Genomic DNA, 57,671 nt, shown 5'->3' with positions numbered 1-57,671 from the left:
AGATCATTAGAAGTTATTTTATAAACAGCAGGTAGAAATTTTAAAGAAGCTTAGGTATTGTGAAAAAGGTCAAAACACACACGTGTTTTGACCTTTTTCTAATTATATGAACTTTAAGGACACGTAGTATTGTAGTTAGCAGTAGCATCTTTATTCCAAGAACCATCGGTAGGTACGGTAAAACCAGTATCTATTTTAATGCAGGATAAGTTTGCATTTTGACTTCCTTCAAAAAATGAAATATTGTTATTAAAACCATTTGCTAAATATAACTTAGTAAGTTTATTGTTTCCAACTCGTACTTGTTTTAATTTTTCATGAAGGCTGAAATCTAAAGATGTTAATTTGTTTACGTTAAAATTAATGTCTTCTAATTTAACGCTTTTTGAAATGTCAATACTAGATAATCCGCAAAGTGCAACATGTAAAATAATTAATTCAGTATTTTTGCTCAAGTCTAAACTAGTAAGGGGATTATTATTTGCATTTAATTCAGTTATTTTTGTAAAAAACTCAATTCCAGTTAAATCACTAATGTTTTTTGATGGAACAAAAATTCTACCAATATAATTATTTGCTTCAGTTACTTGTATTTCGTTATCTCCATTAGTATTTATGGCAGTGTTTGCTAGTAAAATCGCTTTAAAGTTAGCATCAGGTATATTTACTGTAGTACCTCCTGTTTCAACTACATCGGTAACATTAATTCTTATGGTTTTATCTACGTTATGTGTACCATCAGAAATTCTTATTGATAAAATGTGAAAAGTAGAAGTTTCGTAATCTAAGTTTTTACCTGTAATTAATGATAGTTCACCACTATTGGCATCAATTTCAAATAAGTTTCCTGTTGTGCTCAATGCTGGTAAACTATAGGTAATGTTGTCGCCTTCTGCATCGGTAGCTTGTATTTGCCCAATAATTACGGTATCATCAATATCTTCAGCAATGGTAAAGGGACCAAATGCGGTAAAAGTAGGTGCAACATCGTTTATATTCATTACATTTATAGTAACAGTAGCGGTATCTGAACTTCCATTAGCGTCGCTTACTTCAATATTTAACGTGTGCGTAGTATTCGTTTCATAGTCTAATGTTTTACCAGATGCAAGTCGTAATTCTCCCGTGTTGCTAAGAACAAATAAATTAGTAGCATCTCCACTTTCTATTGAAAAACTTGATACATCACCATCTGGATCAGTAATATTTAAAGTACCAATAATATCAGAATTAGTAATGTTTTCAGCTACTGTAAAACTTTGATCCGCTATAGAGATTGGGCTATTTTCGTTTACATCGGTAACGTTAATGGTTATTACAGCAGAGGTTTTGTCTTTATCATCGCTTACTTCAACTGTAATTTCGTGTTTGGTTTGGGTTTCATAATCTAAACTTTTGTTAGCAGCAATGCTTAGTTCTCCAGAAACATTAACAGCAAACAGATTGTTGTCGTTTTTTGTGATTTTAAAAGTTAAGTCGTCTTTATTAACATCTGTGGCAGTAATAACTCCTATTTTGGTGTTGGCAGCTTTGTCTTCTGCTACCGTAAAACTTTGTGCTTTAATAACAGGAGGTGTGTTTTGTGGTTCGTCGTCTTTACTACAAGAAATTAGTTGTAGTGCAATAAAGCCTAGTAATATTCCTTTTTTAAATAATTTCATTTGATCTTTTTTTAATTAATAGTACAAGAGTACTTTTATATGTAGATATTTTAAAAAACAGTTTACGAAGAGTAAATTGAGTTTGTAAATTGAAAATGTAAATTCAAGGTAAACCATGAACCCCCTAAAATTCAATTGATTTTTAGGGGGCATGTTTTATGAAAGACGATTACTAATTTGCTATTCGTACAATAAATTCTTTAATTTTTTTTTGAGACATTGCTTTTACTTTTGTGTAATTTTTACTGTAAAAATTACTGTATGCAAAGTTAGTCCAATCTACATCTTGCTTATTGGCTGCCATTACCATAACAAAACTTTCTTTATCATATGAAATTAAAAAAAGACCAATATTATTATAAAAAACTGGTCTGTTTAGTTCTTTACTTTCTACTTCTTGATATTTATAAATTGCAGGTATACACTTTTTACAAGCAGCTACGGCTACTGTTTTTGTAGTATCTATTAAGCCATATTGAAAAAATTTAGTTTTGGTTTGCTTATTTCCAAAAGTTCTTTCTCCTTCAAGTAAATGATAAAGACCATTAATGTTTTTGGTAGGTACTTCATTTTGAGCATAGACGGTAAAAGGTAATATAAATACAAAAATATATTTAAAAATTTTCATTTGTCTTTTTTTTAATCAATAATATAAGAGTACTTTTAATATATAGTTTTATAAAAAACGTTTTTACGAAGAGTAAATTGAAATAGTTTGTTATGACGCTATATTTGTTGTATAAAATACCTCAATATTAATTTATAATGTTGAGGTATTTAGCAGTTGGTTTTATTATGGGGCGTCGTAATTTAGAATTGGTATATTTCCTTTGTAGTACCCTATAACATTGGTTCCATTTTCATCAACTAATGTAATTGTAATGGTGTATTCATTATTATTAGCATCAACCGAAATATTTCCTGATACTATATCTATAGCATTACCTGTTTGATTTTCACCTAAAGAAGCATCAAAATTTAGGAAATGAAACCCTCCAATAATACTAAAACTAGTATTACTGTAGTCGTTAAAAACATATTTTCCTCCTGTTAATTTTGTGTCTTCGTTAGCATAAAGATCAAGAACCAATATGTTTCCATTACCTTTTGGGTCTTTATTTTCATCAATAATAAGACCTGGACTAGAAAGGTATAATTCAAAATTGGTAAGATTATTATGTGTTCCGTTATTAAAAAGCACCATATTTTTAAGTTCAAACTTTTTAGATCCTATTTTAATTTCATTTGCTTTTTGAGCAATAGTATCATCGTCACTACAAGCAGTTAAAAAGAATACACAAAGAGTTGCTACAAGTAGGTTGAAAACTTTATTTGATTTCATGAGTGATTGATTTTGAATTAACTGTTTTATTTGATTGTTATACTATAGTTACATGCACTATTGGCACTATAACAAGAAGATTTATTAGAAGAATTAGGGTTGAAATTGTAGTAATAATTTTTAGTACAAGGTACTTTTAAGGAGCTTGAGTTGGTTATTTTGCTTGCATTACTAGATCCTTCTTCAAATACATAAATATCTTTACCAGTTCGGTTTATAATGGTTACGGTTGTTAAAGCATTTCCCTCATCCATGGCTTTCATACGAGCTTGATGTTCTTTCAATCTTTTATATTCAGGAGTGGCTCTGATAGAATCATTATAACGTTTAATTTCTTCTTCTCCCATGGTTTTAGCTCTCTTTATGTCAGCTATTTTAGCATTGTCTTTTGCTGTTAAAGGAATTGCTTGTTTTAGCTTCATGGCAGCGATATAATCATTAAACTTTTTATCAAGGTTTAAAGAAGTAAGGTATTTGTAAGTAGGGTTGGAGGCAGCAGATGAAATTTTTGCCGTTTTAATTTTAGCTTTCATTCTAGAGAGAAAACCTCCTTTTTTCTTTTTTGGGGCTTCAGTTGTAGTCGTAGCTTTTCTGTCTTTTTCAAGCACATAAACCGAAGCTACATTTTCCATACTAGGAAAACTTCCGTCGTATATTTTATCTAACCGGAATAGCAAATCATCAATTACCACATAGCCTTCTTTTGTGTACCTATGTTTTATACTAATAGGATGGATGTAGTTATCTATTGTGCCATAATCACTTAATTCAGTTTCACGAAAAGCACGCTTATCTTCACTAATAAATCTAGCTTCAAAACCAACAGGAATGCCCGATGGGGTGCGCTCTAATTCAATTTTAACAGGAAGATAGTCTGTTTTAAAATTATAAGTTCCATCGCCTTTAGCTACCAAAGCACCAAAACCACGGTAGGTAGCCCCATCACCATTGTTTTCTAATGCTTCAAAAAAGTTTTGTTGCGCCTGTATTGTAAAAGGTAAGAGTAATAAAGTAATTAGTAAGTAAACTTGTTTCATATTCATTTTATTTAAAATTTATGACAAGTATACTCTACAGTAACTACAAGAAAACAAATGACTTAATGAATAGCCATTTGAGTTTATAAACAAAAAGATAGGGAGTTAAAATCTTTTTCTATAGGGCATGGTTACAATTACCCTTGTGCCATTAGGAGCGTTGTTTTTATAAATATCTTCAATAACAAAACCTATTTTAGTAACATATTGTTTTTGAAAAATTTCTAAACGTTTTTTTATGGAGTTCAACGCAAAAGATTCATGGCGGTTTCCTTGACGGAGGTTAATTTCTTTACTTTTCTTTCTTCCAACACCATTATCAATAATAAAACATTGCAAGGTGTTTTTTGATAAATGGAAGGTAATGTCTAGTTTTTTTTCTCCCTCTTTATGCAGTAAACCATGTACTAAAGCATTTTCAATAAAAGGTTGAATTAACAAAGAAGGAACTTCCAGTTCTTCATGGGTATCGTAAGTAATTGTGTAGGTAAAGTCATCCCCAAAACGAAGCTTTTCTAATTGTAGATATACATTTAAAAACTCTAACTCTTTTTCTATAGGAATAAAATCTTGATTTGTATAGCTCAAGGTACTTCGTATAAGCTTGGCAAATAACACAATATAGTCGTAAGAAGCGTCGGTGTCTTGCTGCAAAACTAAATCTTGAATAGAGTTTAACGCATTAAAAATAAAATGCGGATTCATTTGTGAACGCAAAGCAGTTAAATTAATAGCAATCAGCTCTTTTTCTAAAGATATTTTTTCCAATTGGGCAATGCGCTCTTTTTCTTTTTTTTGCATTGCTTGTTTAAAGTATACAATAGTAGCTCCCAAAATAAGAGAAGCAACTAATAAGATAAACCATAAGGTTCTCCAAAATGGTTTTTTAATAAAAAAGTGTAGCTCTTTTATTTCATAGTTAGTACTTGTACTATTTAAAAATGGGTGTACTTGAAAGGTGTATTCACCCGCGGGTAAACTATTGTATTTTATTGAGTTTTCACCAATAGCTGTGGTTAACCAAGCATCGTTGTATCCTCTTAAACGATATTTATATGTTCCTTTTTGGTTAAACAAAAAGCCATTGACATTAAAATTTATTCTTATTGCATTTTGATTATACCTTAAGGTATAATTTGAAGTAATTAAGGTATCTTTTTCATTAATTTCTACAGCATTAAAATATACTTTAGGATGTAATGTTTTAAAAGCATTGTTTTTATCAATGGAAAATAACCCTTTGTCAGATGAGAAATAGATTTTGTTACCAATTATTTCAATACCAGAAATATTGTAAGATTTAATACCGTCTCGTTTGGTGAGTGTTTTAAATTTATGGGTGAGAATATCGAGCTTTTGAATACTGTTTGCCCCCACAATCCATAACGTATTTTGGTCAGCTTTAATTTTTTCAATAATATTTGAGGTCAAGCCATCTTGGGTGGTATAATGTCGAATTACCTTGCCATTTTTAATTCCTAAAAGGCCATTTTTAAATGTGGCAACCCAAACAATACCATTAGCGGTTTGGGTTATCGATTTACTATAGATGGGTTTTTCGTTATTTAAAATTACCTGTTTGTTCCAAAGGCTGTCGTATACCGCTAATTCATCAACAAAGGCAACATAAACTTCGCGCTTTATTTCGTCATAAAAAGAATCGTAAGTTCTTTTATTTGTTGAAATAAATTTTTCTTTACCGTGGTAATTAGCATTTTTTAATAAAACAACTTTGTTATGGTTGGTATACAGTAAATCGTTGTGAGCTAAGAATGAAAAACTTTTTGCAGCATCAAAAAACCTAGTTTTTTCAAGGGTTAAATCTCTATAATCTAAAACATAACTTCTAAACCCTTTACTAAGGTAAATTTTTTGCTGCTTGGGATTGTACTTTAGTTTAGACAGTTTTCCTTCGTTAATAGGTAAATTAATAGTTGTAGAAGTATGAAGATTGGTGTTATAAAAAATAACATTTCCATGGTTGCTTCCCATAACTAAAGTACTGTCGTTTATGTTGTCTAATGTTTTTATGTTTTCCTCTTTTAGAGGAATGTTACAGGTTTCTATATGAATATTAGGAATAATATAAACACCATTATTTAAACTAGTAAGCCAATAATTATTGTCTTTATCTTTAATAATTTTGGTAATATGTTTATTTTTTAAGAATCTTTTTTTTAGTTGAAAAGCAGCGTTTTTGAAAGTAAAAACCCATATTCCTTGATTTGTTGCTATCCAAGTTTCAGCGTTATGCTCAAAAATAGTATAGAGTTTTATTTTTTCAAGAGATTCTAGCCCTTTTACTAGTTCTAACTTTTTTTGTGGGAAGTTTAATTTATAAAAGCTGTTTTTTTTGTTTCTTATTTGAGAGTAAATGAAAGTTGAGTCCGTTTTAAAAATAACAGACTTCCCCAAACTTAAAGCATTACCTTTTTTCCCTTTATAAGGAAGATTGGTTTCTATTAGTGAAGTTATACTGTTGTCTTTGTTTATTGAAATAATAGAATCGATGGCTCCTGAATAAATAGCATTATTAAAAGAAAACGGAGTTCCGAATTTTTTTGTAGTAGTGTATTGCTGTAATATTTGCTTGGTTTTTAAATCTATTTTATAGATTTTTTTTACAGTAAAAACCCATAAAAAATCATTTCTTATTACAAAATCAGCTAGTTCACCATTTAAATGGTTACTTAAATCTGTAAATAAATGGAGTTCATCGTTTAGGATATAGAAAAACTGACCAGAAATATTATTACACCAAATTCGACCTAAATTATCTTCTTGAGTGTTAAATACAGAAGCCCCACGCTGTATAGGGTTGCTATAGTTTTTAAAGGTTTTACCATCGTATCGATACAAGCCTTTGTTGGCAGATAGCCATATAAAACCTTTATGATCTTCAAGAATGTTATAAAATTCATTATCAGGAAGTTTGTTTCTTTCAGAAAGTTGTATAAACACAGGTTCTTGTGCTTTTGTTGTCATTGGAACACAAAGCATAAGTAATAAAAGAAAATACTTTATAAAAAGAAATGATGGGTTATGGCTAGATATTACTTTCAAAGCTACTTATTCTTGATCTAGAAATTTTTGCTGTAATAGTTCCATTATCTAGAGTGAGGTTTAAAGTTGTTTTGTTTAAAAACTCAATATAAGCTAAATTAACAATCCATGTTCTATGAGAACGAAAGAAAAGACGTTCATCTGTCAAAATATTTTCAAAATATTTCAAATTTTTACTGGTAGTGATAGTTGTTTTAGTTGATAAGTGTATTTTACTGTAGGCTCCATCAGCTTCTATAGCAACAATATCAGTTAAGTTAATAATATGTCTATTACCCAATTCTGGAATGACAATTTTTTTATAATTTTTATCTTTTATAGTTTCAAGCAGCGCTTGATAATCAACTAACGAAGCTTCTTGATGTAGCTTATGTTCTAACTTTTTAAGAGCTATATCTAACTTATTTCTATCGATAGGTTTTACTAAATAATCAATGGCATTTAACTCAAAAGCTTTAATGGCGTAATGATCATAAGCAGTAACAAAGATAATTTCAAATGGTATAACATCAAAAAACCTTGCGATTTCATAGCCTGCATAATTAGGCATCTGTACATCTAAAAACACCACATTGGGTTGTAATTCTTTTATTTTTTGAACACCCAATTCTAAATTATTACAGGAATCAAGAATGGTAATATTGGTAGAAGCTCTTTCTAGTAAGTTAGATAAAACATTTCTTGCACTTTGTTCATCGTCAATAAGAATAGCTTTAATTTCTACCATAAAAACAAATATAGTAATAGTGTTTTTATAATGAGATTAAGATTTTACGAAAGAGAAATTGCGTTTGTAAGAAAGGAATAATCAGCAGGAAGAAGGTTAGTGACTAAAGTATAAATAGAAAATTGTTGCTGTAATTATGGAGCACTTTTTTGAAACTCCAGAAGATTTACAGCAACAATTTCTACAATTGTATAAAAAGATTCAACTCATGTTGAATTATTCCGTAGAATAAATTCTTAATCTTTTACTTTAAATACTTTGGTTAAAATATCATCCATCAAACACCATTTGGTTAATGATGATTGTAATAAGTTGGCACCTACAAAAGCAGTAAACCATAACCAATTACTATTTACTTTAATGGCTAAGATTAAACTGATCAATATAAAACTACCAGCAATACCACGTACAATTCTATTTTTCATAATTAAATATATTTATCAATAGGAACCACAACAGCTCGTATTGGATTATTTGTTTCTAAATTTTTATTAAAAGTTTCAATTAAATTAAACAGCGCATCTATTTTATCGTTTTCAGTAAACGAAAAATACATATACGAATCCGTTGCTTTCTTATTGCCAGAAAACCAATCGTTTACAGAAACTACAGGAAAAGAATTTCGAAAACCTTCAATATCAGAAGCACTAAAATTATTGATAGCTGCTTCTTTTAATAGTTTTAGTACTTCGTCTTGAAGTCCTTCAACCACAGTTATTATTAATAGTTTCATTTTACTTAAAGTTTTTACGTTCAATTAAATAGTATACTAATGGTACTACCAATAAAGTTAATATGGTTGCTGTAATCGTTCCTCCCATTAAAGAGATAGCCAATCCTTGGAAAATAGGATCGAATAAGATGACAAATGCACCAATAACTACCGTACCTGCGGTTAGTAAGATAGGAGTAGTACGAACAGCACCAGCTTCAATCACGGCTTGCTTTAGTGGAACTCCTTCTGCTAAACGTAAATTGACAAAATCAATCAATAAGACAGAATTTCTAACCATAATTCCTGCGAGGGCAATCATTCCAATAAACGAAGTAGCTGTAAAGTAAGCATCCAGCATCCAGTGCCCTAAAATAATTCCTACCATTGATAAGGGAATGGCAACCATCATTACTATTGGAGCTTTAAAGTTTTGAAACCACCCTACAATTAACATGTAAATGATGATGATTACTCCTAAAAAAGCAATACCTAAATCGCTAAACACTTCTAAGGTAATTTGCCATTCACCATCCCATTTTACGGTGTAATTGTCTTCAAAATCGGGTTGTTTAATGTATAATTCGTTCAATTCATATCCCTTCGGAAGGGGAATCTCTTTTAATTTTTCTTCCATCCCTAAAATAGCATAGGCAGGACTTTCCAACTCCCCAGCCATGTCTGCCATTACATATACTACGCGTTTTTGATTCTTTCTATAAATACTTTTTGCACTGTTCTTTTCTTCAACAGTCACCAAATCACTTATAGAAACTAGGTTACCGTGTTGCGATTTAATCTGTAACTGAGCAATATCTTGCACAGAAGACTTCTCTTTCTCATCCAAAGCAAACACAATTCCTACTTGATTAGAGGCATCTTCATCATACAAGGTTGAAACTGCTTTGTTGGATAACGCCATGTTTAACGTATAAGCAATTTGCTGAGGAGCCACACCGTATAACATTGCTTTTTCTTTATCGATTACAAACTCGTATTCCGTTTGATTGTCTTCTACCATCCAATCGATATCTACCACATCGGTTGTATTGTGTAAGATGTTTTGAACTTCGTTGGCAATTTCAATTTGCTTTTCATAATCTGGTCCGTACACTTCTGCAACAATAGTTGATAATACAGGGGGTCCTGGTGGAACTTCTACTAATTTTACATTGGCTTTGAACTTTTTAGCAATGTTTTGAATATCTGCTCGCATCAATTTAGCTATATCGTGACTTTGTATACTTCGGTCGTGTTTGTCAACCAAGTTTACCTGAATATCCGCCATGTTACTACCACCACGTAAATCGTAGTGACGTACCAATCCATTAAAGGTAATAGGGGCAGAAGTACCCACATAACTTTGGTAGTTTACTACTTCTGGTCGTGTAGCCAAGTACTGTGCAATTTCTTTGGTTACAGCATTGGTACGCTCTAAGGTGGTCCCTTCAGGCATATCAATGACTACCTGGAATTCGTTTTTATTATCAAAAGGCAACATCTTTACAGCCACCGATTTGGTAAAAAACAATGACATAGAACCTAGTAATAAAACAATTGTGATTCCTAAGAATGCCCAACGCTTGGTTTTATTCTCAATCAACGGACGCTCGAATCGCTCATACAATTTATAGATTAGCGTGCTTTGCATAGCTTTGGTTTCGTCTTCTTCTACCTTTTCCTCCGCACCATGCTTGTCTTTTTCGCGTAAGAAAATATATCCTAAATACGGAGTAATTGTCAATGCAACAAATAATGATAAAATCATCGCGATTGAGGCTCCAATAGGCATCGGACTCATATAAGGTCCCATTAATCCAGATACGAATGCCATTGGTAATACCGAAGCAATTACGGTAAAGGTGGCTAATATAGTTGGGTTTCCTACTTCGTTAATAGCATATAAGGCAGCTTGTTTAAATGGCAGTCGTTTCATCTTAAAATGCCTGTGCATGTTTTCGGCAATAATAATGGAATCATCTACCACAATACCTGTTACGAATACCAAAGCAAATAAGGTAATTCGGTTTAAGGTATAATCTAAGATATAGTAACTTAACAAGGTAAGCGCAAAAGTGATGGGAACTGATAAGAATACCACTAAACCACCACGCCATCCCATGGCTAACATTACGACTAATGTTACGGCGATAATGGCACCGATTAAGTGTAATAATAATTCTGACACTTTTTGTGAGGCTGTTTCACCATAGTTACGTGTAACTTCAACATGTACATCATCAGGAATTAAATTGGTGCGTAAATGCTCAACCTTCGCTAAAATAACATCGGCAATTTGCATGGCATCAGCCCCTTTTCGTTTCGCTACCGATATGGTTACCGCTGGATATTCTGATTGATAGGTAGAAGCATTACTACTTGCTTGTCCGTACCCAAAACTTACATAGTTTGTAGAGATTTCTGGTCCATCTAGTACCTTTGCAACTTGTTTTAAATAAATCGGTTGATTTTGTTGTACACCAACCACCAAGTTTTTTACATCTTCTGCCGATTGTAAAAACTTTCCTGTAGTGACTAAAAACTCGGTGTCGTTTTTATCATAACTCCCTGCACTTAGCTGCTGATTGCTGGCTTTCAATATTTCAGTAACCGATAAAAAATCCAATCCGCTAGCTGCTAGTTTGTCTTTATCTACAACCACACGAACCTCACGGTTCCTTCCTCCAATTTTTTGCGTAATGGCAACATCGTTTACCTTTTCAATTTCGTTGGTAAGCTCTTGCGCAATTTGCTTTAACTGATAATCGTCGTAGTTTTCGCTCCATAAAGTCAACCCTAACATGGGTACATCGTCAATGGCACGTGTTTTTACCAAAGGCATGGTAACACCTTTCGGCATTTGATCCATGTGCTTGTTAATCTCATTGTATAGTTTTACGAACGAGCGTTCGATGTCTTCTCCCACATAAAACTGCACAATCACCATTCCTTGTTCTTTCATCGAAGTAGAGTATACGTACTCTATTCCTTTGATGTTTGAAAGTATTTTTTCTAAGGGTTTGATTACTCTCGATTCTACTTCTGTAGGACTCGCACCTGGATATCCTACAAAAATGTCAGCCATTGGTACGTCAATCTGTGGTTCTTCTTCTCTCGGAATTAAAAAAGAACTGTACACACCAATTACCATAAACACTACCATTAATAAGATGGTAAGTTTAGAGCCTATAAACCCTTTGGCTATTTTTCCTGCTAAACCTTCTTTCATTTTGATTGATTTATATTTTTTTGGGCGTTTTAACGGGCTATTCGCTATATCTTTTTACTTGTTCTCGATAGATCCTTCGACTTTGCTCAGGACACTCGAACTGACGTAAAAAGGATGCCGCTTCTATCCCTAACGCAACTTTCAACTATGATTTATAATTTAGTTTTACAACTAACTGAAAACTGTTTATTGGTAACTGCTTACTGTACATTGATTTTCGCTCCGTTGTATAGTTTCCCTTCAGAAGAAACGATATAACTTTCATTGGCAGATAAACCGGATAAAACTTCTACTTGATCTCCAAAAGTTCTTCCCAAGCGTAACCAACGCAACACAGCAGTATTACTTTGACTTACCGTATAAATTCCTGATAGTTGTCCTTTGTGTACCAAAGCTTCTGATGGAATTAAAACCATATCAGTACTTTTTTGTGTTTTTTCAACAGGAAACTGAACTGTTGCAAACATTCCTGATAACAAATTGAAATCCGTTTTATCTAAGTTGATTTTAACTAAGTATTGTCCACCCGTATTCTTTGCAGAGGTACTAACTTCTGATACGTTACCGGTAACCGTTTTATTGATTGATTTAATCGTTACATCAACCTTAGTATCTTTTTTAATTTGTGAAATTTCACTTTCTGGTACTAACGCAGTAACTTCAAATCCGCCTTTACCTTCTACAGATAGTAAAGGCATTCCAGGATTCGCCATGGCTCCTTTATCAATAAATTTGTTCGTCACCACTCCAGAAAATGGGGCTCTAATATTCGTATAAGCAAACTGAGAATTGATTTCATTTCTTAGCTGTTTTGCAGCTTCTAAATTTGCTTTGGCAACATTGTAATGAACAGTGATATCATCAAATTCTTTTTGAGAAGCACTGTTTTGCTCAAATAAGTTTTTAAAACGATTGTAATCTTTTTCAGCACTTGAAAATCCTGCTTTTGCTTTAATAATGTTAGCCTCTACTTGCGCTTTCTTAGCTTGTAAATCGCTGTTATTGATAGATACTAATAATTGCCCTTTGTTTACTTTATCACCAACTTTTACGTGTATGTTAGTTACGTAGCCCATCATACGAGTACTTAATTCAGCACTGTTGGTAGCTTCCACTTTTCCGCTTGCTGTGATAAACGGATTGGTATCATTAGCGGTTACTTTGGCAATTGTTACAGTTACTGTTGGTTTGTTGTTATTGTTGGTTGTTTCTTTTTTACCACAGCTCAATGCTAAAAGTGATGCGGCAAGGGCGATTGTATATATAGTTTTCATTTGTTGATTATTCTTTAGTTAAAAAATCTAAGTAAGCTTTGGTATAGTTATACTGATATACGGTTTGGTAATATTCTAATTGTTTTTGAGCGTATTGTGTTTCAGCCATTAACAAATCAGAAGTTTTCTCTAGTCCTTCTCTAAATCTATTTTTTCTGATTCGTAAGGCTTCTTCTGATTGTTGTAAGGCCAATTCGGTTAACTTTAATTGTTCCTCAGCATCGGTTAACAATCGTTTAGTGTTGTGTAACTCTAATTGACTTTTAGATTTGTACTGTTCGTATTCTAATCTAGACTTTTCATATTGTGCTTTGCTTTTTTGTGCTTTTCCGTAGCGTTTAGAACCTTTGAAAATATCCCAAGTTAATTGTGCTCCAACTACATATCCACTTGCATCTGCATTGAAAATTTTATCATCGTACAGTTCGTAACTACCAAAAGCATTTAAGCGTGGAAGAAAATCCATTTGAGCAGCTTTGTGTATTTTTTGATAGGCTTCAGAAGCTAACTCCATGGCTTTAATGTCTGAACGGTTTTCAGAAATAGTCATATCAGCCAGTTGATTCGTTAAGTGTACTTGTAAACTATCTGAGGGTTCATAAACGTTGTTCTGTGTTTCATTCATTAAAAAAGACAAGTAGTTAGAAGCATTTAGTACATTGCTTTTTGCTGTTTGTAACTGATTTTTTACTTCGGTAACTCGAACTTCAACGGCTAATACATCTGCGCGTTGTAAATACCCTTGTTTAAAGCTGTTTTCTGCCATTTGTTGGTTGGCTTCTGCAGCTTTTAAGGCTTTTTCTAATACGGAAACTCCCTTATGAGCTAATTGCAGTTGCATGTAGGCTTTTTCTACTTCTAACAATAAATATTCTTGAGTACGTTGCGTTTGTAAGTTGGTTGCTTCCATTTTAGTTTTAGCGGCTTTACGTTGGTAAATACCGTCTAAATTCACTAAAGGTTGCTGTACTTCAATTTTAGTAGCGAAGTTTTGTGTTCGTTTCGGATTGTTTAATAAATCAGGATTGAAATCTGCCTGTGTTAAAATTTCCTGATTCAATTTACTACCAAATGCCATTAATGGATTGGTTGTTACAATTCCTGTATGAGAGGCAGTAATATTTGGTAAGAATACAGCATTGGTTTGCTTATAATCGGCACGTGCTTGGAAATAGTTTTGTTCGGCTATTTTTAAAGAGGTGTTATTTTCCTGAACTCTTTTTAAAACTTCATTTTTTGAAATGGAAATTTTAGTTTGAGCTAGGGTAGTGGCAGATATAAAAAGTGCTACCGTAAATAAACTAATATATGATGTTTTCATTTTTACTATTTTATGAGAACAAATTTAGTAGCATAAAACACAGTAGTCAGTAACTAATGTTACAATGAAAAAACGCCTAAACAAAAGTCTAGACGTTCTTAACTAACAATTAAAAAATCAACTAATACTTGGAAATGTTTCTGTTAAATGCGTTTAAGTGGTTGTATGAAGCGTTTACTAAATTGGTATATACATTTATACTGTATTCATCATTGGTGTTCTTAATAGCTAACTGTAGATCTTCAATATCTTTTTCTTCTATTAATTTACCTACTTCAAGTGCATCTAGTTTAGATTTTTGTCCTTTATTTATTAACTCATCATATAACTTTTGAAATTCAGAATTTTTAAAAACTCCTCTTTCTTTATTTAAGGTAAAAGCAATATTATTGTATTGTAATAAACCTTTTATGGCATTTATATGTCGCTCTTCACTTTGACTGATGTTTTCAAAAACACGTAGGTTCCATTTTTCATTAAGAAAGTTATATACATCAAAAGCTAATTTTTCTTCCTCTAACATCAAAAGCATTTCGTTTTTTTCTTGTTCAGAAAGAGTAAGACTGGTATTGTTGGTATTCTGGCAAGAGCTACTCATACTCGAAAAAAGTACTAAGAATAACAAGCCTATTGTGTTTAAAGTTTTCATGATAACAGCTTTTAAATTATATACTAATTTAAATATTATATAGGCTGTTGTCTGCAACTTTAGTTACATAGGAGTAAGGTTTTAATAGGATGTTTTTTATTTAGCTAAGCATAAGAAGTAGGCTAATGTTCACCATAATCTACATCATCCATTTTTCCTTTAAAAACTTTATACTGAATAACAAAATAAACAACTACTAGTATTGTAGCTATAAAAAACCAATTTACACCAACAGACAAACCGTATTCGTCAGCAGCTACATTGTAAATGGTTAAATCAGGATTTATATTATTAGTTGAAGGCAAAACTTTAGGGAAAATAGAGGCAACTGTAGTTGCCAAACCTCCTAATAAAAACAACGAAGAATATAAAAAACCAGTAATGTGCTTTGTGTGTTTTTTTACGTTGAATAAACCAAATAACCCTACAAACGTCAGTAGAGGAAATACCCAAAGGAAAGGATGCTCTATAAAATTATGAAATGGTTTAGGTTCTATAACGTGCCAAGCGAATAATGAAATAATTACTAAGCCTAATAAAACAAAAGAAAGCGCAAAAACAACTTTTTTTAGTTGGTTATTAATACTAGCATTGGTTTTGAAAATTACCCAATTGGCACCGTGGATTGTTAGTGATACTACTGCAATAATTCCTAGAAGCAAAGTAAACCAATCAATAACACCAAGTGTTTCAGAATGAGGGGAAAATTCCGAATTCCATAAAGGAAGGAAAAAATAATGTGCTTCATGAGTTGAAACACCCTCTACTACATTTCCTAGATTAACACCACGTACCACATTTCCTAATGCAACTCCAAAAAATAAGGCAAGAAGTAAGCTGGCAATTCCAAAAGCTTTATCCCAAATACGTTCCCATATTTTATTATGTATTTGTCCGCGAAGCTCTAAACCAATAGCTCTAAAAATTAGTAACCATAAAACCATCATTAAAGGGAGGTAAAAACCACTAAATGATGAAGCGTATAAGGTTGGGAAAGCAAAAAATAAGACACCACCCGCAGCAATCAACCATACTTCGTTTGCATCCCAAAATGGACCTATTGCTTTTACGACCTTTTTTTTGTCTTCTTCCTTTTTAGCAAAGAATAAATGAATAATTCCTGCCCCAAAATCATAACCATCTAAAATAACATAAATGGCTAACATTGTAACTAATACTACATACCAAAATAGTTCCATAACTTAACGTGTTGTTTGAGGTCCTTTGTTAATGATTTTTCCAACTAAAATTAAAAATAACATTCCTAATAGTAGGTATAATCCGATAAATCCTAAAAGAGTAAATAAAGTGTTTCCTGAGGATACTGTAGGAGATGCTCCAGCAGATGTTCGTAGTAAATTATAAACTAACCAAGGTTGACGGCCTAATTCAGCAGTATACCAACCAGTGGTATTAGCAATATAAGGAAATGGAATCATAAAGAGTAATGCCCATAAAATCCATTTTGTATCATATAACTTTTTTCTAAATAATTGAACAATGCTAGCTAACATCAAAGCAATAAAAATAGTTCCTAATCCCACCATTATATGATATGCATAATACAAACCCGGTATGTTTGTTGGGTAATTTTTTTCATCAAACTCATTGAGTCCTTTAATTTCTGCATTCCATTCTTGATAGGTTAAAAAGCTTAAGATGTTAGGGACAGCTATTTTATTGTCTAATTTTTTCTCTAGCATATTTGGTTGCCCAATTAGCACTATTTCAGAGCCTCCTTTTTCTGTTTCAAATATTCCCTCCATAGCGGCAAAGGTTATAGGTTGATATTTTACTACATTTTTAGCGGCTAAATCGCCTGTAGGAAAAGCAACTAAAATAGATGCTACAACTCCGAAAACAACTCCGGTTTTTAAAAATAATTTACCAAATTCTAAATGCTTCTTGTTTAAAAGGTAAAGAGCTCCAATACCAGTAACTACAAAAGAACTGGTAACCAAGGAGGCTGCTTGATTATGCAAATAAGAAGGCCATAACCACGGGTTTGAGAATAAGGCTGAAAAGTTATTTAGTACAAACTTACCGTTGGCTAGTATTTCATAGCCTACAGGATTTTGCATCCAAGAATGTGTCGCAATGATTAAAAAGCCACTTGCCCAAGAACCTAAAAAGACAAGGAACCCAGTTAAAAAATGAAGTTTATGTCCTAGCTTTTTTTCACCAAATAAAAACAATCCTAAAAAGGAAGATTCTAGGAAGAAAGAAAACATCCCTTCCATAGCCAATGTTTGACCTATAATACCACCAGTAAGCTCGGAGAACTTAGCCCAGTTAGTTCCGAATTGAAACTCCATAGGAATTCCGGTAACTACTCCCATAGCAAAGTTTAAAGCAAAGATTTTCATCCAAAACTTAGCAGCGTCGTTGTATTTTTCAAGTTTAGTTCTTAAAAATTTCCATTTAAAGAAGACTATCATTAGTGATAGTCCCATTGTTAATTGTGGAAATAAGTAGTGAAAAGTAATAGTGAAAGCAAACTGCATTCTATCATAAAAGAGCATGTCTTCCATACCGAAGATTGTTTATGAGGTTATTAAATAAGAACGTTTTTTTTGTAGCAATTAGGAGGAATAAAAATAATGATATTATTTCACATGGTTATTAATAATACTAATCAAATCGTTCTTATATAACATTCCTGATTGTCTCCATAATAGGGTGCCTTTTTTAAAAAGCATAAAGGTGGGAACACCCCTAATTTGGTAGGTATTAGCTATTTGTTGATTTTTATCAATGTCTATTTTTAAAATAATAACATTTTCTCCTAAATCTTCTTTTACTTCTTTTAATATAGGAGCCATCATTTTACATGGACCACACCATTCAGCAAAGAAATCAACCAAAACAGGTTTGTCTCCTTTAATTATTTCAGAAAATTTTCCCATAATTTTAATTTTTAAATGTTATGCTCCAAATTCCTCGTACCTGATTAACATCATAACCTTGCGCTTTATCGGTAGGGTATAGGAGAGTTAATTCTTTTAAAGTTTCAGGTTTTATTTGTGTGTTAGGAGTTCCATGACACTGTAGGCACATACTATTTGTTATAATTGGATAATAGAATTGGGTTTTGCTCCCTGCTTGTTTCGTAATGGGGTTGATAGTTTCGTTATTATGTACAATTCTTTTGTATCCTTCAATAATGTTTAATTCTTCAGTGTTTGCAGTATTGTTGAGGTTTCTTGGGTTGTCGGTAACTCTCTTAATAGTAGCATTAAACTTAGTAGCCATACTATCGGTTAGCTTATAGGCTTTTTCGTTACAAAATTTCAAAGCGTGTAATGTTCCTTTCTTTTGAATAGCTCCCATTAAGTTTTTACCCAATGTTTTCTTGGTTTCCATAGCATATTCTAATCCAATTTCTTCAAGTGTTTTGTTAGACTGGATATAACTTGTTTTTCTACCAGAATTGATATAATTTTTTCCTTGTTTAGCTTTCCAATGCTCTTTAAACCAACCAGGTTCTTCAATTTTATAGTTATATAGATAATTTGCTATCTTCTTGAGGTCTTCTTCTTCAAATTTTTGATATGGCATTACTCCAAATCGTTTAATAGCTCCCTTCATTATTGCTTTTTGCTTCGTTGGATTTAATACAAAATTTTGGAAGCTTTCGGTAAACTCTTCTTCGGAAGTATTTTCATGAATGTAATGAGCTTTAATCGCAATCATAGGAGGAGCAATTCTTTCATCGTGTGGGGTAGTGTGGTTATGACAAACATAGCACTTTGTTTCGAGTAGTTTTTTGCCAGGAGGAATACCAACTTCTTTGGTTGTAATGCCCTGAGAGCTTTTCTTAGAATAATCACTTTTTTTAGCTTGATTACAACTAAAAATAGATAAAACTATAAATAAGACTATCAATTTTTTCATCGTTCTAATATTTACCATAAAGGTAGAACGATTCTCTTGTAAAAAATGTAACTTATGTTACAAGGTTAAAGTTCTAACACTTCAATTTGGTTACGATATAAATTTATTTTGCCTTGTTTCTCTAGAGCTTTTAACAGTCTAGAAATGACAACTCTAGAAGTATGTAAGTCATTGGCTATTTGTTGGTGTGTTACACTTATAGTATCGTTATGATTTACCAAGGCCTTATCTTTTAGGTATTTTAATAAACGTTGATCCATGTTTAGAAAAGCAATGGTATCAATAGCATCAATAAACTCTTGTAGCCTGCTATGATAACTATGTAAAATAAATTCCTGCCAACTTTTATATTTACTAAGCCATTCACTCATTTTCTGCTTTGGAATCATTAAAAGTTTTACATCTGTTTCGGCTACCGCTTTAATTTTACTTTTTGTCTCTCCTACGCAGCAGGAAAGCGTCATAGCACAGGTATCACCTTTTTCAATATAGTATAAAACCAAATCATCCCCTTCTTTATCCTCGCGTAAAATCTTAATAGCGCCACTTAATAGTAAAGGGATGGATGTAATATAGCTTCCTATATCGATAATAATATCATTAGCACTCATTTCTTTGGCAATAGAAACTTCTGCTATTTCTTTTAACAATGCTTCCTCAAATAAATAACCGTAGTATTTCTGTAAATCCTCTATCAAGATAAAATGTTTTTGTAAAAATAGTTAAATAATCACATTGTAGGTACGTATAAAATAAGTTAAAAACTATGATTTTAATCAGGTCTTTAAATTTATTTATTAATGAAATTTGAAGTAGATAATAACACAAAACCATACAAAATGAAAAAAAGAACACCCGTTTCAGTGATAATGACTAAAGATGTAATCACATTAAGTAGTACTGATGATTTAATGACAGCAGAAAAGTTATTTAAAAAAGAACACATACGACATATTCCAGTTGTTAGTGGAAATGAAATAAAAGGAATGTTAAGTTATACCGATTTATTAAGAATAAGTTTTGCCGACGCTGTTGATGAAAATGAAACAGATGTAGATACGGTAGTATACAATATGTTTACAATAGACCAAGTAATGGCTAAAAATTTAATCACCGTTAACTCAAATGCAACAATTAAAGAAGTTGCTGAAATATTAGCGACTAAAGAGTTTCATGCGTTACCAGTGGTAGATGGTACTAAATTAGTGGGTATTGTAACAACAACCGATTTAATTTATTACTTATTAGAACAGTTTTAAAGTTTTGTTGAGGTTAAAAATTACGGAAAAACCTTACTTTTATTACGTCTTTTTTGAGGTTAATTTGTTTTTTACAATTTATTTTTGAGAAACTTAAAACACTTTATTATGTTAAAAAATATTTCAAATCTAGGTTCAGTTTTAAACAAATCAGCGCAAAAATCTATTCAAGGAGGGTGGACGTATGTAATGTGTACGAGATGTGAACCGTTACCTCCAGGGTATATTTGTATGAATGAGGTATTTTGTGGAGGAGAATAATCACGACCTTAACTAGAAAATAGATGAAAAGCGGATTTAGAATTCTTTACTAAATCCGCTTTTTACTTTGTTAATTTATAATTGTTTTTAAATTTTCAATTGTTTCGGTTGGGTTGTCACTTTTAAAAACAAAACTACCAGCAACTAATACATTGGCACCTACTTCTATAAGTTTATTGGCGTTTTTATCAGTTACACCACCATCAATTTCAATTAGGGTAGCTGCTTCACTAAATTCAATCAAGTTTTTTAACTGTTGAATTTTTTTATACGTATTTTCAATAAATGATTGCCCCCCAAAACCTGGGTTGACACTCATAATACAAACGACATCTAAATCTATAATAATGTCTTCTAAAACAGCGATAGGGGTATGTGGGTTTAAAGCAACTCCAGCTTTCATGCCAGCAGCTTTTATAGCCTGTATAGTTCTATGTAAGTGGGTACAAGCTTCATAGTGCACTGTTAAAATATCGGCACCTAAATCTGCAAAAGTTTGAATATAACGATCGGGGTCTACAATCATTAAATGTACATCAATAGTTTTGTTAGCATGCTTTGTAATAGATTTTAAAACAGGCATTCCAAAAGAAATATTAGGTACAAAAACACCGTCCATAATGTCAATATGAAACCAGTCTGCTTTACTATCATTAACCATTTCAACATCACGCTGAAGGTTTCCAAAATCAGCCGCTAAAATTGATGGGGCTACAAGTTTTTCCATTAATATATAAGTTGTTGTGTTGTTATTAAGTGCAAATATAGTTAAAACTAAGAGCATTAAAACTAAAAAGAAAGCTCTCCAATTGGAGAGCTTTCATTCATTAATCAAAAAACGAATAGTTACGATAACTATTTGTTGTTGTTTGTATTATTAACCTAAGTAAGTCATTAAAATCTTACTACGAGATGTGTGTTTTAATCTTCTGATAGCTTTTTCTTTAATTTGACGTACACGTTCACGAGTTAAATCAAATGTTTCACCAATTTCTTCTAAAGTCATTGGTTGGTGCTCTCCTAAACCAAAGTATAACTTTACAACATCAGCTTCACGTGGCGTTAGTGTTTCTAACGCACGATTGATTTCAATACGTAATGATTCGTGTAATAAAGTTTTATCAGGATTTGGAGATTCACCCGAGTTCAATACATCATATAAATTAGAATCTTCTCCTTCAATTAAAGGTGCATCCATTGATACGTGACGACCAGAGTTTTTCATAGACTCTTTAACATCATTCACAGTCATGTCTAATTTCTTAGCAATTTCTTCAGCACTAGGTGGACGCTCATTTTCTTGCTCTAAGAAAGCGTACATTTTATTGATCTTATTAATAGACCCAATTTTATTTAAAGGCAAACGTACGATACGAGATTGTTCAGCTAAGGCTTGTAAGATAGATTGACGAATCCACCATACTGCGTAAGAAATAAATTTAAAACCACGCGTTTCATCAAAACGTTTTGCAGCCTTGATTAAGCCTAAGTTACCTTCGTTAATTAAATCAGGTAATGTTAGTCCTTGGTTTTGGTACTGCTTAGCAACCGATACCACAAAACGTAAGTTAGCCTTGGTTAGTTTTTCCAACGCCCTTTGATCTCCAGCCTTAATTCTTTGTGCTAATTCCACTTCTTCATCGGCAGTAATTAAATCTACTTTTCCTATTTCTTGCAAATATTTATCTAAAGATGCGGTTTCTCTATTGGTAACCTGTTTTGTAATTTTAAGTTGTCTCATCTACTTCAAGTATATTTTTAATTTATCAATCACTCTACATTATCTTATACGTATGCTAAGAGAATAATGTTACAAAGTTTTTTGTATTTCTTGAAAAATTTCGTCTATTTGTTAAAGAAATGTTAAAACACGTTATTTGCACAATAATTAGGTGACTAGGCAGCAACCTGGGTGTCTAATTTAACGTATAACTAAGATGGAAACTAACTATACTGCCCCTTGGAGAGTATTGATGTAAAAAAAATAAGCGACGAAGATTTAGTTCGTAAAATAGTAGAGAAAAATGATACTCATTTGTTTGCTGTTTTATACGATCGTTACGCTGGTGTGGTATACAATAAATGCTATGGATTTTCCAAAAATAAAGAAGAGGCTCAAGACTTAACTCATGATGTATTTATCCGTTTATTTGTTAAATTGAGAACTTTTAAAGGGAAATCTAAGTTTTCTACTTGGTTATATTCTTTTACGTATAATTTTTGTGTTAACTACGTACAGAGAAATAAGGAGAAGAAAAAAGAAAAAGTAACAGTTGTAACAGATGAAATAAAAGAAGAAAGCAATATTGATGATATTGATGACGCTACACTATTCGAGTTAAAGTCAGATAAATTAGCTAAAGCACTCGAAATGATTTCTCCATCAGAGAAAATGATTTTATTAATGAAGTACCAAGATGAAATGAGTATTAAAGATATTTCGGTAGGGTTAGATTTGGGAGAAAGCGCAGTAAAAATGCGACTAAAAAGAGCTAAAGAAAAAGTGGTGAAAGCGTATAACGAATTGTAATACATTATGGATAATCCATTTAAAAAAATATTACATAACGAAGAGTTGCCAGAAGTACTAAAAGATAAAGTGCTTAACGATGTGGCAATGATAAAGCTATCAATAGATATGGCTGACTTATTTGTGGTAAAGTACCCCAATACTATTATTGATTTAATTGGAGGTACTGAACCCAAAAAAAAAAAGTGAACTAATTTAAACTAACCAAATATCACTATACATTTAAAGTTATGAGTTTTTTAAAGATAGATTTTTTAACACCTTTTAAGGATATTTTTCAAGATATAGTAGATTCATTACCTACTGTAGCTGGCTTTTTAGCGTTTGTTATTATTTCATGGCTTGTTATCAAAGTCTTTTTATACCTTGTTAGAAAAGCATTGGCAAAAACTAAAATAGACGAATGGTCAAAGAAACTTAAAAAGACTGAAATTTTTGGAAGCAGTACGATAAACATTGTACTAACCAATGTTATTTTAGCTGTGCTAAAATGGTTTTTAATCTTTGTTTTTGTAATGGTTGGAGCTGAAATGTTTGGCCTAACTGTTGTTTCTGATGGGATTAGAAGCTTTTTTGCTTACTTGCCTAAATTATTAACAGCGGTAGGTATTTTTGTTGGAGGTGCCTATTTGGGAACCATGGTGAAAAAAGCAATTCAATCTATGTTCAAATCTCTTGAAGTGTCTGGTGGAAACTTAGTAGGAAATATTGCTTTTTACTTAATCGTTGTGTTTTTATCTATCACGGCATTAGACCAAGCAGGAGTTGATACTTCTGTGATTAAAAGTAACTTAACACTCTTAATAGGTTCTGTATTATTAGCTTTTACCTTAGCTTTTGGGTTTGGAGCCAGGGATGCCGTTTCAAGATTGCTTTTCGGGTACTACTCAAGAAAGAATATTACAATTGGTGAAAAAGTTGTAATTAAAGACGTAGAAGGAGTAATTGTAGCTATCGATAATATATGCGTAACAGTTCATACTACAGAAGGAAAAGTGATCATACCAATTAAAGATGTGGTTGACAACAAAATAGTTATAAAAAATTAAAAAAAATTAACATTTTTTTATATCTTTGAAACTGCTAAAAACAATGTTTTTAACAGTACGATAGATTTCGGGGGACTTCTATCCAATTAATAAAGAGAAATCTTTATGAAATAAGACCGCAGTTTGCGGTCTTTTTTTTTTGAAATAAAATGTGACGTTCAAAAAATAAGTGTGTCTAACAAGTATATAGTAATAAGAATTCGGGGGACTTCCTATTATTTAAACCTAAAAAGGCTTTCTAAATTTTAGAAAGCCTTTTTTTAATTATATGTTTTTGAAATAAGTTTTATTCAAAAGCTAGGTGTAAAAACACCCCTCTAGTTCCTAAGTAATGAATAGGATCTGTCCATTGACTTGGAGATTTATTATCGTATTTTACTTCGTTATTAATAGCAAAAACACCTCTTATAGAAGGAGAAAATTTAAAGTAACTTAAATAAAAGTCTACCCCAATCCCTACTTCATACATAAAGTTATTAGTAGTCGTTCTAAACTCTCCTGCAAAATTATCATCACTATTTCCTTCGTTGCTTGAAAAGTTATGATCGTAGGAAACTCCTCCTATTACATAAGGCCTCATATTATTGAGTCTGTTGGTGCTTAATTTTAACAACAGAGGTAAATGTAAGTAGGTGGCTCCTACTTCACGAGTGTTTACATTATCAGCCCCAGCAATGTGTTTAAAATGCAACGTTTTTGTGTTGGACATAAGTCCTGGTTCAAAACGTAGGTTTACGTTATTGTGTAATCTTAAATCGGCAATTAATCCTACATTAAAACCAATAGAAGATGCTACTTCGATTTCAGTATTGTCAAAATCACTTGGAGCATAGGAAATTTTGTAACCATTATTATTAGCACCTAGGTAAAATCCGTAATGAAAAAGTGGTTTGTCGAAACTAGGAAGTTTCAATATTTTTTCTTTTTGTGCTTGTGTAGATAACGACGTCACTAAAATTCCGAAAAGTAAAAGCTTTTTTAACATACTATTTTAAAGCGGTATAAATTGATGCAACACCAAATGTTACAGGTATATTCTTTGCATTCTTAAACCCGTTTTTTTGTAAAATATTGTTGAAAGCCTTTCCAAAAGGAAAAGAATTTGCTGTTTCTGATAAATATGAGTAAGCAACCTTGTCTTTTGAAAAGAGTTTACCAATAATAGGTAAAATATAATTAGTATACAATTTGTATCCTTGTTTAAACGGAAATTTGGTTGGGTTAGAGGTTTCTAAAACGACAAACTTACCACCTGGTTTTAATACACGTAATATTTCGGTTAAGCCTTTATCTAAGTTTTCAAAGTTTCTAACACCAAAAGAAACAGTAATTGCATCAAAAGTGTTATCGGGAAAAGGAATGTTTTCACTGTCACCAACAATCATTTTAATTTTATTGGATAAGTTCGCTTTAGCTATTTTTTGTCTTCCCACTTGTAACATTCCCTCAGAAATATCTAACCCTACAATTTTTTCAGGGTTTAATTCAGACATCATTAAAGCCAAGTCACCTGTTCCAGTAGCAATGTCTAAAATTTGTTGTGGATTATTTTCGCCTATTAGTTTTACTACTTTTTTACGCCAGCTAACATCAATACCCAAAGAAATAACACGGTTTAACCCATCATAATCTTCAGAGATGTTGTCAAACATTTGAGCAACTTGTTCTTTTTTTCCTAGTTCAGAATCTTTGTATGGTTTGATCTTTTCAGACATATTTTTTGTTTGATTTACAATTATCCGTTAATGGCAACTACTTCATTAATTTGATTAGGTAACATTTCTTTTAGCATGGTTTCAATACCATTTTTTAACGTTACTGTTGATGATGGGCAACCACTACAAGCTCCTTGTAAAATAACACTTACTCTTTTGCTTTCGGCATCGTACGATTGAAACGCAATATTTCCGCCATCAGAAGCTACAGCAGGCTTTATATATTCGTCTAAAATATCAACAATTTTAGTTTCAGTAGCGGTTAAATTCTCTTTAGGAACTTCAACATTTTGTTTGGTTTGCTGCTTAGGCAATTCAGATATGATTTTTTTGCCTTCTTGAATATAACTACGAATAAAAGTACGCACTTCTTGGTATACTTCATTCCAGTCAATCATATCATATTTGGTGATTGAAATGTAGTTTTCAGAAATAAAAATTTCTTTTACAAAAGGAAAGCTAAATAATGCTTGAGCTAAAGGAGAGGATTTGCTTGCTTCTTCAATGTTTGTGTACTCGACGTCAGTTTGCGTTAATGCTTTGTTGGTTCCAAATTTCATTACTGCAGGATTTGGAGTAACTTCAGCGTATACTTCAACAGCATCTTTTTTGGTAGTTTCTTCTGTTACTACCGAGTTACCACCTTGTATATAAGCTTCTATTTGTTCGCGAACCTCTTCTTCAACATCGTTCCACTCAACAATATCATATCGTTGAATAGCAATGAAATTGGCTGTAACCAATACCTTTTTTACAAAAGGAAGGTAAAATAATTGTTGTGCTAACGGGGAGTTTTTAGCCTCGTCTATATTATTGTATTCATAACTACCCCCATTGACTAAAATTTGGTTACTAACAAACTTTAGAATGGTTTCGTTATTAGTTTCTTGTATGTTTATTTTTATTGAACTCATAAGTTGTAAATAAGAAGCAAAATTACGGTAAAAAACTGAGATATGTATATATAAAAAGTCCCGCATATAGCAGGACCTTTATTATATGTTTTTGTGAATTATAAACTAAAAGTAAGTGTTCCGGAAATTCGAGAAGTATCAGTTGTTAATTCAATAGGATTCACATCTACAGCAGGAGAATTATAAATATGATACGGACTGTTGTTTTCTGAATTAGTATATGATAAATCAAACTTAACGTTTCCGAAATTATAACCAAGTCCTAATGAAAATCCAGAAATATTATCATCGTCTAAAGCATTTTTATAAGGACTTTGCTCATAATGATAACCACCACGAACACTCATTTTGTCAAAACGCCACTCGGTACCAATATTTAAGGAGTGGGTGCCTTTAAAATCAGTATCAAAGTTTTGATTAGTTTCTATAAAATAAGAATCATTCTCTCTATATTTTGTACTGCTGTAATCTTTATAAGTATAATCTGCACTTATCAAACCTTGTTTGCCAAAAACAAAAGCCGCACTAGCAGTAAGTTTACTTGGTGTTCGTAGCCTGAAAATATTTGAATAAAATTCTTCCCCACTATTAACATCTGTATCTTGGTTTGTAGCAGAGATTTCAGTATAACCAACCCAATCATCATATCTAGAATCATTTGGATCGAAAACACCTAAATTGCTGTCTTCAAAAACTTCATTGTACCACGTTGGAGTTTCATAGGCTAATCCGAAACGGAAGCTTTGATTTACTTTGTATATAAAACCAGCACTAAAAGAAACTCCACTACCTTCAAAGTAGCTGTCCTGAACGTTAAGAGCTGTTAAGGTGTTCCCGTTATCATCTTCGTTAACTTCTCTTAGTTCGGTAACTTGACCAAAGCTAAAATTGTGAAACTTTATACTTGCTCCTGCATATAACTTATTTTGGTGTACAGCAGAGAATCCCATTTCAAAAATACTACTCTCCCCGTAGGTAGAGTTTAAAAAACGTTGTTCTTGTCCATTGTCGTACTGGTTGGTAATATCATCAGGGTGTTCATTAAACAATGCTTGACCACTATTGCCTTGTGAAGAAAATAATCCTTCAAAATCACTTTTCAATCTATAATTAAAAGTTAAAGCAAAACGGTTCCAGTCAGAGTTATGAGTAGTGTCAAAAGATAAAATACCACCTGCTTGAGTAATATTAAAAAAATCATCTTCTATTTCTGTAGTGTTTCCGTAATACCTGGCAGTATAAGTAGTATTTCTGTTTCCTAAAGTAACACCAAAAGTACTTTTAATAGCAACGGCACTACCAGCTGGATTAATTCCAAAAGCTGAGATGTCACCTCCCAAGGCTCCAAAAGCTCCGCTCATTGCTTCAAAGCGAGCAGTTCCGTAATTATCGTCTTTTGAAAATAAAATTCCTAAATCATTATAGCCTAAAGATTGTGAATAGGCAGTATAGGTGCATGCGATAATTATCGCGAAGGTTAAAATTCTTTTCATTTTTTCATTAATTCGTTAAAAACTTATCTTGAAGTTTGCTTTTAGTTTATCTTCTAGAGCTTCTTGATGAACTGCTATTTCTTGTACTGCTTCTGGTAGATGATGAACTGCTTCTTGATGGTGTTGAGTAACTACGAGAGCTGTTGGAAGATCTCGAGTAACTTCTAGAATTTCTTGAACTACTGTTTTTGTGAGAAGCATAATTTTTACGATTATTTCCAGTTGATTTTGAGTAGCTTTTAGAGTTTCTAGGAGTGTATGATTTCCTAACAGATTGATTAGAATTTTGGTTTCTCTTAGCGTAACTTCTGGAGTTTCTAACTGATGAAGATTTACGAACACCATTATTATTGGAAGCGCTAGAGTTTCTTACAGAATATCCTCTTGAGCTTCTTGTAGAACGAGGCGTATCTCTATAACTACGAGTAGACCTGTTGCTATTTGAGTTATAATTTCTTGTTCTAGTTGATCGTTTGATGCTTCTGTTATTTGAGCTATTACCTCTTCTGGTATTGTAGCCTCGTGTATTTCTTGTAGAACGTGTATTTCTGTTGTTACGATAGGTGCTTCCGTTACTTCTTCTATATACATCAGAAGAGCGTCTAACAGTTGTAGTTCCTCTACGTCCAGTAGTGTATCCTCTTCTAGAAACTGTAGCAGTTCTATGTCCTCTGTAATAGTTGGCACCTCTGTAAGGACGTCTGTAATAGTGGTTGTTATAGTATCTATATGGTCTATAATAATTGTATCTATTCCAGTAAGAGTTGTAATAAAATCCACCTAAACCGGCATAAAATCCAGCATTCCAATTATGATAAGGATGCCAATAAGAATTGTATCTCCAACGATTCCATCGCCAGTTATTCCACCCCCAATTATTCCATCCGAATGGACCGTCCCAATAGGGATCTCCCCAATAGGTATTCCAATTCCATCCTAAATGATAACGAGGAAAGGTGTTGATATTAATTACCACATCAGAATTAGAATCATAGCCCCAAGGCTCATTACTATTGTATGTAATTCTTGTTTCTGGTTCTTCTTCATAAATAACCTCTTCATCGTCGTAGTAATCAGTACCTTCAGATTTATAATCTTCTATGTCGGTAAAAATATCCGTACCGTTTAAAGCATCTAAACGTTCTACTTCTTTGGTAAAATAATTTTCTTGGTATTCATCGTATGCACGATCGTCTGCAATGACTACTCTGCGTTGAGGTTGTTCTACTTCGTTAGCATAAATACCATCATCACTACCAGTAACCGTTTGTGCAGAACCACAAGAAATAAACATAGCTGCCATCATACATGATAGGATATAAAAAGAGAGTTTGGTGTTGGTGTAATGTAGCTTCATGACTTTTTTATTTTAAGGTTATAGCAAATTGTTTTTTAACTAGCTGCAAAAAATTAGTTCTTTGTTGGGCTTGTTACCTTTTTAATGTAGTTTTGCAGACACAATTTACGCATAAAAAATAACAATATTTATGCCAAACTTTTGATTATGAGCAAACATTTAACAAAAAGAGCCGAAGATTACTCGAAATGGTATAACGAATTGATTGTAAAAGCCGATTTAGCTGAAAATTCAGCCGTAAGAGGTTGTATGGTAATTAAGCCTTACGGGTTTGCAATCTGGGAGAACATGCAAAAAGAATTAGATAGAATGTTTAAAGAAACAGGACATCAAAACGCTTATTTTCCTCTTTTTGTGCCCAAAAGTTTGTTTGAAGCAGAAGAAAAAAATGCAGAGGGTTTTGCAAAAGAATGTGCGGTAGTTACGCATTATCGTTTGCAAAATGATCCAGAGAACGAAGGAAAATTACGCGTAGATCCTGAAGCAAAACTTGAAGAAGAATTGGTTGTTCGTCCTACTTCTGAAGCAATTATTTGGAATACATATAAAGGATGGATACAATCACATAGAGATTTACCATTGTTAATTAACCAATGGGCAAATGTAGTGCGTTGGGAAATGCGTACACGTTTGTTTTTACGTACTGCTGAGTTTTTATGGCAAGAAGGGCATACAGCACATGCTACAAAAGCGGAAGCAGTAGCGGAAGCAAATCAAATGCAAGAAGTCTATGCAACTTTTGCAGAAGACTTTATGGCAATGCCAGTAGTAAAAGGAGCAAAAAGTGAAAGTGAGCGTTTTGCAGGAGCAGATGATACCTTAACAATAGAAGCATTAATGCAAGATGGAAAAGCATTGCAGGCAGGAACGTCTCATTTCTTAGGACAGAATTTTGCAAAGGCTTTTGATGTTAAGTATACTTCTAAAGAAGGAAAGCAAGAATATGTATGGGCAACCTCTTGGGGAGTATCAACAAGGTTAATTGGAGGGTTAATTATGACGCACTCTGACGATGCTGGTTTGGTATTGCCACCAAGGTTAGCGCCAATCCAAGTTGTAATAGTCCCAATATACAAGGGAGAAGAACAGTTAAATGCAATCTCTGAAAAGGTTGATGTAATTGTAAAAGAATTACGAGCTAAAGGGATTTCTGTAAAGTTTGATGATAGAGACACATTTAGGCCAGGAGCTAAGTTTGCTGAATACGAATTAAAAGGAGTGCCTGTACGAATTGCTATGGGAGCTCGTGATTTAGAAAACGGGACTGTTGAGGTTGCTCGTCGAGATACTTTTGAAAAGCAAACTGTTTCTAGAGACGAAGTAGTGGAAGTTGTGACAGCTTTATTAGAAGAGATTCAAGAAAATATTTTTAACAAGGCTTTAGCATATAGAAACGATCATATCACCGAGGTAAATTCTTTTGAAGAGTTTAAAGATGTGATAGAAAACAAAGGAGGATTTGTTTCTGCGCATTGGGATGGTACCATAGAGACTGAAGATAAGATTAAAGAGTTAACAAAAGCAACCATAAGATGTATTCCTAACGATGCACAGGAAGAGGTAGGTGTATGTGTTTTAACAGGGAAACCATCTACAAAAAGAGTACTTTTTGCAAAAGCATATTAAAAAAATAAAAAAAAGCTTTGTGCAATAAAAAACAGTTTTTATATTTGCACCCGCAATCGCAAAAAAGATTGTTTTGGTCCGTTCGTCTAGGGGTTAGCACGCCAGGTTTTCATCCTGGTAACACGGGTTCGATTCCCGTACGGACTACAAGTTCTTTTTCTTTATTTTAGAAGGAAAAATAAATAAAGAAAAAAATAAATTTTAATTGCAAATAACAAAAAGAATTGTATATTTGCACCCGCAATCAGAACGATTGTTTTGGTCCGTTCGTCTAGGGGTTAGGACGCCAGGTTTTCATCCTGGTAACACGGGTTCGATTCCCGTACGGACTACAAGTTTTTTATAAACAATTAACGCATTAGTACAATGGCAAATCATAAGTCAGCATTAAAGAGAATTAGAAGTAACGAAGCAAAGCGCTTAAGAAATAAATATCAGCATAAAACAACTCGTAATGCTGTTAGAAAATTAAGAGCTACAGAAGATAAGAAGGAAGCAGAAGGAATGTTTTCGACTGTTGTGTCTATGTTAGATAAATTAGCAAAGAACAACATTATTCATAAGAATAAAGCAGCAAATTTAAAGTCTAAATTGGCTAAGCACGTTGCAGCTTTATAAGAGTTTTAAGGTTAGTTAATAGTTAAACGCTTCGGTAAAATACCGAAGCGTTTTTGTTTATAATTATATTTATAATAAATGTCTGTTTTTATACTAAGTTGTTCAACGTAAACAAACAGGTTTTTGTAGATGATAAGGGTGATTTTGCATTTGTTTTACCTATAGAAAGTTAATGAACGAACTGGCTTGATAGCTCTGTTAAAAAAACGAAAGAAGTTTATTGCTGTTTTTACCAATCGTATTTTTTGTGGGCGTCTAGGCGAATGAATATGAAAAGGAGTAAGGTAAAGCCCCATAAAGACGATCCCCCATAGCTAAAAAAGGGTAGGGGAATTCCTACAGTTGGTAATAGTCCTATTACCATACCAATATTAACAATCATATGGAAAAAGAAAATAGAGGCAACACTATAACCGTATATTCTTGCAAATTTGTTTGTTTGTGTTTCTGATAAATAAATAATTCTGTAGAGTAACAACATAAATAGAAAAATTACAAAAGAACTCCCTATAAAGCCCCATTCTTCACCAACAGTACTATATATGTAGTCTGTGTGCTGTTCAGGAACAAAGTTCCCTTGTGTTCTATCTCCTTGTAAAAAACCTTTTCCAGAAAAGCCACCTGAGCTGATGGTTTTTTCAGATTGATAAGAATTGTAACCAATACCTTTATTATCTTGTATTTTACCTAATAGGATATCAAATCGATCTTTTTGATGTTGTTCTAAGATATTGTTATAAGTATAGCTAATTCCTAAAATAAAAAAAATAGCAAAAAGATAGGAACCAATAATTTTTATGATATTGAAACGAAAAAAGCGCTTGTCTTTATAAACTCCATAAAAAACAATAAAAGTGATAAGGAGAAGACAGGAAATGAGAATCCATTTTGCGCCAAAATACACTGTTAATATAAAGAGGATAATAGCGATGGTGCCAAATAAAATATAAGCGAGTGTTAAACCTTCTCTATTTAATACAAAGAAGAACGCAAAGTATATTAAAACAGATCCCATGTCAGGTTGCAGGGCGATAAAAAAAGCAGGTAAAAAGATGATAATAAAAGCTTTGGCTTGGTTTTTTACTAATTTAAGGTTGTACTGCCTGTCACTCATTAATTTTGCCAAAGCCAATGCTGTAAAAGCTTTTGCAAATTCAGAAGGTTGTAAGCCTATGCCTCCAAAGTTATACCAAGAGGTTGCTCCATTAATTTTTTTACCAAATACGAGTACTCCAGCTAGTAGAACTAAAGAGAAAATATACATTAAACTGGAAAACTGTTCGTAAAACTTTGAATTAAAAAAGAGAATAAATATAATTACAGGAATACTGAGTCCTATAAAAATTAATTGCTTACCGTATTTTGTTGAGAAATCAAAAATTTCTCTTGATTCTTCCGAAGAAGATGCGGCATAAATATTTAGCCAACCAAAGCTAACTAATATTATGTATAGTAAAACAAGTAGCCAATCAATTCCTGCAAAAATATTATTTCGTTCTTGTCGCAATAGTATCGCTTTTTTTGATTAATAATTGATTATCATATCTTTCTTGAAGGCTTAAGTGAATCATACGGTCTTCAAGGTATTTTCTCGATATTGATTTGTTTAGGTATTTTTCAATGAGTAAACTTGTAATAGGTGCAGCAATAGTTGATCCAAATCCACCGTTTTCTACAAAAATGGCGATGGCTATTTTAGGGTTGTCTTTCGGAGCAAAAGCTATAAAAATGGAATGATCAGTTAACTGAACTTTCTTTTTATTTACTCTAATAAAGTTTTCAACGGTTCCAGTTTTTCCACATATATCTATCCCTTCAATTTTACTTCGTTTAGCCGTACCTCTGGTAAATGTTTCGTACATGGCTTCAATGGCAATAGGAAAATGTTCTGCTGAAACTGTTGTGTTTCTACGAGTTAAATAGGTAGAATCAAGCTGCGTTTTGTCTTCAATTTTTTTAACGATGTGTGGAGTGAAAAAATAGCCTTTGTTAGCAATGGCTGCCGTCATGTTAGCCAGTTGAATAGGAGTGGTTTCTACTTCGCCTTGACCTATAGCATTTGAAATAGTGGTTGTAGCTCCCCACCTGAAATCATAGCTTCTATCGTAAAAATTTCCAGTTGGAATCCTTCCTTTTTGACCAGAAGGAAGGTCGTAGCCTAAATAATTACCTAAGCCAAAACTTTTAGCATGTTCACTCCAAGCATCAGTACCTATGGTAGGATTTTCGTAATTATCAATAATTTTTCTATAGGTGTTAGCAAAATAAGTATTGCAAGATTTAGCAATGGCAGTTTTTAAACGAACAGGTCTTCCAATAATATTACAGTGACACCCCATAAAAGCATTGGGACGCTTACCGTAACGATATCCGTGGTGGCAATAAAAGCCAGTATTTTCATCAATAACTCCTTCCTGTAAACCAATTAAGCCAGTGAGTATTTTAAAAGGGGAACCAGGAGCATACATTGCTTGCAAACCTCGATCAAAAGTAGGCATATTGATACTGTCGTTAAAAAGTTTTACTGAATTAGGTGAACGTTGCCTCCCAACTAATAAGTTTGGGTCGTAGGATGGAGCTGTAATAAGAGCTAAAATTTCACCAGTTTGAGGTTCTATAGCAACAATACCTCCTCTTTTTCCAGACATTAATAGTTCTCCGTACTGTTGTAATTCACTATCTATGGTAAGGGTTAAGTCTTTACCAGGCACAGCAAGGGTATCGTACATCCCATTTTTATAGGATCCCGTAATTTTATTTAAGTTGTTTCTTTTAAAGTACTTTCTTCCTTTAACACCTCTTAATTCTTTTTCGTATTGTTTTTCTACACCAAGCTTACCAATTAATTCCCCTTGTTCATAGTAATCACTATTCTTAGCTACATATTCGTTAACCTCACTAATAAAGCCTAATACATTGGCCGCAGATTTTACAGGATAGTTTCTAATTATACGTTTTTGTATGTAAAAACCTTTGTACTTTGGTAGTTTTTCTTGTAAGAAAGCATAGTCTTTTTTAGCTAATTGTTTTAAAAATACTGAAGGAAGCCAACGAGCATAACTTTCTGCTTTTTTATAACGCTTTATAAAATCTTCTTTATCGATTTTTAAAAGAGAGCAGAATTCTAAAGTGTCTAAGGGTTCTACTTCTTTAGGAATAATCATTACGTCGTAAGATAATTGATTGGCAACTAAGAGTTTTCCGTTACGATCATAAATATAACCACGTTCGGGGTAGTCGTATTCAATCTTTATGGTAGCACTGTTTGTTAGACTTTGTTCACCACCGCGTATTACTTGTAATTGAAATAACCGAAAAATGTAAACTATTCCAATAAGTGTAATTAAAAATATAAGTAAGAAACTTCGTTTCATGTTAGCTTTTTCCTAAATATAAAACTTCCTAAAAAATACAACAGTAACGTAAAAACACTAGAAAATAGTGTATTGATGAGTACATTTGAAATGTTATAAAAGCTAAAGTTAGTCAAACTAAATAAAATAAAGTGATGAACTAATGTTAAAGTTGCTGTATAATTGAATACTTTATCAAAAGATTCATGTCTTAGATTAAAAAGTAGATAATCTGAAGTTGTTTTTTTAAAAACAGCTTTAAATACAAATAAGCGTATATAAGCCATAAATACAGTAGAAAAGGCATGAATTCCGCCAGAATTAGCAAAAGCATCTACACAGATGCCCAATAAGAAAGCAACTAACAAAAGAGGGAACCTGTTTTCTTTAATAGGGTACAAGAAAATAAAAACGATATATATATAAGGATTTACATATCCTAAAAATAGCACATTGTTAAGAACCAGTACTTGTAATAACAAGAGGAAAACGAATAAGAATATTAAGTACAGCGTTTTATTCATTGTTGTTTTCTACAGCTTTTATTTCTTCTTTATGTAAGTTTGTTATAATGTAAACATGACCTAGGTTAGACATATCATTAAAGAGCTTAACATTTATACTGTTTACAGCAGATAATTCTTCAGGTACTTTTATAACAGTTCCTATTGGAATTCCGTTAGGAAAAATGGTTGATCTTCCACCAGTTATGATAGTATCTCCTTCTTTAAAAATAGCTTGACGTGGAATATCGGTTAATTGGACAATATTATAGTCTTTACCATCCCAAGTTAGGGTTCCGTAATGATTGTTGTTTTTAAATTTAGCGTTGATGTTGCTTTTGGAATTTAAAATAGATTGTACTCTGGCAAATTTGTTGGATACATTATCTGTAATACCAATAATGCCCTTACTATTTATAACCCCCATCTCTTTTGAAACGTTACGACTTTTGCCTCTGTTAATCGTAATAAAATTATCAGCGTTATGGTAAGAGTTTTTAATAACTTTTCCAGAAATATAACTATAATTTTGATCGAGTTTTACGGTGTCTAAAATCTGATTAGTAGCGATGCTATCAAGATAGGTGGTGATTTTTTCTAACGTATTTTTCAAGGCTAGGTTTTCTTCAACCAGTATAGCGTTTCTTTCTTTTAAATTGAGGTATTCCGAAATGTTTGATGATTTTTGATATAGTCCACCTGTAATAAAATTAGTAGAACTGATAAACTTACTTTTATGAAAAGAATGGTTGTTAATGATTAATGCAACAGCGATGATTTCTAAAAATAGAAAAAATAAGAAATACTTATACTTCTGTAAGAAATAAATAAGCTGTTGCATAAATAATCATTCAAGTTTATTTGATTAATACAGTTTTGTATTTTTCCAAGTTTTTAAGAGCGATACCTGTTCCTCTAACAACGGCACGTAATGGATCTTCAGCAACATAAACGGGTAAATCTGTTTTTCTAGACAAACGTTTATCCAAGCCTCTAAGCATAGAACCACCACCAGCTAAGTAAATACCTGTATTGTAAATATCGGCAGCCAATTCAGGAGGGGTTTTAGATAGGGTTTCCATTACAGCGTCTTCAATACGTAAAATTGATTTATCTAAAGCTTTTGCAATTTCACGATAAGAAACTTGAATTTGTTTAGGTTTTCCACTTAATAAATCACGACCTTGTACCATCATATCTTCAGGAGGGGTGTCTAAATCTTCTGTAGCAGAACCTATTTGTAACTTTATTTTTTCAGCAGTAGTTTCTCCAACGTATAAATTGTGTTGTGTACGCATGTAATACATAATATCACTGGTAAATAAATCTCCAGCAACTTTTACTGATTGATCACAAACAATGCCCGCTAATGCTATAACAGCAATTTCGGTAGTACCTCCACCTATATCAATAATCATATTTCCTTTAGGTTCCATAATATCAACTCCAACACCAATAGCCGCTGCCATCGGTTCGTAAATCAAATAGATTTCTTTAGCGTTCATATGGCGACCAGAATCAATAACTGCACGCTTTTCAACTTCAGTAATTCCTGAAGGAATACAAATAACCATTCGTAAAGATGGTGGAAATAACCTCTTTTTAATGGCAGGAATTTGCTTTACAAATTCCTTAATCATTTCTTCTGAAGCTTGGAAGTCAGCAATTACACCGTCTTTTAAAGGGCGGATGGTTTTGATATTTTCATGGGTTTTTCCTTGCATCCTACTAGCTTCATGGCCTGTAGCAATAATTTTACCAGTAAGCCTATTTCTAGCAACAATAGAGGGGTTATCAATAACCACCTTACCGTTGTGGATTATAAGTGTATTTGCAGTACCTAAATCTACTGCAATATCTTCTGTCATGAAATCGAAAAAACCCATAAAGATTTCGTTATTTATATTTAATTTTAATGTATTCTCACAAATCTAATAAAAATCTGTGGGTATTTTACACTCCGTATAATTAATGTTTAAAATGTCTAGTTCCAGTAAAAACCATTGCTACCTCATTATCGTTACAATAATCAATGCTTAATTGGTCTTTAATAGATCCCCCTGGTTGAATTACACTTTTTATACCTGCTTTGTCTGCTATTTCTACACAGTCAGGAAAAGGGAAAAAAGCATCACTCGCCATAACAGCCCCAGTTAAGTCAAAGTTGAAGCTAGTAGCTTTTTCAATCGCTTGTCTTAAAGCGTCAACTCTACTTGTTTGACCTGTTCCCCCGGCTAATAGTTGCTTGTCTTTTACTAAAATAATAGTGTTAGACTTGGTGTTTTTACACAGTTTAGATGCAAATAACAAATCCTCTAACTCACTTTCTGAAGGTTTATTGTTAGTAGGGTATGTTAAATCATCTAATTTATCGGTGATATAGTCTTTGTCTTGAACTAAGACTCCGTTTAGAGCTGTTCTTACGGTTTGTTTAGGTAGCTCAATTTCTTTTTGTACTAAAAGTACTCTGTTCTTTTTACCTTTTAAAATTTCTAAAGCATCAGCATCATAAGCAGGAGCAATAACCACTTCACAGAACAATTTGTGAATTTCTTCGGCAGTAGCTTGGTCTATTTTGGTATTTGAAATTAAGATTCCTCCAAATGCAGAAACAGGATCACCAGCTAAGGCATCTACATAGGCCTGGTGAATAGTTTTTCTCTGAGCAAAACCACATGCATTGTTATGCTTTAAAATCGCAAATGTTGGGTCTTCACCTTTAAATTCTGCTATTAAATTAACAGCAGCATCAATATCTAATAAGTTGTTGTAACTCAACTCTTTTCCATGTAGTTTGTCAAACATAGCCTCTAAATCACCAAAGAAAAATCCTTTTTGATGAGGGTTTTCTCCATAACGTAATACTTTAGAAGTAGTTTCGCTGGCTTTATATACAACTTCATCTTCATTAAAATAGTTGAAAATAGCAGTATCGTAATGCGAAGAAATATTAAAGGCTTTCGCGGCAAACTTTTTTCTATCGTTTAACGAAGTATTTCCGTTGTTTTGAGAAATAATAGTTAAAAATTCCTCGTATTGCTCCATTGATGAAACAATTACAGTGTCTTTAAAATTTTTAGCGGCTGCTCGGATTAGAGAGATTCCACCGATATCAATTTTTTCAATAATATCTTGCTCAGAAGCACCAGAAGCAACAGTTTTTTCAAAAGGATAAAGGTCTACAATTACTAAATCTAATTGAGGAATGTTGTATGTTTCCATTTCGGCAACATCACCTTCATGATCTTGTCTGTTTAGGATACCTCCAAAAACTTTAGGGTGTAAGGTTTTTACCCTTCCTCCTAAAATAGATGGATAAGAAGTCACATCTTCTACTGGTACAACCTCAATACCTAAGTCTTTGATAAACTTTTCTGTACCTCCTGTTGAGTATATAGTAACACCTAATTCGTTAAGCTTGTTTACAATAGGGGCTAATCCGTCTTTGTGAAAAACAGATATTAATGCTGATTTGATAGTTTTTGTATTGTTCATTATTGTTGTGTTGTTAAGCTTGCAAAGCTAGTAAAACAGGAGGCGCTACACAATAATTTTTTTAATTTTTAGGATTGAAAACACCACCAAAAAGAAAACTATTTTGGTGGTGTTTTGTTACAACAAAATTTTTAAAGAAAAAATTACTCTGCCGTTTCTAAAAAATTACGAAACCAGATTGTGAATTTTTCTATTAAAGATTGTTGAGATTCTGAACGAGCATTAGCATTGCCTAATGCTGCATAAGAAGGATGTTCTCTACTGCTCATATTTAAGGGGATTAATGGGGTTGTTAAAAAATCACCTCAAATAAAATAAAAAAAATCTTAATAATCAAGTGATTATGCGAAAATTATATAAAATTAGCTACTTTTTTACAAATATACTCTAGTAAGTCTTCATCGTTTTTAGTAAATGGGTTAACCGTATGAGAATCAATATCTATTTGACCGATGTTTTCTCCATTGACAAAAATGGGAATTACTATTTCAGATTTAACCTTCCATCCACATGAAATATAATTGTCTTGCTCACTAACATCTTGTACTACAAAGTTTTCATTGCTAACAGCTACTTGGCCACAAATTCCTTTTCCAAAAGGAATGATTGTATGGTCTGTTGGCTCTCCGTTAAACTGTGCTAGTTTTAACTCCTCTTTGTCTCCATTTTTAAAATAAAAGCCAACCCAATCGTAATAGGAAACTTCTGAAGCCAAATAATCGCAAATTTGTTGTAGTTTTTCTTCTTTTGAAGAGCCATTAGCAACTATGGTGTCTATATTGTTTTTTAGTTCTTGTAAATTCATAAAAGTGTTTTTTATCTTATTCGTAAAGAGTGCATAAAGCTTACAAAAATAGGGGATGTATTGTGATAAAAAATAGATTTTTTAAAATTTTGTATGTTTGCAAGGTATGAGGAAATTTGTTTCTAAAATAATAGCTGTACTTTTAGCGCTGGTCGTACTACTGTCTACATTCTCTTTTAATGTAGAAAAACATTTTTGTGGTGATTTTTTAGTCGCGATTTCTTATGTAGGAAATGTAGCCAGTTGTAATGATGTAGAAGCAGATAGCTGTGAGAGTAAAACTACAGAGCCTTCTTGCTGTAAAGACGATGTAGAGCTTATAAAAGGGCAAACACAAATCCAAAAAACGTCTGTTGAAAAAGTAAGCTTTACAAAGACTCCGTTAGCAGTTACTTCATATGTTTTTAACAGTCTGTTATTTCAAGACTTGGAAGAACAATTTATTCCACATAAACAATATGTACCACCTAAGTTATTTTTTGACATACAGGTACTTCACGAAGTCTTTATCATATGATTTACAATTTTTACTTAAAAAATAAGAATTGTATAATATAGTATGATGAAATAAATAATGAAAAGATTTTTTATTGTCAGTATTTCTTTGCTGATTTCTTCATCACTTTTTGCTCAGAAAGAGTTAAAAGGAGTGATAAAAGATAAAAATGGGTCTAAAGATAATTTAGGAGTTTACGGAGCCAATATCCATTGGTTACATACGGAAGTTGGTACTACTACCAACAAAAAAGGAATGTTTAGTATTCCGTATAAAAAAGAGTATAGAAAATTAATAATAAGTTTTGTTGGTTATAAGACAGATACCATAACTGTTAACGATGCCAAACCAGTCAATCACTATTTAACAGAAAGTAATACGTTAAATGAGGTTGCAGTTTCTGCAAAAAAAAGCGCAACTCAACGCTCATTTTTACAAACACAAAATTTGGTAACTATTAATAGTGAAGAATTGTTAAAAGCAGCCTGTTGTAATCTATCTGAAAGCTTTGAAACCAATCCCTCCATTGATGTTAATTTTTCTGATGCGTTAACCGGTACAAAACAACTACAAATGTTAGGATTAACAAGTCCATATTTGTTAATTACCCAAGAAAATATACCATCAATTAGAGGAGCAGCGCAAGCATTTGGATTAACATTTACACCTGGAACCTGGGTTGAAAGTATTCAAATAACAAAAGGAGCAGGAAGTGTTGTAAATGGTTTTGAAAGTATTTCGGGGCAAATAAATACGGAGCTAGTAAAACCATCAACCAACCATAAATTTTACCTTAATGCTTATGGAGCAGTAGGAGGTAGGTTTGAATTGAACACGCACTTTAATCAAAAAATGAGTAAAAAATGGCAAACTGGTTTATATGTACACGGAAACTATAGAGGAGAAAAGTTTGATAAGAATAAAGACGGCTTTTTAGATAACCCGTTAGCAAAGCAAATCAATCTGATGAATCGTTGGCAGTATACAGATGCTAAAAAAGGCTGGGTAAGTTTTATCAACTTTAGGTATTTAGACGATTCAAAGCAAGTAGGAGAGATTAATTTTAACCCAGAAAAGGATAAAGGTTCTAATACTGTCTGGGGAAGTGAAATTAAAACCAAGCGTTTTGATACATCTTTAAAAATAGGATATGTGTTTCCTGATATGCCATTTCAAAATATGGGATTTCAAGCAGCTTACAGCAATCATAAACAAGATTCGTATTTTGGATTGAGAGACTATAATATTCAGCATCAAAGCTTTTATAGCAATTTTATATTTAGCTCTATTATTGGAGATACTCGTAATAAATTTAAAACAGGTGCTAGCTTTACCTATGATAACTACGAAGAGTTTGTGAGTGCAGGAATGAATTCGAATTTTGATAGAAAAGAAAACTCTGTAGGGGCATTTTTCGAATATGCCTATGATAATGCAGATAATTTAAGTGTTACTGCTGGACTTCGGTTAGATCATCATAATTTGTTAGGAACCTTTGTAACACCTAGGTTGCATATGCGTTATGTTCCTTGGGAAAGAGGCGTGTTAAGAGCTTCTGTAGGAAGAGGAAAACGAAGTGCAAATATTTTTGCGGAGAATCAACAGTTTTTTGCTTCGTCAAGAAGGATTACTATTGAAAATTCAGGAGGAAACATTTATGGATTAGATCCAGAAGTGGCTTGGAATTATGGAGTGTCTTTTTTACAAGGGTATAAACTATTTGGAAGGAAAGGAGATGTGATATTCGATTTTTATCAAACAAATTTTTCAAATCAGGTAGTCGTTGATTGGGAAAATCCGCAAGAGATATCTTTTTATAATTTAGAGGGAAAAAGTATAGCCAATAGTTTTCAGGTAGAAGTTAATCAAAATATTGTTCCGTATTTCAATACTCGATTCTCGTATAAGTTTTATGATGTTGCTACAGATTATAAATCTGTAAATTTAGCGAAAGCATTGCAAGCTAAACATCGTTTTTTTGCGAATGCATCCTATGAAACTAAAACAGAAGATAACGATGCTAGTTGGAAGTTTGATGTAACTTATAATTGGATAGGAGAACAACGCTTACCCAATACAAATAACCAGTTGCCGAGGTATTCGGATAGCTATAGCTTGTTAAACACACAAATAACAAAAGTGTTTTCAAAAAAGTTTGAAGTGTATGCTGGGGCTGAAAACATTACAAATTACAAACAAAAGAATCCTATCTTAGGAAGTGACAATCCGTTTGGAGCAAACTTTGATACTACAATTATATACGCACCAGTTTTTGGGAGTAACTTCTATGTAGGATTACGATTTAAAATAGATTAATTAATAAAATAAAAAATAAAGAAGACATGAAAAATATATTTTTATTAGTAGCAGTTTTACTATTAAGTACATCAGTATTTGCTCAGGATAAGAATGCAAAAGTATCTTTTGAGGTAGATGGTGTTTGCATGATGTGTAAAAAACGTATTGAAAAAGCTGCGTTAAAAACAAAAGGAGTAAAGTTTGCAAAGTGGGATGTAACTACTCATCAACTAAGTTTAATTATTGATGAACGTAAGACCAATACAGAAGCCATTAAAAAAACGATTGCAAGTATAGGGCACGATACGAAAGATTTTAAAGCACCTAAAGAAGCCTATGATCATTTACATGAATGTTGTAAATATCGTGATGAAGAAGTGCAGGAAAATCATAAAAAGGCAAAGAAATAATAAAAAAATCCCGAGTTTATACTCGGGATTTTTATGTTATAACATATGTAATGTGTTAATTTCTTGTTGTGTCAATTCACGCCATCTACCACGAGGTAAATTCTTTTTGGTCAATCCTGCAAAAATAACACGATCTAATTTTTTTACATGGTATCCATAATGTTCAAATATTTTACGAACTATACGGTTTCTACCAGAGTGAATTTCAATACCAACTTCAGTTTTCTTTTCTCCCTCTACATAAGAAACAGCATCAATAAATACTTTTCTTCCTTCAATAATTACATCACCACGTAATTTTTCTAAATCAGCCACAGTTAATTTCTTATCTAAAGAAGCATGGTATAGTTTACGAACGTTGTGTTTAGGATGTGTTAGTTTTTTTGCTAATTCGCCGTCGTTCGTAAATAATAATAAACCAGTAGTGTTTCTATCTAACCTCCCAACAGGGTAAATACGTTCTCTAGTGGCATTTCCCACTAATTCCATGACCGTTTTACGACCACGGTCATCTTCCATAGTAGTAATATAGTTTTTAGGTTTGTTTAATAAAACGTAACGCTTTTGCTCCATTGAGATTAGAGTTCCATCAAAACGAACTTCATCAGTAGGTTGTACTTTATACCCCATTTCTGTAACCAATTTTCCGTTTACAGAAACACTTCCATGTTCAATGTAAGTGTCTGCTTCTCTACGAGAGCAAATTCCAGAATTAGAGATGAATTTGTTCAAACGAATTCCTGTATCCTCAGTTTTTTTCTGAGCAGGTTTATTGCTTTTTGGTTTTCTGAAATCTTTTTTGAATTGATTTTTTCCTTGAGGATTGCTGTTGCGTCCAGCTTGTCGTCCTCTCGACGAGTTTTTTGAATTCATAATTAAATTTTAAAAGGCTGCAAATTTACGGTAATTATTTGGTTTTTAATCTAAAACCTCTACGACTTTATCAACAATTAAAGACTTGTCGATAAATAATAAGCTAAAAACACCAATTAATAACAATACTTTTAAAGTATTATGAGCCAATCGATATTGGTTGTTTTTTGTTGATTTCCAGGTGTAAAAACCAACAAAAATTAAAGTAGCAGCAGCTAGGTAAAAATAGTATTTCATGTACTCAATAGCAGGGTAGTTAAATAAAACTCCAATAGGTACTAAGGTTAATACCATTAATAAAATAATTAGCTTTTTGGTATTGTACTCTCCATATTTAACAGGAAAAGTATTGTAGTTATTAGCGATAGCTCCTTTGATATTTTCTAAATCTTTCATGAGTTCTCGAATCATGATAACCAAAAAAAGAAAGATTGCATGAACAAATATTACTTTTGAAAAGTTTTTATAGTGAACAAATATTACAAAAAATGGAAGTATAGTTAATACTGTAGCGCTTATCAATCCTATAAACGGATATTTTTTTAATTTATGTGAGTAAAACCAAATACCAAAAATATATACAGAGAAAAACAATGCTGCTCGCCATGATACTAGCCATCCGAAGAAAAAACCAATAAAATTTAATGTAAAATATAAGGTTAGTTTTGTTTCCTGTTTTACGTAAGAATCTAAGCCAGTTTTTATAGGCCTATTAATAATATCGGCTTTTTTATCGTAAAAATTATTGATGATGTATCCAGAAGCTACTACACAAACGGTAGCAATAACTAAATAGAGTAAATGCCAATCAAAAACTACAGGTTTCACTGATTTTGCATCAGAGAAAATAAAAATAGCAGCCAAATATTGTGCTGCTATTAGTACTAGAATGTTATAACCTCTTATGACAGATAAAAGGCTAAATATTTTTAAGAAAAAAGTATTGTTTTTAAATGTACTCATAGTAGCATTTTAAAAGCGATACACTAATTCTAATTTATAATCTTTTAAACTGTTTTTTGCTTTTTCATAATCTTCAGTAAACCCTAAGATGTAACCTCCACCGCCAGAACCACAAAGCTTTAAATAGTAATCGTTGGTTTGTATACCTTTTTCCCATACTTTGTGAAAAGCAGTAGGAATCATAGGTTTAAAGTTGGCTAAAACTACCTTTGATAGTTTTTTTACGTTCCCAAACAACGATTTAACATTTCCTTGTAAAAAGTCTTCAATACATGCATCTGTATGGGTTGCAAACTCTTCACTAATCATTTTTCTAAAACCTTCGTTTTTCATCTTGTTCATAAAGATGTTAACCATAGGTTCAGTTTCACCAATTTGCTCAGAATCTAATAAGAAAACAGCTCCTTTTCCTTCTTTTTGAGAAGGGATTCCTGCTGGTTCAATATGTTCTTTTGAATTGATTAAGATTGGTAAACTTAAATACGAGTTTAAAGGATCTAACCCAGAACTTTTCCCGTGGAAAAAAGATTCCATCAATGAAAAAATTTGTTTTAAGGTTAGAAGCTTGTCTCTCGTTAGGTTTTCTAAAATTGTAATTTTATCATTAGCGTACTTATCGTAAATAGAAGCTACTAAAGCACCAGAACTTCCAACTCCATACCCTTGAGGTATTGAAGAGTCGAAATACATCCCGTTATCAATATCACTTTTCAAAGAAGCTAAATCAAAAGAAACGAGTTCAGAGTTTAAATTTGCTAAATAAGTGTAAAACTTAGCTAAGCTTTGATTTGATTTTTTAGCTTCTCCAGTTATATTTTTTGCAGACTTTAATGCTCCTTTATACGAACTAAAAGGAATGGCTAATCCTTTAGAGTCTTTGATAATTCCGTACTCTCCGAAGAGTAATATTTTTGCGTAAAATAAGGGTCCTTTCATAGGTGTTTTAATTACGATGCAAACATACAAGTAAAACTACTAGTTTACAAACTAGTACACGTTTTTGTAAAAAGTTTTCCAAACGCCCACTTTTTCATTATCGCGGTATTTACCTTTCGTTTCTATTTTACCATTTTTATAAAAAGTTTTCCATATACCTTCTCTTTCACCTTCTTCGTACTTTCCTTCCTCTTTTAACTCACCAGATTCATAATATACCTTTCGAATTCCGTGAAGTTTTCCCTTTTTGTAATTAGCCCTGTGAAAAGGCTTTCCGTTTGCATGGTAATATAGTACTAAACCGTCAAATACTTCTTCGTTAGGTATATTCACTGTGCTAAAACCTTCCATTTGAATCTGTCCGTTTTTGTAATAATCTACAATCCAAAAACCGTTATTCATTCTTTTAGGAGTTGGTCTGTAAAACTCATGTTCTCCTTTTGTTGTTTCATGCCAATTTTTATCGAACCAAATTGTGTCTTGTGCAGTAACAGAATTGGTTATAAAACCAATAAAAAGGGCAATTATTAATGTTGAAGTTCTCATAATAGTTGGGAATTTAGGTTAAAATAGGTCTCGCGCCAAAACCCACACTATCACAAATATAATGATTTTTTTGGCAGTATGCAGCCAAAACATTCTTAATAAATGCTTCAATTTCAGACTTTTCTGAGTGAGGGTATAATACATGTACATTGGCCCCAGCATCTAGTGTAAAACAAACGTTGCTATCGTTCTCTTGTCTGTATTCCCATATTTTATTAATAATTTCTAGCGTGTTTGGTTTCATTAAAATAAAATACGGATTACTAGTTAACATCATTGCGTGGAGTGTTAATGCTTCACTTTCAACGAGGTTAATGAATTTCTTAATGTCTCCATCTTGAAGAATTTTTGATATTTTTTCTAAGTTTTCATTCGCTTGCGTAAAACGATTTTCTGCATACGGATGATGGTGCATTAAATTATGTCCAACCGTACTCGAAACTTGTTTTTCTCCTTTGTCAACTAATAAAATAGCGTCTTGATAATTTTCAAAAATAGGATGAACCGTATAAGGGAATTTTACACCAAATAAATCTGAACTTCCTTCGATCTCAAGGTGATTTCCCCAAACTACCAATGGACCTTCGATACTTCTACTAGCACTTCCAGACCCTAAACGAGCTAAAAAGGAAGCTTTTTGGTTAATGTATTCATTAGTTAAGTTTGGATTTAATTCTTTTTCTAAACTCATTAAACACATGGCAATAGCACTCATTCCGCTTGCAGAAGAAGCGATACCGCTACTATGAGGAAATGAGTTTTCTGATGAAATAACCATGTTATATTCTAAAATATAAGCGCAGTATTTTTGAACTCTTTCAAAGAACTTGGCTATTTTAGGTTTAAAATCATCTTTCTTTTTTCCTTCAAAGTACAACTCGAATTCTGCTTGATTTTTAGGCTGTGTCTTTGTGAATTCAATTTTTGTAGTGGTATGGCAATTGTTTAATGTAAAACTTATTGAGGCATTTTTAGGAATTTGTGGTTCACTTTTCCCCCAGTATTTTACCAAAGCTATATTACTAGGTGTTTGCCATGTAACTGTTAAGTTATCTACTTTTTTATCTTGAAATTGGAATATAAAATCTGATGTATTCAACGTGTAAAATTTTGCTGTAAAGATAGAATTTCGCTTACACTTGTGCTAATTTTTGTAAAACAGCTTCTTTATAGCTTCTGCTTATTGAAACGGCCTTTTTACCAATTTCAATATATTCGTTGGTGTATGAAGAAATTTTAGATATTGAAACGATGCATGAACGATGAATTCTTATAAAACAATCACTTGGTAATGTTGCTTCAAAATTACTAATGGTTTCCCTAGTTATTACAGTGTTGTTATTGGTGAAAACTTTAACATAATCTCCTAAACTCTCGATATATAAAATGTCGTTAAAGTTGATTTTAACCATTTTTCTGTCAGCTCTCACAAACATAAAATCCTTATTGTTTTCTTCTTTCTGAGAAGTTTTTAGACTAGCATTAGTAGGATTCGAAACTTTTTGAATAGCTTGTAAAAAGCGATTCAAAGCAATAGGCTTTAATAAATAGTCTATTACATTTAAATTGAAACCTTCAACAGCGTAATCTCTGTAAGCAGTAGTGAAAATTATCTGTGATTTGTTATTGATAATTTTAGCTAAGCTCAATCCGTTAATTTCAGGCATATTAATATCTAAAAAAAATAAATCGATGTGTTTTGTTTGCGCAATTTGTAATGCCTCTACTGCATTTTTACAACTTGAAATTAGCTCTAGGTTAGGAGTTTTCTTTATAAATGACTCGAGAATTTCTCTAGCAATCGGTTCATCATCAACAATGACACAAGTTATTTTAATAGCCATTTTTTAGCGGGATTTTTAATTCGACAATAAATTGATTTTTTATAGAAGAAATAGAAAGTTTTGATAGGTTACCGTAAAGCATTTCCAATCTCTTTTGAATATTTTCTAAGCCAATTCCATTTTTATTTACCTTGTTGTCTATAGAGGTGTTTTTAATATGAAACAATAAAATGTCTTCAGTTGTTTTTAAATTGATATCAACATTTAATACCCCATCAGTTTGTACTCCGTGTTTAAAAGCGTTCTCGACAAAAGGTAATAATAACATAGGGGGAATTTGAATAGTCTCATCGTATAGGGTTTTAGTAAAGTTAACGTACAAACTTTCTTGAAAACGTATTTTTTCTAATGAAATATAATCATCTATATGCTGAATCTCATTCTTTAAAAGCACAGAGGGTTTGTCCACTTGGTATAAAATATAGTCTAACAAATTAGAGAGCTTTAAAATCATATCAGGAGCTTCTTCCGATTTTTTTAAAGCAAATCCGTATAAGGTATTTAATGTGTTGAATAAAAAATGTGGGTGGATTTGCATTTTTAAAAACTTTAGTTCTTGTTCTTTTAGTTGTAGTTGGGTTTGTAAGAACTTATTTTTTAAGTTTTCGTTTTTTATGTTAGATAGGTAATTGTAAATAATTAAGCTTAAAGAGGTGGCTACTATAACAATAAAGTAAACCCCAATTATAACTAATGGTAAAGATTTCGTTAAGGTCTTCGCGTTGCTTCCTCCTAAAAAAGAAGAAAATACTAAGCCAAAGAAAATAGAGAGCAGAATAGCTGTAAATGATATGATAAAAGTGTAGCAACTGTATATGATAAAAAGAAAATACTTTTTCTTAAGCAGGTAGTTAGGAATTAAATATAAAATAATGAAATAACTTAAGAATATAGTTACAGGCATTAAGTATGCAGAAAAAGCATCTACATAAGCGGTGTTAGAGCTTCCATAGCCTAAGAAGTATGTGTAAAAGAAATAAACACCTACCCAAAATATAATATTGAATAAGAAGAATATAAAGCGCTTAGCTATTGATGTAAATCTTTTCATTAAGTTGCAATATCATATTTTTTGAAGAAAGAGATAGGTTTTTGCGGTAAAATCCCTGAAATTGTAGACGAATAACGGTTTTCTGTTATTTGGTTGAAAAAGGACGATAATGTGTAGTTTAAGGGATGAAAAAGGAATGCTATCGATATTATAAAACTCAAAAGAGCTATAAGCATAGGTTTGTGTTGTAAATAACTTAAAAAATTAAAATTATGAAATTCTTATTCTCAAACCTTTTGAATGAAGGCGGATCAATGTTTATGTATCCAATATTATTAATGCTATTACTTTGTGTTGCATTACTATTAAAGTTATTCCTGAAGGGTGATAGTACTGGGAAAACAATGAGCTTGCTTAAACATGTAAGTTTGTTTGCTTTAGTTTATGGGTTTTTAGGGCTATTTTTTGGGTTAATTAGTGCTTTTGATAATATTAGTTCAATGCAAGGAGATATAGCAACTCCTGTTTTAGCTGCAGGATTAAAAATAGGTTTGTTAGCCCCATCTTTTGGAATGTTAGTTTTTTTAATCGCTAGATTAGGTATAATTGGGTTAACACTCAAGAAAAAAGAAGCTTAAAAAAATCAAATAACTTATTAAATTAAAAAAAATGAAGAAACAACTAATTGTTCTTATAGGATTGGTATGCCCAGTTATTACTTATGGACAACAAGTAAATTTAGATCAACTTTTACATTCTTTTGAAGCAGAGCATAAGGCAATGGGTACGGTTTCTGTTTTTAAAAACGGAGCCGAGGTATATAATAAGTCATTTGGTAAAGCAAACTTAGCTTTAAATAAAATGGCAGATGAAAATACTATATATAGAATAGGATCTATATCAAAAGTTTTTACAGCTAGTATGGCACTAAAACTTATTGAAGAAAAGAAATTGCAATTAAGTACACCGTTAAGTGCATATTTTTCAGAAATTCCTAATTCAAATGAGATAACGATAAAACATTTGTTAAGTCATCAAAGTGGACTATTTAACATTACCGATGAAGAAGGTTTTGATACTTGGATTCGCAAACCAAGAAATAGAAAAGAGATGATAGGTAAAATTGTAAAAGGAGGATTGGTATTTGAAGTAGGAACACAAACAACGTATTCAAACTCTAACTTTATACTACTGTCTTATATCGTAGAGGATATAGAAAAGAAACCGTTTGCAAGAGTATTGAAGGAAAGAATTTTTGAGCCCCTTAATTTAGAGAGAACCTCTTTCGGTACCGAATTGAACCCGAATAAAAACGAAGCTTTTTCTTATTATTCAAATAAAAATGTTTGGACTCCAATTTATCAGGAGACAAACTTAAAGTCAACTATGGGAGCTGGAGGGATAGCTTCTACCGCTCAAGAAGTAAATGAATTCTTTAATGCTTTGTTTATGGGACAAATTATTTCAAATGAGATGATAAAAAAAATGACAACACCAGAGAATGAATGGGGGTTAGGAATATCTGTAGTAAACTTTCAAGGTATGATTATTTATGGACATGATGGGGGGATTGATGGATTCCAATCTTTAGCACTCTATCTACCTGTGCAAAAAATATCAATAGCTTTTACATTCAATGCAACTAATGTACCTACAACTCCAACAGCTATTCAAATATTACAAACCTATCTTTCATCAGAAGCAAAGAAATAATGATTATGAAAAAAATTGTAGTATTTTTTATAATGCTTTCATATAGCTTGTTTGGTCAACAAAAAAATAAAGGAGATAGGTTAAGGAGCGAAGGAAGGTTAGATGAGGCAATTAAAGCTTATAAAGAGATATATCAAAAGAATCCAAAAAATCAAGATAATACATATAATCTAGCTTGTGCATATGCTATTCAGTATAAAAAAGATAGTGCTTTTCATTATTTGAATGTAGCGTTAAATAAAGACAATTCTTTATGGGCTTTGGCAGATAATGATTTATATGCTCTTACTTCAGATGAAAGGTGGAGGGTAATAGAAAAACAACAATTAGAGAAATACCAAAAACAAAATGGGAATGTGCAAAAACCAAAGTATGTACTGAAATTATTAAGATTGATAATGAAAGATCAGGCTTTAGATTATCAGTTAGATATGGCCAAGCAATACTTTATGAGAAAAGGTAAAGCACCTCATTGGTATTATCCTATAGCTCAAATGAAAAAAGAGATTGGGAATGGAAACTTTAATAAAATGGAAAAACTAATTTTAGAAAATGGTTGGCCAACATATAGTTCTGTAGGGAAGTTAGCTGCTGATAGCCCACTTCTAATTATAAATCATCATCAAGATGAAGCTGTTAGAGTTAAGTATCTTCCTCAAATAAAAAAAGCTTGTATAAATAAAGAAGGAAGTTGTTTAGAGTATGCAAAAATTCAAGATAGAATTTTGGTGAATACAGGGAAAAAACAGTTGTTTGGAATGCAGTTTCATTATAATGATAAACGGAAATTAGAACCGTTTCCTATAGAAAATCCTGAATATGTAGATGAAAGGAGAAAAGAAATAGGGTTGGAACCTTTAAAAGAATATTTAAAAAGAAAGATTAATTATACTTGGAGTGTAGCGCAAAAGTAAAACAGTCAATCTAGCTATAAAATACCCGTTTCTATTTTAGAAATGGGTATTTTTGTTTTATGAGAAAAATTAAACTGATTTGGGATTTTAAAGGACCAGATGGTCTTGAAACAGCAAAGCATCACTGTGTCCATCTAAAAGAATTTGCTCAGATTGATAGTTTGCCGTATCATGAAGTAAATTTTGTATCTTTAAACGAAATGCACACTATTGCTTTTATGGTGGTTGATGAAGAATACATGAAAACCTTTAGAGATGCATTAAAACCTCACAGAGGAGAATTAGCATAATATAACACAAAAAATAGATCTATGTTTTTAATTAATGCCTTAGCAAAACCAAAAAAATCTTCTGAACATTACGATGAAGTTATCGGAGCTTACGTAAGCTTGTATATCGATTATAAAGATATTGAAGGAGCTATGCGATTAGCAAAGTTTTACATCAAAAATGAAGACTGGAAAGTAATAGAAATAGAAGATGAATACTTTACATTAGACACGGTAGATGATGTTGAAGAAGATGAGCAAAAAGAACTGTATGAAGAAGCAGTAGAGTATGGGTATTCTATTCTTTTTAACTGTTACGAAGAAGAAGGAGAAGACGAAGACTAAAAAATAAGATCATTTCGAACAAAGGCTTAAGAATACTTTGTTCGAAATGATTTTTATTTATTCAGCAATCGCATTTGCACAAATAAAACCACCCGTCCAAGCATTTTGAAAGTTGAAGCCACCAGTAACGGCATCAATATTTAATACTTCGCCTACAAAAAACAAGTCTTTGTATTTTTTACTTTCAAAACGTTTAAAGTTAATTTCTTTCAAATCTACACCACCAGCAGTAACAAACTCCTCTTTAAAAGTAGTACGGCCATTTGCATTGAATAATCCTTTTGTCAATTGGTCAGTTAAGTTTTGAAGCTGTTTATTACTTACATCAGCCCAATTCTGATTGTTTTTTATTTCTGAAGCTACAACCAAACGCTCCCATAATCGACGAGGAATATCGCTAAAAGGAGATTTTAAACTAACTTGTTTTTTAGCTTGCGATTTTTTTAACTCTTGTAATGCCGAAAAAACCGAATCGGTATCTTGTCCTAACCAATTTACCAGTACGTTGTATTGATAATTTTTGTCTGCTAATATTCTGGCTCCAAAAGCAGATAATTTTAAAATAGCAGGTCCACTTAACCCCCAGTGCGTAATTAATAAAGGACCAGAGTTTTCTAAATTAGTTCCAACAAGTGTAACTTCTGCATTTGGAACTGATATTCCGCCTAAATCAATAATTCGTTTGTCTTTTATGTTGAAAGTAAATAAAGAAGGAACGGGTTCAATAATCGTATGGTCTAGTGTTTTACATAAATCCCATACTTTTTTACTGCTTCCTGCAGCAACCACTACGAAATCAGCTTCAAAATCTTGATTTTTTGTGTTGATAATCCATTTGTCATTTTGTTGATAAACAGAATTCACACCATGGTTTTTTAACACGCTAATTCCGAGGTTATCAACAGCGTTTTGGAAACAATCTATAATTGCTTGTGAGGTGTTCGCTTCTGGAAATACTCGATTATCTTCTTCTATTTTTAAAGGAACTCCGCGATTTTCAAACCACTCAAAAGTATCGCCCGTCATGAATTTATGAAAAGGGCCTAATAATTCTTTTTCGCCTCTTGGGTAGAATTTTGTTAGTTCTTTAGGTTCAAAACAAGCATGCGTAACATTGCAACGACCTCCACCAGAAATTTTTACTTTTTGTAAAACCTCTTTTCCTTTCTCAAGAATAGTAATGTCCAATTCTGGATTGAGTTCTTTTGCATTAATTGCAGTAAAATAACCTGCAGCTCCACCACCAATAATAATAACTTTTTTCATCTTTTTTATATCAGTTCGAGTAATTTTCAGTAGAAATTATATCGAGAACCTTTTTAAATCATCTCGATACAAATTTATTTCATTCTTCAATAAATTTACTCGATGTGACAGGCTTAATTTTATAAAATCATTTCTTTATACGAAAGAACAGTGTCGAATCCTTTTTGTTTAAAATAACTTATTGTGTCTTCATTTCCTGTAGCTAAAATAAAATCACCACCCCAAGCGCCTAAGCTTTTTATTTCACCAAAATAGTCGGGAAATAATCTTTGTTTTACAGCGTCTTGTTTTATAATTGAACTAATGATTCGTTCATGCTCAATAATGATTTTTTCTAAATTTTTAGAAGTGTTGGCTTTTAAAAATTCTTGAGTTAAATTGTCAATTTCAGGAATTAAGACTTTGGCTTCTTCTTTGTGTTTTTTATAATGCGCAATTCCTTCTCGGCTATTTTGTTTTTGATTCAAATGCACAAAAAACAATTCCTCAGAAAAACTTGGATTGAAATTTACTTCTTCAATATGAGGTTGTTGACTTCGATTACGCTCAGTCATCATTAATCGATATAGAATCGGAGTGTTATGTTTTGCACAAGCGATATCGTAGCCACTTCCAGAAAAAGCATTCCAAAGTAAGGTAAACGGATTTACATTTGCCCAAGTAGCAATATTGTTAATTAAAGTTGAAGAACTTCCTAATCCCCAGTTTTGTGGAAAAGTTAAATTGGTTTTTACAATAAAACCATGTTCAGTAGTTAGAAATTCTGGATTCAAACGTTTCGCTTCTAGTAAAATATCACGTAGTGTTTCAGCAATAAATTCAGCACTTCCTTCTTTATCAGAATTAAATGTTGCTGAGGTCAATCGTAGTTTTGGTAAATCAAATGAAGCTTCAAACCAGCACTCTCCAGTATGTGTAAAACTTCCCCAGATAAGTTGTGAATCTTTAATTGGTTTAACAATTAAATCTTGTCCAAACTTAGTAGGAACCGCTAATGAGGTTGCACCATCCAAAACAACATATTCTCCAGTCAGTAATAATTTTCCGTTAGAGTAGCTTCGACTACGTTCAGCTACCCATTGGTTTGTATCTTCTTTCATGTTTAAACTAAACCTCTTCTTTTTTGAATTCTATAATGACTTTCGTTTTGACATTCGGAAAGCTTAGGTAGTATTTCATAATTATTATCGATTAAAGCTATCTTTTTAGCTCTAGACCAACCTTGAATTTGCTTTTCTCTATAAAAAGCTTGATGTATTTGTTGGAATTCTTCAACATAAACTAAGCTGATAGGTAATCTTTTTTGAGTGTGGCGAGCACCTACACCATTTTGGTGTTCGCTAAGTCTTTTTTCTAGATTAATAGTACTACCGGTATAGAAACTTCCGTCTGAGCATTCTAGTATGTAAACAAAACCTTTAGGCATTTAATAATTTTGATGTTAACTGGTGACTGAGCGTAGTCGAATTAATTGGTGACTGAGCGTAGTCGAATTAATTGGTGACTGAGCGTAGTCGAAGTCACAATCCAAATTGTTTAAAATGATGTGTAAAATGTTTTACTTGGAATTTTTTCCAATACTCATAATCCAACTCTCCAAAAAATGGATGTACTACTTTTCGGCTTGGGTCTTCATTAAAAACAGTTTCGAAGTGCTGTACTTGTTCAATCAAATCGGTAATAGCTTCTTCCATAGAGTTAAACTTTAACGGAGTTGGGTCTTCCGATAAAAATGGAGCTTTAAATCCGATTTGTAATTCACTATCAGAATTTAAAAATGGTTTTCTTCTAGCTGATTTCTCATCAGAAACATAGGAGTCAACCTTCCAGTTTCCATTCGCTATTTGAGTTACTGCACTTAGGTGCTCTACCATTTGCTGTCCATTCATTTTTCCAAATAAAGGTTTTGCATCAGTCTTTAAATTAGCAAGTGTACTACGTACTTCCTCCTTATTTAAAAAATTGACCCATTGTACTTTGGGTTTACGTAACTCGTTTAATTTTTCTACCACAGCACTATGTGAGGCAGTTCTGTCTTCAAAATAAGCTACCACAGCTTCCTTTTCTTCATTAGTAGCTTTGTGTTGATTTAAGATGTTCATCAAGTGCATTTTCATGTGTCCATGTTGAATTCCTTTGGTTGTTAAGGCACGTAAAGCTGCGAAATTTTGAGCTAAACCAGCAGCAGCAATAATTTGCATTAAGGTGCGTGCGCTTGGTTTTTGCATCATGTCTAACGATAGTTTTGCCATTGGGTGTAATGCTGTTAATCCACCCACAGTTCCTAATGCTAAAGGGATTTCAATCCAAAACCTAAAAATACCGTTTTTTACCTCACAGTGTGTTAGGCTTTTATACTGTCCGTCTTTAGATGCATACGCATGTGCACCAGCTTCAATGGCTCTAAAATCATTTCCAGTAGCTAATACAACAGCATCAATTCCGTTCATAATTCCTTTATTATGGGTTACTGCACGATATGGCTCTATCTCTGCGATTTTAACAGCTTGTTCAAATTTTTGAGCAAACTTTTCAGGGTCTTTACCACCTAGTTCCTCAACTCTACAGCTTACTTCCGCTCTAACTAAACATTCAGGAACGTAGTTAGAAAGAATACTCATAACTATTTCAATATCGTCTTTTCTAAAAGTCTTTGCAATAGCTTCTAAACAAGAATTAATAAAGTTAGCCCCCATACTATCTTTTGTTTCAAACGTAACATGTAATTGATAGTAGTTTGCAAGCTTATTTGTTTTATCAACTAATTGAATATCTAAAATTCCACCGCCGCGTTTTTCCATGTTTTTGGTAATAGATGCGGTAGCTGCGTATAATTCTGTCTTTTGTTGATTAAAATAGGTCTCTAACTCTTTTTTGTCGCCAGCATACATAAAATGTACTTGGCCAATTTTGTTGGTAGAGATTACTTCTGTTTTAAATCCACCACGAGTACTCCAAAACTTGGCAACTAAAGAAGCAGCAGCAACTACAGAACTTTCTTCAACTACCATTGGTATTACATAACTGCGTCCGTTAATAATAAAATTAGGAGCAATACCGTAAGGCATGTAAAAGTTAGAAATGGTATTTTCAATAAAATCATCGTGCAGCTGTTGTAGCTTGCCATCTACATTCCAATATTGTGTAATAGTTTGTATAATTTCTGGTTGATTATTAAAGTAAGTTTTTGCCAACCAGTCTATTTTTTCTTCTTTGGTAAGTTTAGAAAAACCAGAGATCGTTTTAGACATTCTCAATTCATTTTTGATGGTTCAAAGATACGTGAATCCTGTTAAAATGGTTATGTTATTTGGTTTTTATGATTTTTTTGAGGGGATTTTTGGCTATTTTTCCGTAAACTTGGCAAACTTTTTAGATAAACAACAACTTAACATGAAGAAATTATTATTATTGTTTATAGGGATATCTTCGCTAGTACAAGCACAAAAAAAAGATATTTCTTTAGAGGATATATGGCGAAAAGGCACGTTTAGAGCCGATTATATGAACTCTTTAAATTCTATGAATGGAGATTTTTATTCGCTATTAAATTATGAGAATGGAAGTTCTACTGTAGATAAGTACAGTTATGAAACTCTAGAAAAAGTTGCAACAATAGTTGATAGTAAAGATTTAGCAGGATTGAAATATTTTCAATCATATAGCTTTAATAATGATGAAACCAAATTAATTTTAGGAACGAACTTCAAACAAATTTTCCGTCATTCATATTTAGGTACGTATTATGTGTATGACATAGCAAAAAAATCGTTAGACTTAATTGGTACAGATATTCAAGAGCCAACTTTTTCTCCAGATAGTAAAAAAATAGCATACGCTAAAGACAATAATTTATTTATTAAAGATTATTCAGATGCCAATGTGGTAATTCAAATTACCAATAGCGGTAAAAAGAATGA

59 protein-coding genes and 2 tRNA genes (1 of these 61 only partly in view) are annotated in these 57,671 nt (G+C 32.3%); 18 read left to right on the top strand and 43 right to left on the bottom strand.

All coding sequences use genetic code 11. The features are described 5' to 3' along the window. Positions 1 to 113: 113 nt before the first annotated feature. The 17 genes from ACN0WY_RS10125 to ACN0WY_RS10045 all read right to left on the bottom strand — a co-directional run bounded on the left by ACN0WY_RS10125 (position 114) and on the right by ACN0WY_RS10045 (position 19,607). Positions 114 to 1,661, bottom strand: coding sequence for a cadherin domain-containing protein (locus ACN0WY_RS10125; RefSeq protein ID WP_417800288.1), 1,548 nt, complete (start codon positions 1,659 to 1,661; stop codon positions 114 to 116). Between the two features lie 172 nt (positions 1,662 to 1,833). Continuing rightward, positions 1,834 to 2,289 carry a hypothetical protein gene (locus ACN0WY_RS10120; protein WP_330488413.1) on the bottom strand — a complete coding sequence of 152 codons (456 nt, stop codon included), beginning with the start codon at positions 2,287 to 2,289 and terminating at the stop codon, positions 1,834 to 1,836. A 165-nt stretch (positions 2,290 to 2,454) separates the two neighbouring features. Then, positions 2,455 to 3,003, bottom strand: coding sequence for a hypothetical protein (locus ACN0WY_RS10115; protein WP_417800287.1), 549 nt, complete (start codon positions 3,001 to 3,003; stop codon positions 2,455 to 2,457). 26 nt (positions 3,004 to 3,029) lie between these two features. Next, positions 3,030 to 4,040, bottom strand: coding sequence for a hypothetical protein (locus ACN0WY_RS10110; protein WP_330488411.1), 1,011 nt, complete (start codon positions 4,038 to 4,040; stop codon positions 3,030 to 3,032). A gap of 105 nt (positions 4,041 to 4,145) precedes the next feature. Further along, on the bottom strand, positions 4,146 to 7,025 hold the full coding sequence (locus ACN0WY_RS10105; RefSeq protein ID WP_417800286.1) for a histidine kinase: 2,880 nt from the start codon (positions 7,023 to 7,025) through the stop codon (positions 4,146 to 4,148). Between the two features lie 61 nt (positions 7,026 to 7,086). Continuing rightward, positions 7,087 to 7,830: a LytR/AlgR family response regulator transcription factor gene (locus tag ACN0WY_RS10100; RefSeq protein ID WP_417800285.1), complete on the bottom strand. Its 744-nt coding sequence runs from the start codon at positions 7,828 to 7,830 to the stop codon at positions 7,087 to 7,089. Positions 7,831 to 8,066: 236 nt separating this feature from the next. After that, positions 8,067 to 8,255, bottom strand: coding sequence for a DUF2892 domain-containing protein (locus ACN0WY_RS10095; protein WP_330488408.1), 189 nt, complete (start codon positions 8,253 to 8,255; stop codon positions 8,067 to 8,069). A 2-nt stretch (positions 8,256 to 8,257) separates the two neighbouring features. Further along, entirely contained in the window at positions 8,258 to 8,563 is a 306-nt protein-coding gene (locus ACN0WY_RS10090) for a hypothetical protein (RefSeq protein WP_417800284.1), read from the bottom strand. 1 nt (position 8,564) lies between these two features. Then, positions 8,565 to 11,771 (bottom strand): efflux RND transporter permease subunit, encoded by a 3,207-nt coding sequence (locus ACN0WY_RS10085; protein WP_417800283.1) that lies wholly within the window; start codon positions 11,769 to 11,771, stop codon positions 8,565 to 8,567. A gap of 200 nt (positions 11,772 to 11,971) precedes the next feature. Continuing rightward, positions 11,972 to 13,045 (bottom strand): efflux RND transporter periplasmic adaptor subunit, encoded by a 1,074-nt coding sequence (locus ACN0WY_RS10080; protein ID WP_417800282.1) that lies wholly within the window; start codon positions 13,043 to 13,045, stop codon positions 11,972 to 11,974. Positions 13,046 to 13,052: 7 nt separating this feature from the next. Continuing rightward, positions 13,053 to 14,366, bottom strand: coding sequence for a TolC family protein (locus ACN0WY_RS10075; protein ID WP_417800281.1), 1,314 nt, complete (start codon positions 14,364 to 14,366; stop codon positions 13,053 to 13,055). Positions 14,367 to 14,487: 121 nt separating this feature from the next. Further along, positions 14,488 to 15,015, bottom strand: a complete 528-nt coding sequence (locus ACN0WY_RS10070; RefSeq protein WP_330488403.1) for a DUF2202 domain-containing protein — start codon at positions 15,013 to 15,015, stop codon at positions 14,488 to 14,490. A 122-nt stretch (positions 15,016 to 15,137) separates the two neighbouring features. Next, on the bottom strand, positions 15,138 to 16,214 hold the full coding sequence (cydB, locus tag ACN0WY_RS10065) for a cytochrome d ubiquinol oxidase subunit II (RefSeq protein ID WP_417800280.1): 1,077 nt from the start codon (positions 16,212 to 16,214) through the stop codon (positions 15,138 to 15,140). Between the two features lie 3 nt (positions 16,215 to 16,217). After that, on the bottom strand, positions 16,218 to 17,546 hold the full coding sequence (locus ACN0WY_RS10060; RefSeq protein WP_417800279.1) for a cytochrome ubiquinol oxidase subunit I: 1,329 nt from the start codon (positions 17,544 to 17,546) through the stop codon (positions 16,218 to 16,220). Between the two features lie 75 nt (positions 17,547 to 17,621). Continuing rightward, positions 17,622 to 17,921 carry a thioredoxin gene (trxA, locus tag ACN0WY_RS10055; protein ID WP_330488400.1) on the bottom strand — a complete coding sequence of 100 codons (300 nt, stop codon included), beginning with the start codon at positions 17,919 to 17,921 and terminating at the stop codon, positions 17,622 to 17,624. A gap of 4 nt (positions 17,922 to 17,925) precedes the next feature. Then, a complete protein-coding gene (locus ACN0WY_RS10050; protein WP_417800278.1) occupies positions 17,926 to 18,909 on the bottom strand; it encodes a Tll0287-like domain-containing protein in 984 nt (327 codons plus the stop codon). A 65-nt stretch (positions 18,910 to 18,974) separates the two neighbouring features. Next, the gene (locus ACN0WY_RS10045) at positions 18,975 to 19,607 is read right to left on the bottom strand and encodes a Crp/Fnr family transcriptional regulator (RefSeq protein ID WP_417800277.1); all 633 of its coding nucleotides are present in this window, start codon (positions 19,605 to 19,607) and stop codon (positions 18,975 to 18,977) included. Between the two features lie 141 nt (positions 19,608 to 19,748). On the opposite strand from ACN0WY_RS10045, the gene ACN0WY_RS10040 reads away from it, so the two are divergent. Beyond that, entirely contained in the window at positions 19,749 to 20,168 is a 420-nt protein-coding gene (locus ACN0WY_RS10040; RefSeq protein ID WP_330488397.1) for a CBS domain-containing protein, read from the top strand. A gap of 108 nt (positions 20,169 to 20,276) precedes the next feature. Beyond that, positions 20,277 to 20,429, top strand: a complete 153-nt coding sequence (locus ACN0WY_RS10035) for a hypothetical protein (protein WP_330488396.1) — start codon at positions 20,277 to 20,279, stop codon at positions 20,427 to 20,429. A 70-nt stretch (positions 20,430 to 20,499) separates the two neighbouring features. Here the strand turns inward: ACN0WY_RS10035 and rpe are convergent, their stop codons facing one another. Both rpe and ACN0WY_RS10025 read right to left on the bottom strand, forming a co-directional pair. Then, entirely contained in the window at positions 20,500 to 21,156 is a 657-nt protein-coding gene (gene rpe, locus ACN0WY_RS10030) for a ribulose-phosphate 3-epimerase (protein ID WP_417800276.1), read from the bottom strand. 150 nt (positions 21,157 to 21,306) lie between these two features. Then, positions 21,307 to 22,170, bottom strand: coding sequence for a sigma-70 family RNA polymerase sigma factor (locus ACN0WY_RS10025; RefSeq protein WP_028891227.1), 864 nt, complete (start codon positions 22,168 to 22,170; stop codon positions 21,307 to 21,309). A gap of 219 nt (positions 22,171 to 22,389) precedes the next feature. Between ACN0WY_RS10025 and ACN0WY_RS10020 the strand changes: the two genes are divergently transcribed. The 3 genes from ACN0WY_RS10020 to ACN0WY_RS10010 are packed head-to-tail and all read left to right on the top strand — an operon-like array spanning position 22,390 to position 24,008. Next, positions 22,390 to 22,959: a sigma-70 family RNA polymerase sigma factor gene (locus ACN0WY_RS10020; RefSeq protein WP_330488394.1), complete on the top strand. Its 570-nt coding sequence runs from the start codon at positions 22,390 to 22,392 to the stop codon at positions 22,957 to 22,959. A 6-nt stretch (positions 22,960 to 22,965) separates the two neighbouring features. Next, entirely contained in the window at positions 22,966 to 23,148 is a 183-nt protein-coding gene (locus tag ACN0WY_RS10015) for a hypothetical protein (protein WP_417800275.1), read from the top strand. Between the two features lie 41 nt (positions 23,149 to 23,189). Next, positions 23,190 to 24,008: a mechanosensitive ion channel family protein gene (locus tag ACN0WY_RS10010; protein WP_330488392.1), complete on the top strand. Its 819-nt coding sequence runs from the start codon at positions 23,190 to 23,192 to the stop codon at positions 24,006 to 24,008. A 286-nt stretch (positions 24,009 to 24,294) separates the two neighbouring features. On the opposite strand, the gene ACN0WY_RS10005 is transcribed toward ACN0WY_RS10010, so the two are convergent. The 5 genes from ACN0WY_RS10005 to ACN0WY_RS09985 form a co-directional block, all read right to left on the bottom strand. Continuing rightward, a complete protein-coding gene (locus ACN0WY_RS10005) occupies positions 24,295 to 24,993 on the bottom strand; it encodes a porin family protein (protein WP_330488391.1) in 699 nt (232 codons plus the stop codon). A 1-nt stretch (position 24,994) separates the two neighbouring features. Further along, the gene (gene ubiE, locus ACN0WY_RS10000) at positions 24,995 to 25,723 is read right to left on the bottom strand and encodes a bifunctional demethylmenaquinone methyltransferase/2-methoxy-6-polyprenyl-1,4-benzoquinol methylase UbiE (RefSeq protein ID WP_330488390.1); all 729 of its coding nucleotides are present in this window, start codon (positions 25,721 to 25,723) and stop codon (positions 24,995 to 24,997) included. A 20-nt stretch (positions 25,724 to 25,743) separates the two neighbouring features. Beyond that, the gene (locus ACN0WY_RS09995) at positions 25,744 to 26,637 is read right to left on the bottom strand and encodes a NifU family protein (RefSeq protein ID WP_330488389.1); all 894 of its coding nucleotides are present in this window, start codon (positions 26,635 to 26,637) and stop codon (positions 25,744 to 25,746) included. Between the two features lie 98 nt (positions 26,638 to 26,735). Next, positions 26,736 to 28,130, bottom strand: coding sequence for an OmpP1/FadL family transporter (locus ACN0WY_RS09990; protein ID WP_417800274.1), 1,395 nt, complete (start codon positions 28,128 to 28,130; stop codon positions 26,736 to 26,738). Positions 28,131 to 28,176: 46 nt separating this feature from the next. After that, positions 28,177 to 29,487, bottom strand: coding sequence for a hypothetical protein (locus ACN0WY_RS09985; RefSeq protein WP_417800273.1), 1,311 nt, complete (start codon positions 29,485 to 29,487; stop codon positions 28,177 to 28,179). Between the two features lie 147 nt (positions 29,488 to 29,634). On the opposite strand from ACN0WY_RS09985, the gene proS reads away from it, so the two are divergent. The 4 genes from proS to rpsT all read left to right on the top strand — a co-directional run bounded on the left by proS (position 29,635) and on the right by rpsT (position 31,731). Further along, on the top strand, positions 29,635 to 31,113 hold the full coding sequence (gene proS / locus ACN0WY_RS09980) for a proline--tRNA ligase (protein WP_417800272.1): 1,479 nt from the start codon (positions 29,635 to 29,637) through the stop codon (positions 31,111 to 31,113). 75 nt (positions 31,114 to 31,188) lie between these two features. Continuing rightward, positions 31,189 to 31,260 (top strand) — tRNA-Glu (locus tag ACN0WY_RS09975). Between the two features lie 113 nt (positions 31,261 to 31,373). After that, a tRNA-Glu gene (locus tag ACN0WY_RS09970) sits at positions 31,374 to 31,445 on the top strand. Between the two features lie 34 nt (positions 31,446 to 31,479). Continuing rightward, positions 31,480 to 31,731, top strand: coding sequence for a 30S ribosomal protein S20 (gene rpsT / locus ACN0WY_RS09965; protein WP_028891217.1), 252 nt, complete (start codon positions 31,480 to 31,482; stop codon positions 31,729 to 31,731). A gap of 229 nt (positions 31,732 to 31,960) precedes the next feature. Here the strand turns inward: rpsT and rodA are convergent, their stop codons facing one another. The 8 genes from rodA to ACN0WY_RS09925 all read right to left on the bottom strand — a co-directional run bounded on the left by rodA (position 31,961) and on the right by ACN0WY_RS09925 (position 39,887). After that, positions 31,961 to 33,238 (bottom strand): rod shape-determining protein RodA, encoded by a 1,278-nt coding sequence (rodA, locus tag ACN0WY_RS09960; protein WP_417800271.1) that lies wholly within the window; start codon positions 33,236 to 33,238, stop codon positions 31,961 to 31,963. Next, on the bottom strand, positions 33,219 to 35,105 hold the full coding sequence (gene mrdA, locus ACN0WY_RS09955; protein ID WP_330488384.1) for a penicillin-binding protein 2: 1,887 nt from the start codon (positions 35,103 to 35,105) through the stop codon (positions 33,219 to 33,221). The genes rodA and mrdA overlap by 20 nt, the downstream gene beginning before the upstream one ends. Beyond that, entirely contained in the window at positions 35,102 to 35,608 is a 507-nt protein-coding gene (gene mreD / locus ACN0WY_RS09950) for a rod shape-determining protein MreD (protein ID WP_417800270.1), read from the bottom strand. Before mreD ends, mrdA begins: the two co-directional genes overlap by 4 nt. Beyond that, positions 35,601 to 36,428 carry a rod shape-determining protein MreC gene (mreC, locus tag ACN0WY_RS09945; protein WP_417800269.1) on the bottom strand — a complete coding sequence of 276 codons (828 nt, stop codon included), beginning with the start codon at positions 36,426 to 36,428 and terminating at the stop codon, positions 35,601 to 35,603. Before mreC ends, mreD begins: the two co-directional genes overlap by 8 nt. A gap of 16 nt (positions 36,429 to 36,444) precedes the next feature. Then, positions 36,445 to 37,473, bottom strand: coding sequence for a rod shape-determining protein (locus ACN0WY_RS09940; protein ID WP_047790403.1), 1,029 nt, complete (start codon positions 37,471 to 37,473; stop codon positions 36,445 to 36,447). Between the two features lie 82 nt (positions 37,474 to 37,555). Continuing rightward, positions 37,556 to 39,082, bottom strand: coding sequence for a bifunctional phosphoribosylaminoimidazolecarboxamide formyltransferase/IMP cyclohydrolase (purH, locus tag ACN0WY_RS09935; protein ID WP_330488381.1), 1,527 nt, complete (start codon positions 39,080 to 39,082; stop codon positions 37,556 to 37,558). 143 nt (positions 39,083 to 39,225) lie between these two features. Beyond that, positions 39,226 to 39,351: a hypothetical protein gene (locus ACN0WY_RS09930; RefSeq protein WP_330488380.1), complete on the bottom strand. Its 126-nt coding sequence runs from the start codon at positions 39,349 to 39,351 to the stop codon at positions 39,226 to 39,228. 83 nt (positions 39,352 to 39,434) lie between these two features. Continuing rightward, a complete protein-coding gene (locus ACN0WY_RS09925; protein WP_330488379.1) occupies positions 39,435 to 39,887 on the bottom strand; it encodes a GAF domain-containing protein in 453 nt (150 codons plus the stop codon). A 106-nt stretch (positions 39,888 to 39,993) separates the two neighbouring features. Between ACN0WY_RS09925 and ACN0WY_RS09920 the strand changes: the two genes are divergently transcribed. Genes ACN0WY_RS09920 through ACN0WY_RS09910 form a run of 3 tightly spaced genes read left to right on the top strand, consistent with a single transcriptional unit; the run spans position 39,994 to position 43,091 of the window. Further along, positions 39,994 to 40,404: an HYC_CC_PP family protein gene (locus ACN0WY_RS09920; protein ID WP_330488378.1), complete on the top strand. Its 411-nt coding sequence runs from the start codon at positions 39,994 to 39,996 to the stop codon at positions 40,402 to 40,404. A 57-nt stretch (positions 40,405 to 40,461) separates the two neighbouring features. Continuing rightward, positions 40,462 to 42,699 (top strand): TonB-dependent receptor, encoded by a 2,238-nt coding sequence (locus ACN0WY_RS09915; protein ID WP_417800268.1) that lies wholly within the window; start codon positions 40,462 to 40,464, stop codon positions 42,697 to 42,699. A gap of 26 nt (positions 42,700 to 42,725) precedes the next feature. Further along, the gene (locus ACN0WY_RS09910; protein ID WP_417800267.1) at positions 42,726 to 43,091 is read left to right on the top strand and encodes a heavy-metal-associated domain-containing protein; all 366 of its coding nucleotides are present in this window, start codon (positions 42,726 to 42,728) and stop codon (positions 43,089 to 43,091) included. 36 nt (positions 43,092 to 43,127) lie between these two features. Here ACN0WY_RS09910 and ACN0WY_RS09905 read toward each other — a convergent pair whose 3' ends face one another. Genes ACN0WY_RS09905 through ACN0WY_RS09875 form a run of 7 tightly spaced genes read right to left on the bottom strand, consistent with a single transcriptional unit; the run spans position 43,128 to position 49,304 of the window. Continuing rightward, positions 43,128 to 43,964 carry a pseudouridine synthase gene (locus tag ACN0WY_RS09905; protein ID WP_417800266.1) on the bottom strand — a complete coding sequence of 279 codons (837 nt, stop codon included), beginning with the start codon at positions 43,962 to 43,964 and terminating at the stop codon, positions 43,128 to 43,130. Positions 43,965 to 44,009: 45 nt separating this feature from the next. Then, entirely contained in the window at positions 44,010 to 44,927 is a 918-nt protein-coding gene (locus ACN0WY_RS09900) for a geranylgeranylglycerol-phosphate geranylgeranyltransferase (protein WP_330488374.1), read from the bottom strand. A 9-nt stretch (positions 44,928 to 44,936) separates the two neighbouring features. Beyond that, entirely contained in the window at positions 44,937 to 45,863 is a 927-nt protein-coding gene (locus ACN0WY_RS09895; protein ID WP_330488373.1) for a mevalonate kinase, read from the bottom strand. Positions 45,864 to 45,914: 51 nt separating this feature from the next. Further along, positions 45,915 to 46,409 carry a hypothetical protein gene (locus ACN0WY_RS09890; RefSeq protein WP_330488372.1) on the bottom strand — a complete coding sequence of 165 codons (495 nt, stop codon included), beginning with the start codon at positions 46,407 to 46,409 and terminating at the stop codon, positions 45,915 to 45,917. Positions 46,410 to 46,422: 13 nt separating this feature from the next. Continuing rightward, the gene (locus ACN0WY_RS09885) at positions 46,423 to 47,508 is read right to left on the bottom strand and encodes a diphosphomevalonate/mevalonate 3,5-bisphosphate decarboxylase family protein (protein WP_417800265.1); all 1,086 of its coding nucleotides are present in this window, start codon (positions 47,506 to 47,508) and stop codon (positions 46,423 to 46,425) included. A gap of 34 nt (positions 47,509 to 47,542) precedes the next feature. Beyond that, the gene (locus tag ACN0WY_RS09880; RefSeq protein WP_330488370.1) at positions 47,543 to 48,253 is read right to left on the bottom strand and encodes a LytTR family DNA-binding domain-containing protein; all 711 of its coding nucleotides are present in this window, start codon (positions 48,251 to 48,253) and stop codon (positions 47,543 to 47,545) included. After that, positions 48,243 to 49,304 carry a sensor histidine kinase gene (locus ACN0WY_RS09875; protein WP_417800264.1) on the bottom strand — a complete coding sequence of 354 codons (1,062 nt, stop codon included), beginning with the start codon at positions 49,302 to 49,304 and terminating at the stop codon, positions 48,243 to 48,245. Before ACN0WY_RS09875 ends, ACN0WY_RS09880 begins: the two co-directional genes overlap by 11 nt. 212 nt (positions 49,305 to 49,516) lie before the next feature. Here ACN0WY_RS09875 and ACN0WY_RS09870 point away from each other — a divergent pair, with 212 nt between their 5' ends. From ACN0WY_RS09870 to ACN0WY_RS09850, 5 genes are read left to right on the top strand one after another with little or no spacing between them, the layout of a single operon-like run. Further along, positions 49,517 to 49,882 (top strand): hypothetical protein, encoded by a 366-nt coding sequence (locus tag ACN0WY_RS09870; RefSeq protein WP_417800263.1) that lies wholly within the window; start codon positions 49,517 to 49,519, stop codon positions 49,880 to 49,882. A 31-nt stretch (positions 49,883 to 49,913) separates the two neighbouring features. Continuing rightward, entirely contained in the window at positions 49,914 to 50,957 is a 1,044-nt protein-coding gene (locus ACN0WY_RS09865; protein ID WP_417800262.1) for a serine hydrolase domain-containing protein, read from the top strand. Between the two features lie 5 nt (positions 50,958 to 50,962). Continuing rightward, positions 50,963 to 51,871, top strand: coding sequence for a DUF6624 domain-containing protein (locus tag ACN0WY_RS09860; RefSeq protein ID WP_417800261.1), 909 nt, complete (start codon positions 50,963 to 50,965; stop codon positions 51,869 to 51,871). Between the two features lie 59 nt (positions 51,872 to 51,930). Beyond that, positions 51,931 to 52,161, top strand: a complete 231-nt coding sequence (locus ACN0WY_RS09855; protein WP_330488365.1) for a hypothetical protein — start codon at positions 51,931 to 51,933, stop codon at positions 52,159 to 52,161. 21 nt (positions 52,162 to 52,182) lie between these two features. Then, positions 52,183 to 52,485 carry a hypothetical protein gene (locus tag ACN0WY_RS09850; protein ID WP_417800260.1) on the top strand — a complete coding sequence of 101 codons (303 nt, stop codon included), beginning with the start codon at positions 52,183 to 52,185 and terminating at the stop codon, positions 52,483 to 52,485. A 57-nt stretch (positions 52,486 to 52,542) separates the two neighbouring features. Here the strand turns inward: ACN0WY_RS09850 and ACN0WY_RS09845 are convergent, their stop codons facing one another. From ACN0WY_RS09845 to ACN0WY_RS09830, 4 genes are all read right to left on the bottom strand, one after another. Beyond that, the gene (locus ACN0WY_RS09845; protein ID WP_417800259.1) at positions 52,543 to 53,751 is read right to left on the bottom strand and encodes an NAD(P)/FAD-dependent oxidoreductase; all 1,209 of its coding nucleotides are present in this window, start codon (positions 53,749 to 53,751) and stop codon (positions 52,543 to 52,545) included. A 119-nt stretch (positions 53,752 to 53,870) separates the two neighbouring features. Then, positions 53,871 to 54,851 carry a GYDIA family GHMP kinase gene (locus ACN0WY_RS09840; RefSeq protein ID WP_417800258.1) on the bottom strand — a complete coding sequence of 327 codons (981 nt, stop codon included), beginning with the start codon at positions 54,849 to 54,851 and terminating at the stop codon, positions 53,871 to 53,873. Between the two features lie 2 nt (positions 54,852 to 54,853). Beyond that, positions 54,854 to 55,177 carry a GIY-YIG nuclease family protein gene (locus ACN0WY_RS09835; protein ID WP_417800257.1) on the bottom strand — a complete coding sequence of 108 codons (324 nt, stop codon included), beginning with the start codon at positions 55,175 to 55,177 and terminating at the stop codon, positions 54,854 to 54,856. Positions 55,178 to 55,271: 94 nt separating this feature from the next. Next, positions 55,272 to 57,002: a hydroxymethylglutaryl-CoA reductase, degradative gene (locus tag ACN0WY_RS09830; RefSeq protein ID WP_417800256.1), complete on the bottom strand. Its 1,731-nt coding sequence runs from the start codon at positions 57,000 to 57,002 to the stop codon at positions 55,272 to 55,274. 142 nt (positions 57,003 to 57,144) lie between these two features. Here ACN0WY_RS09830 and ACN0WY_RS09825 point away from each other — a divergent pair, with 142 nt between their 5' ends. Further along, on the top strand, positions 57,145 to 57,671 hold the beginning of the coding sequence (locus ACN0WY_RS09825) for a S9 family peptidase (RefSeq protein WP_417800255.1). 1,621 nt of this gene lie beyond the right edge of the window; 527 of the gene's 2,148 nt are visible here — the first part of the coding sequence; its start codon is at positions 57,145 to 57,147; the stop codon falls past the right edge of the window.

The organism is Tenacibaculum sp. (genome assembly GCF_048269885.1).
In the GTDB taxonomy this organism is placed as follows: domain Bacteria; phylum Bacteroidota; class Bacteroidia; order Flavobacteriales; family Flavobacteriaceae; genus Polaribacter.
This window is presented reverse-complemented; position numbering and strand designations above follow the sequence as displayed.

Coding starts and splice junctions, on each gene's coding strand:
- ACN0WY_RS09830 (WP_417800256.1), bottom strand. CDS start 57,002: ATGTCTAAAACGATCTCTGGTTTTTCTAAACTTACCAAAGAAGAAAAA.
- mrdA (WP_330488384.1), bottom strand. CDS start 35,105: ATGAAACGAAGTTTCTTACTTATATTTTTAATTACACTTATTGGAATA.
- ACN0WY_RS10090 (WP_417800284.1), bottom strand. CDS start 8,563: ATGAAACTATTAATAATAACTGTGGTTGAAGGACTTCAAGACGAAGTA.
- ubiE (WP_330488390.1), bottom strand. CDS start 25,723: ATGTCTGAAAAGATCAAACCATACAAAGATTCTGAACTAGGAAAAAAA.
- ACN0WY_RS10040 (WP_330488397.1), top strand. CDS start 19,749: ATGAAAAAAAGAACACCCGTTTCAGTGATAATGACTAAAGATGTAATC.
- purH (WP_330488381.1), bottom strand. CDS start 39,082: ATGAACAATACAAAAACTATCAAATCAGCATTAATATCTGTTTTTCAC.
- ACN0WY_RS10070 (WP_330488403.1), bottom strand. CDS start 15,015: ATGAAAACTTTAAACACAATAGGCTTGTTATTCTTAGTACTTTTTTCG.
- ACN0WY_RS10015 (WP_417800275.1), top strand. CDS start 22,966: ATGGATAATCCATTTAAAAAAATATTACATAACGAAGAGTTGCCAGAA.
- ACN0WY_RS09915 (WP_417800268.1), top strand. CDS start 40,462: ATGAAAAGATTTTTTATTGTCAGTATTTCTTTGCTGATTTCTTCATCA.
- ACN0WY_RS09865 (WP_417800262.1), top strand. CDS start 49,914: ATGAAGAAACAACTAATTGTTCTTATAGGATTGGTATGCCCAGTTATT.
- ACN0WY_RS09850 (WP_417800260.1), top strand. CDS start 52,183: ATGTTTTTAATTAATGCCTTAGCAAAACCAAAAAAATCTTCTGAACAT.
- ACN0WY_RS09870 (WP_417800263.1), top strand. CDS start 49,517: ATGAAATTCTTATTCTCAAACCTTTTGAATGAAGGCGGATCAATGTTT.
- ACN0WY_RS09920 (WP_330488378.1), top strand. CDS start 39,994: ATGAGGAAATTTGTTTCTAAAATAATAGCTGTACTTTTAGCGCTGGTC.
- ACN0WY_RS09985 (WP_417800273.1), bottom strand. CDS start 29,487: ATGAAGCTACATTACACCAACACCAAACTCTCTTTTTATATCCTATCA.
- ACN0WY_RS10085 (WP_417800283.1), bottom strand. CDS start 11,771: ATGAAAGAAGGTTTAGCAGGAAAAATAGCCAAAGGGTTTATAGGCTCT.
- ACN0WY_RS09890 (WP_330488372.1), bottom strand. CDS start 46,409: ATGAGAACTTCAACATTAATAATTGCCCTTTTTATTGGTTTTATAACC.
- ACN0WY_RS09905 (WP_417800266.1), bottom strand. CDS start 43,964: ATGAATTCAAAAAACTCGTCGAGAGGACGACAAGCTGGACGCAACAGC.
- ACN0WY_RS09895 (WP_330488373.1), bottom strand. CDS start 45,863: ATGAAAGGACCCTTATTTTACGCAAAAATATTACTCTTCGGAGAGTAC.
- ACN0WY_RS09910 (WP_417800267.1), top strand. CDS start 42,726: ATGAAAAATATATTTTTATTAGTAGCAGTTTTACTATTAAGTACATCA.
- ACN0WY_RS09845 (WP_417800259.1), bottom strand. CDS start 53,751: ATGAAAAAAGTTATTATTATTGGTGGTGGAGCTGCAGGTTATTTTACT.
- ACN0WY_RS10025 (WP_028891227.1), bottom strand. CDS start 22,170: ATGAGACAACTTAAAATTACAAAACAGGTTACCAATAGAGAAACCGCA.
- ACN0WY_RS10060 (WP_417800279.1), bottom strand. CDS start 17,546: ATGGAAGACATGCTCTTTTATGATAGAATGCAGTTTGCTTTCACTATT.
- ACN0WY_RS10095 (WP_330488408.1), bottom strand. CDS start 8,255: ATGAAAAATAGAATTGTACGTGGTATTGCTGGTAGTTTTATATTGATC.
- ACN0WY_RS10125 (WP_417800288.1), bottom strand. CDS start 1,661: ATGAAATTATTTAAAAAAGGAATATTACTAGGCTTTATTGCACTACAA.
- ACN0WY_RS09840 (WP_417800258.1), bottom strand. CDS start 54,851: ATGAAAGAAGATACAAACCAATGGGTAGCTGAACGTAGTCGAAGCTAC.
- ACN0WY_RS10010 (WP_330488392.1), top strand. CDS start 23,190: ATGAGTTTTTTAAAGATAGATTTTTTAACACCTTTTAAGGATATTTTT.
- ACN0WY_RS09940 (WP_047790403.1), bottom strand. CDS start 37,473: ATGGGTTTTTTCGATTTCATGACAGAAGATATTGCAGTAGATTTAGGT.
- ACN0WY_RS09875 (WP_417800264.1), bottom strand. CDS start 49,304: ATGAAAAGATTTACATCAATAGCTAAGCGCTTTATATTCTTCTTATTC.
- ACN0WY_RS10115 (WP_417800287.1), bottom strand. CDS start 3,003: ATGAAATCAAATAAAGTTTTCAACCTACTTGTAGCAACTCTTTGTGTA.
- ACN0WY_RS09995 (WP_330488389.1), bottom strand. CDS start 26,637: ATGAGTTCAATAAAAATAAACATACAAGAAACTAATAACGAAACCATT.
- ACN0WY_RS10075 (WP_417800281.1), bottom strand. CDS start 14,366: ATGAAAACATCATATATTAGTTTATTTACGGTAGCACTTTTTATATCT.
- ACN0WY_RS09900 (WP_330488374.1), bottom strand. CDS start 44,927: ATGAGTACATTTAAAAACAATACTTTTTTCTTAAAAATATTTAGCCTT.
- cydB (WP_417800280.1), bottom strand. CDS start 16,214: ATGGAACTATTTTGGTATGTAGTATTAGTTACAATGTTAGCCATTTAT.
- ACN0WY_RS09835 (WP_417800257.1), bottom strand. CDS start 55,177: ATGCCTAAAGGTTTTGTTTACATACTAGAATGCTCAGACGGAAGTTTC.
- ACN0WY_RS09990 (WP_417800274.1), bottom strand. CDS start 28,130: ATGAAAAGAATTTTAACCTTCGCGATAATTATCGCATGCACCTATACT.
- mreD (WP_417800270.1), bottom strand. CDS start 35,608: ATGAATAAAACGCTGTACTTAATATTCTTATTCGTTTTCCTCTTGTTA.
- ACN0WY_RS10120 (WP_330488413.1), bottom strand. CDS start 2,289: ATGAAAATTTTTAAATATATTTTTGTATTTATATTACCTTTTACCGTC.
- ACN0WY_RS10050 (WP_417800278.1), bottom strand. CDS start 18,909: ATGAAAAAATTGATAGTCTTATTTATAGTTTTATCTATTTTTAGTTGT.
- trxA (WP_330488400.1), bottom strand. CDS start 17,921: ATGGGAAAATTTTCTGAAATAATTAAAGGAGACAAACCTGTTTTGGTT.
- mreC (WP_417800269.1), bottom strand. CDS start 36,428: ATGCAACAGCTTATTTATTTCTTACAGAAGTATAAGTATTTCTTATTT.
- ACN0WY_RS09880 (WP_330488370.1), bottom strand. CDS start 48,253: ATGGCTATTAAAATAACTTGTGTCATTGTTGATGATGAACCGATTGCT.
- ACN0WY_RS09930 (WP_330488380.1), bottom strand. CDS start 39,351: ATGAGCAGTAGAGAACATCCTTCTTATGCAGCATTAGGCAATGCTAAT.
- ACN0WY_RS10005 (WP_330488391.1), bottom strand. CDS start 24,993: ATGTTAAAAAAGCTTTTACTTTTCGGAATTTTAGTGACGTCGTTATCT.
- ACN0WY_RS10100 (WP_417800285.1), bottom strand. CDS start 7,830: ATGGTAGAAATTAAAGCTATTCTTATTGACGATGAACAAAGTGCAAGA.
- ACN0WY_RS10080 (WP_417800282.1), bottom strand. CDS start 13,045: ATGAAAACTATATATACAATCGCCCTTGCCGCATCACTTTTAGCATTG.
- ACN0WY_RS09925 (WP_330488379.1), bottom strand. CDS start 39,887: ATGAATTTACAAGAACTAAAAAACAATATAGACACCATAGTTGCTAAT.
- proS (WP_417800272.1), top strand. CDS start 29,635: ATGAGCAAACATTTAACAAAAAGAGCCGAAGATTACTCGAAATGGTAT.
- ACN0WY_RS09855 (WP_330488365.1), top strand. CDS start 51,931: ATGAGAAAAATTAAACTGATTTGGGATTTTAAAGGACCAGATGGTCTT.
- ACN0WY_RS09860 (WP_417800261.1), top strand. CDS start 50,963: ATGAAAAAAATTGTAGTATTTTTTATAATGCTTTCATATAGCTTGTTT.
- ACN0WY_RS10110 (WP_330488411.1), bottom strand. CDS start 4,040: ATGAAACAAGTTTACTTACTAATTACTTTATTACTCTTACCTTTTACA.
- ACN0WY_RS10105 (WP_417800286.1), bottom strand. CDS start 7,025: ATGACAACAAAAGCACAAGAACCTGTGTTTATACAACTTTCTGAAAGA.
- ACN0WY_RS10035 (WP_330488396.1), top strand. CDS start 20,277: ATGTTAAAAAATATTTCAAATCTAGGTTCAGTTTTAAACAAATCAGCG.
- rpsT (WP_028891217.1), top strand. CDS start 31,480: ATGGCAAATCATAAGTCAGCATTAAAGAGAATTAGAAGTAACGAAGCA.
- rpe (WP_417800276.1), bottom strand. CDS start 21,156: ATGGAAAAACTTGTAGCCCCATCAATTTTAGCGGCTGATTTTGGAAAC.